Origin of the sequence: Microbacterium sp. B35-30, from assembly GCF_010634855.1 — a bacterium.
Classification (GTDB): domain Bacteria; phylum Actinomycetota; class Actinomycetes; order Actinomycetales; family Microbacteriaceae; genus Microbacterium.
On sequence record NZ_MWLQ01000021.1, the window covers coordinates 1 to 56,471 of the forward strand.

The following is a 56,471-nucleotide window of genomic DNA, read 5'->3' on the forward strand; positions in this document are numbered from 1 at the left end:
GGTCGACGACGGGGCCGGGCAACGTCCGGAGTCCGGGCGACGACCGTCCCGCAGTCGTGGTGCCGCCGCGCGGTTGGGGCAGCGTGACGATCGGCAGCTGAGAGGGCGAGCGGATGCCGCGCCCCGCCGTGGGGCGTGGCACCCTGTGATCCACACGGGGATCGCGGCGGGAGAACCCTCCGCAGACGCCCGTGTGGAGGAGCAGTGGCGGACTGCGCTCTGCCGTTCGTTCAGGGACGCTGGCAAGGTGGCAGCGGGGTAGGTGTCGGTGGTCGGGGGCGGCGCTGGGGCACGCCCAGTCGCTTCGTTGCGGTGGTGAAGCCGGCGGGCGGCTCGGGAATATCGACGGCTCGATGCTTGCAGAAATCGAACATATATTCTAAACTCAACACATGAGTCATCCCACCTCGCATCCCGATCCCGAGTGGGCGGGGTGCGCCGACGGCGGCGAAGACGAGTTCGTCCCGCCCGTGCCGGACGCCGTCGACTTGGTGCTCGAATCCGCCACGATGCTCGCCGTGTTCGCCGCTGAGCGACTGCGCAGAATCGAGGCGATGCGGCGTGAGGAGCTCGCGCCGATCCTCGGCAGAGGGTCGGGCGCGGTTGAGATGGCAGAGCGGTCGATCCGGCTGGAGCTCTCCGCAGGGATGCGTGTCACCGAGTACGCGGCCGGGCGCCTGCTTCTCCAGGCCGACGCTCTGGTCAACCGCTATCCGCGTGCTCTTGACGCCCTGTCGGGGGCGCGCATCACCGAGAAGCACGCCGAGATCTTCGTGGACCTCGTCGACCAGGTCACGCCCGAGCTGCGAGCCGACATCGTCGACCGAGCTATTGCGCTCGCCGAGGCGGAGCCGGTCGGAACCTTCCGGCGTGGCCTCCGCGACCTCATTGCGCGGGTCGAGAGCACGACGCTCGAGGAGCGTCACGCAGCGGCAGTCGGCGGTCGGCGTGTCGTGGTCGAGTCCGGTGCCGACGCCATGGGTCTCCTGCTGCTGCATGGTCCGCAGGTCGAGCTGCACGCCATCTTCGGTCGCGCGACGGCGATGGCCAAGGTGATCAAGGCCACGCCGGGCGAGACGCGGACGCTCGATCAGATCCGCGCCGACATCGTCGCCGACCTTCTCATCGACGGCACGACTGAGCACCTTCCGGCCGCCGCGTCGGGCATCAGGGCGTCGGTCGTCGTGACCGTCCCCGTGCTGTCGCTCCTCGACGACGACGCTGCCGTGGCCGGTGACCCGCCCGTGGTCGAAGGGATCGGGCCGATCCCGCTGTCGCGCGCGAGGGAGCTCTCCGGCGGCGATGGGAAGTGGATGCGGGTGCTCACGCATCCCGAGACGGCAATGGTGCTCTCTGTCGGTCGGGACCGGTACTCCCCGCCGGCCGCGCTGCAGAAGCTGGTGAAATGGCGAGCGGATCGTTGCATGGGTCCGGGCTGCGGAATGCCGGCCTCCCGGTGCGAGGTCGATCATCAGATCAGATGGGCTGACCAGGGTGAGACGGCACTCGAGAACAACGCCCCGCTGTGCAAAGGTCACCACCTCGTGAAAGACAACACCGACTGGGTCGTCACGCAGCTCCCAGGATCCGGTGGTGCTCTCGAGTGGATCTCGCCCACCGGCCGGCGCTATGTGGTGCAACCGGAACGCAAAGTCCCGGTCTTCCACAGCGCCGGTGCCAGCGCGGACGACGCGAGCAGCGCACCGTTCTGATGGGACGGGACTCGCGGGGCGCGTCAGGGTAGATGGGGCGCCCGTGCTGTTCCGGCTCCGACGCGTGGGTCACCTCGGCTCGGACGCGTGGGTCAGCTCCGCTTGGACGCGTGGGTCACCTCGGCTCGGACGCGTGGGTCAGCTCCGCTCGGACGCGTGGGTCACCTCGGCTCGGACGCGTGCGCCACGCGGGCTTCGTTGGCGACGTGCGCCACGCCGGGCTTCGCTGGCGACCTGTTCCTCGTCTTGGTGTTCTGGTTGACTCTCACACTGTGTCAGGGCCGAATGTGGACTCCACCATGTACACCATCGGAGACTTCGCGGCGATCGGGCGGGTGAGTGTGCGGATGCTGCGTCACTACGACGCGATCGGCATCCTGCCTCCGGCGCACGTCGACGATCGCACCGGGTACCGCCACTACGCAGACGCGCAGCTGGCCGACCTGCTGCGCCTCGTCGAACTGCGCGAGCTCGGCTGCGGTCTTGATGTGATCGGCAGTGTCCTGTCTGCCCGCGATCGGTCCGCGGCGATGCGCGAGGCGCTGTTGCAGCGACGCCCGCAGCTCGAGGCCTCGATCGCCGCGGATCAGGATCGGCTCGCGCGCATCGCCGAACGTCTCCGCGCCTTGGAAGGAAACGCCATGTCCGCTGTCGAATATCGTCCGATCGACCCCGTCACCGTCTACGCCGTCGAAGGGCGCGCACCGGGGATGGGGCCGGAGAACGTCTCACCCGTGATCGGCCCCCTGCTGGAACGCCTCGATGGGGCACTCGGTGCCGCGGGCCGTGCGCTGCATGAGCCCGGTGTGTTCTGGTACGAGACCGTGCCCGACTCCGAGGAGCTCGCGGTGCACGTGAGCTACACGGCAGACCCCGAGCCCGTCGAGGGCGACGGGTACGACGTGGTCGCATTGCCTCGCATCCTTACGGCCGGCGTTCTCACACACCGCGGAGACATGCCGAGCATCGGCAGGTCGTGGATGACGCTGATGAGCCAGGTCGTCGACGACGGCTATCGCATCGTCGGCCCCACGCGCGAGGTCTACGTGGAGGCGGGGCCCGAGCTTGATCAGTCGGAGTGGGTCACCGAGCTCATCGTTCCCGTCGAGAGGGCCTGAGGCCCCACCGGACGAGGCAACCGGTCCCAGGACCGGTGAGTGCGCCCAGCGCGTACGCAGGATCGTGGCGAGATCGACGACTCCCAGATCAACGCGCCCACGACGGCGGAGATGACCCAGGTCATGGCGATCAGCATCAGCCCGATGCTCAGGCCGATGCCGCTCCATATGGGTAAGCGCATAAGTCAGCGGAGCAACCTCATGGTTCACAGTCGCATCGAACGCGTCCCCGGTGAGCTCGTGGAGCGGGAACGCGGCAAGGAAAGTCATCGGCTCTGACCGTCGCATCGCGTCAGCCCGCGAGCCCGTGGAGCAGAAAGGCGCTGAGGAAACTCATCGGCTCTCACTGTCGCATCGCGTCAGCCGGCGAGCTCGTGGAGCGGGAACGCGGCAAGGAAAGTCATCGGCTCTCACTGTCGCATCGCGTCAGCCGGCGAGCTCGTGGAGCGGGAACGCGGCAAGGAAAGTCATCGGCTCTGACTGTCGCATCGCGTCAGCCCGCGAGCCCGTGGAGCAGAAAGGCGCTGAGGAAACTCATCGGCTCTCACTGTCGCTTTCGCGTCAGCCGGCGAACTCGTGGGCAGGGAACGCGGCAAGGAAGCTCATCGGCTCTCACTGTCGGATCACGTCAGCCGGCGAGCTCGTGGAGCAGGAAGGCGCCGAGGAAGCCGATCGTCGCCCACAGCCCCGTGAGCGCGTGCTGCTCGTCGAAGGCCTCGGGGATCATCGTGTTGCACACCATCGCGAGCAGACCCCCGGCCGCGATGGTCGTGATGAGCGCGATGAGGTTCGGCGACGCCGCCTGGAAGGCCAGGAAGCCGAGCACCGCCGCGACCACCGTCACCAGGGCGATACCGCACCACAGCAGTGCGACGAAGCGCCCGGTGGATCCGCCGCGCTTGAGCGCCGCCGTCGAACCGAGCCCCTCCGGGATGTTGCTGATCGCGATCGCCGCGACGATCGGGATGCTGATCCCGCCCTGCAGCACCGACAGACCCATCACGATGGATTCCGGGATGCCGTCGATCAGCGCCCCGACGGCGATCACGACGCCCGCGCTGCTCGCAGCCCCCGCGACGGCGCGACGCGCGGCGATGTTGGCGGGCGGGTCGGCGGCACCGGCAGTGCGATCCGTCTGATCGGTCGGAACCGGCTTGGGCTTACGCGGCCGAGAGATGAGCTGGTCGGCGACGATGTACAGGATCGCGCCGCCCAGGAATCCTGCCGTCGTCGGGATGAGACCTCCCACATCGGCGGCCTCCTCGACGAGCTCGAACGCGAGCGTCGAGATGAGCACCCCGGCGCCGAGCGCCATGATGCCCGCGACGATCCGCTGCGGGATGTCGACGAACCATGCCACCCCTGCGCCCACGAGCAGCGTTCCGCCGCCGATGAGCCCGCTGAGCGCGGCGAGCCAGACGCCATCCATGGCGCAAACCTAGTGGTCGCGGTCGTCGAGCGCGGGAGGTGCGACGAGACGCGCGCCGGCGTGGCGGGGGCGTTCGAGGGGTTTCGTCTCACTCGTCCACGCTCGCGCGCTCAACGGCCCGCGAACGGAAGGGGAGCTGGCGAACCACTGGCGCGGGACCCCCGGCGGAACGCGTCCGCCGGGGGCATGTGATCGCGCGTGGGCTCAGACGGTGGCGGCCTCGCGGGCGCGCAGGTCCTTGCGGAGGATCTTGCCCGCGGTCGACTTGGGGATCGCGTCGATGAACTCGACGCGACGCACCTTCTTGTGCGGCGCCACGTGCTCCGTGACGAACGCCATCACCTCGTCCTCGGTGAGGCCGGAGTCGGGTGCCGGCACGATGAAGGCCTTGGGGATCTCCTGCTTGTCGTCGTCGAGCACGCCGATGACCGCGGCATCCATCACCTTCGGGTGACCCAGGAGCAGCGCCTCGAGCTCGGCGGGAGCGATCTGGTAGCCCTTGTACTTGATCAGCTCCTTCACGCGGTCGACGATCGAGAAGTATCCGCCCTCGTGGTACACGGCGATGTCGCCGGTGTGGAGGAACCCGTCGGCGTCGAGCGTCTCGGCCGTCGCCTGGGGCTGGTTCAGGTAGCCGAGCATGACGTTCGGCCCCTTCACCCACAGCTCGCCCGGCTTCGTCACGCCGTCCGTACCGACCTCGGTGATCTCTTCACCGGTCGCGGTGTCGATGAGCTTGTTGAGGGTGTTGGGCAGCATGATGCCGACCGAGCTCACCGGGATGTCGTGGCGATCGTTGGGCATCGCGTGCGAGACGGGGCTCAGCTCGCTCATGCCGTACCCCTGCATCATTCGGGCGTTGATGCGACGACCGGCGGTCTCGGCGGTCTCGCCGTCGAGCGGAGCGGCGCCCGAGAAGACCGTGTGCACGCTCGAGATGTCGAACTGGTCGACGACCGGGTGCTTGGCCAGCGCGACCGCGATCGGCGGGGCGATGTAGAGGTAGGTGCACTGGAACTTCTGGATGTTGGTGAGGAACTCGACGAGGTCGAACTTCGGCATCGTCACAAGACTCGCCCGTTGCCGCAGCGCCAGGTTGAGCAGCACCGTCATGCCGTAGATGTGGAAGAACGGCAGCACCGCCAGCACGCGGTCGCTCGAGCTGAGATCGAGCGCCACACGACACTGCGCCACGTTCGCGACGAGGTTGCGGTGGGAGAGCATCACACCCTTCGGCACGCCGGTGGTGCCCGACGAATAGGGCAGCACGGCGACGTGCGTCGCGGGATCGAACGACACCTGCGGCGCCGGCGCGCCCTCGGTGAGCAGCTCACGCAGGTTCGGATGCCCGGCGGCACCGTCGAGCACGATGACGCGGTCGTGGGGGATGCCGACGGCCTCGGCGGCGGTCGCGGCCTGGGGGAGCAGCGGACTGACCGTGATGAGCCAAGTTGCCCGGGCATCCCGCAGCTGCTTCTCGATCTCGCCCGCGGTGTACAGCGAGTTCACCGTCGTGACCGTCGCACCGGCACGGAGGATGCCGTGGAACACCGTCGCGAACGCCGGGACGTTCGGGCACAGCATCCCCAGCACCGTGCCGACACCCACGCCGCGCGCGGCCAGCGCACCCGCGAACAGATCGACCTGCGCGCGCAGCGCACCGTACGTGGTCTCGGCGCCTGTGGCCGGATCGATGAGCGCGACGCGTCCCAGATCCTCGTCCGTCAGGCTCGAGAACAGGTAGTCGTAGATGCTGAGCTCGGGGATCTCGACATCGGGGCGGGGGCTGGTGAACACCGGATCTCCTTCGATCGGGGCTGCGGGAATCGCCGTCCGGCGCGCCCTGGGCCCGCCGTGCGACCATCATGCCACCCCGACCCCGCAACCTGGCACGCGATTCCGCGAATCGTGGAACGCAGTGTCAGCCGCGGGGGCCGCCCGCCGGACGCTCAGGCCCGACGCCCGACCGCGTGGCGGGCAGGCGGGCGCTCGCGGGAAAGCCGCGCGCGACGCCGGCGGCCAACACGGCGGCCGGGGCGCACGCGAGCCCGACCACCAACACGGCGGGCAGGGTTCACGCACAGCCCATGGGAGGCGACGCCGCCGCCGTGACGGCAACCTGGCGCGCGTGCAGCGTGCGGCGCGCGCCGATGCGGGCGGCGTCACGGCGCCAGGCCGCACGCGGTGGGCTGAGGCGGTGGGCTGACGCGGTGGGCTGACGCGGTGGGCTGACGCGGTGTGCTTACGCGGTGGGCTGCTCTCAGCCGGCGAGCGCGTGCTGGCGTCCGCCGGCGGCCAGCCGCTCGGCCGCGAGACCCTCCGCCGCCTCGAGCGGGGTGGTGCCTCGCGACTCGGCCTCGTCGAAGATCCGGCGCACGGTGTCGCCGATCTGCCCGACCCGTTCCATGATCTCGGCGCGGGTGCCGAGCTGCTTCGCCTCGAGGTCGAGGTAGATCACCCCGCCGGCGTTCACCACGAAGTCGGGGGCATACAGGATGCCGCGACCGGCGAGTCGCGCCGCGCCGCTGTGATCGGCCAGCGGGTTGTTGGCGGGTCCGCACACGGCCTTCGCGTCGAGCGTGTCGATCACGTCGTCCGTGAGGAGCCCCCCGATGCCCGCCGGCACGAACACATCCGCCGGAACGAGGTGCTCCTCGCCCGGGCTCACCCAGTCGGCGCCGAGCTGTGCCGCCAGATCCCGCTTGGCCGGGTTCACATCGGTCACCGTGAGACGCGCGCCCTCGGCGGACAGGCGGACGGCCAGGCGACTGCCCACCTGGCCGAGACCCGAGATCGTGACGCGGCGGCCAGCGACGTCGGCGGTGCCGGCGACGCGCTCGAGCGTCGCACGGAGGGACTCGTACACGCCGAGGCTGGTAGGACCGGCGGGCTCGCCCGACCCGCCCACCGCGTCGGGCAGCCCGACCACGTGCTCCGTGCGCTCGCTGACGACGAGCATGTCGTCGGTCGTCGAGCCGACGTCCTCAGCGGTGCGGTACAGGCCGTGCAGCGACTCGACCGCGTCGCCCAGATCGAGGAACGCGGCGCGGCGCCGGTCGGCATCGAGGATGGTGCCGGGCGGTAGAGCGATCACCGACTTGCCGCCGCCGGCGTCGAGCCCCGCCGCGGCGTTCTTGAGCGTCATGGCGGCCGACAGCCGCAGGGCGTCGCCGAGGGCGTCGCTCCAGTGCGGATACGTCCACAGGCGGGCGCCGCCGAGAGCCGAGCCCAGAACGGACGAATGGAGTGCGACGGCGATGAAGAGGCCGCTTCGCCGTCCGGTGATCACCTCGACCCGCTCGTGTGCGAAATCGGGCAGGGGCAGGGAATGCACGGTGTGCGTCATCGCGGTACTTTCTTCGGCGGGCCTCGTGGGCGTTGCGCGGTGGATGACGCGGCGTTGCGGCATCCACTCCCCATTGCACACCGGATCGCCGGATTGTTCAAGCCTACCGCCAGCGAGTGCGCAGATTGCGCTGTGCCGAGTCAGGGGATTGCGCATGCGTCAGCACGGTGCGCGCCCTCGATAGCATCGACGAATGCCCGACGCCTACACTCACGGTCATCATGAGAGCGTCCTGCGGTCGCACCGCTGGCGCACGGCCGAGAATTCCGCCGCCTACCTGCTGCCGCATCTTCGACCCGGTGTCTCGGTGCTCGACGTGGGAAGCGGACCGGGCTCGATCACCGCGGATCTCGCCACGCGTGTGGCGCCCGGTCGTGTCGTGGGGACGGACGCCTCCGCCGACGTCGTCGCACAGGCCGCCGCCGACCACACCGTGCCCGGTCTGTCGTTCGAGGTGGGCGATGCCTACGCCCTGCCGTACGCCGATGGCGAGTTCGACGTCGTGCACGCGCACCAGGTGCTGCAGCACGTGGACCGGCCCGTCGACATGCTGCGGGAACTCGGTCGCGTCGCGGGCGATGACGGACTCGTCGCCGCACGCGACGTCGACTACGAGGGCGTGATCTGGTACCCGCTCATCCCGGCGCTCGACGAGTGGCTCGCCCTCTACCTCACGACCCACCGGAGCGTGGCCGGAGAGCCCGCCGCTGGGCGGCGCCTGAAGGCATGGGCGCAAGAGGCCGGGCTCACCGGCATCCGTGCCACCGCGTCGCTGTGGCTGTTCGAGGACGAGTCCGACCGCGCCTGGTGGGGCGGGATGTGGGCCGATCGGGTGCTGCAGTCGGCGTTCGCCGATTCGGCGCGCGCGACGGACGCCGATGACGCGCAGCTGCAGCGCATCTCGGACGGCTGGCGGGAGTGGGCCGCCGCCGAGGACGGCTGGCTGCTGATGCCGCACGGCGAGATCCTGGCCCACGGGCCGCGTCGTCAGGCTGCCCGGTGACGACGCCCGCCTCGCTCCCCGCCCGCAGCCGTCTCGTCCACGACGCCATCCGTGCCGTCGGCATCACCGGCGACATCGTCGTGCTCCCGGATGCCGCGTCCACCGCAGCGCTGGCGGCCGCGGCCCTCGGGATCGAGGTCGGCGCGATCGCGAACAGCCTGGTCTTCTTCTGCGACGGCGCGCCGCTCCTCGTCATGACGAGCGGCGCCCACCGCGTCGACACGGCGGCGCTCGCCGAGCGTCTCGGACTCGGGAAGATCCGGCGCGCCACGCCCGAGCAGGTGCGCGAGGCGACCGGCCAGGCGATCGGTGGCGTCGCCCCCACGGGGCATCCGTCGCCGCTGCGCACCATCGTCGACGAGGACCTCGCGGGCTATCCCGAGATCTGGGCGGCCGGCGGCACTCCGCACACCGTCTTCCCGATGACCTACGACGAACTCGTGCGGCTCACGCAGGGGACCGTCGCGAAGGTCGACTGAGCAGGCGAACCCCCTCCGGTTGCGACGTCCCTTGACGGCCGGCCGCGCGTGGCGTAGATGTTGACCGTTCGTGTCGCGCCTACGGGGGAGGGATCCCGCCGCGACCCGGTCTTCGCTCACGCGTGACAAAGGGGAAGCAACATGATCCGTCAGCTCGCCGTCGCCACCACTGCAGCATTGACGCTCACGCTCCTGGCGGTGACCCCCGCCATAGCGAGTCCCGAGCCGCCCCCCGCCGAGGACGTGCTCGCGGTGTACACCGGGACGGTGGATGCCGCGGGACTGGACGCCATCGTCGACCTCGGCGTCGACCGCCACGAGGTCGTCACCACGACGAGCGACGTGCCAGGACAGGTCGGGGTGCAGGTGATCCTGAGCCCGGAGCAGGCGACGGAGCTGGCGGAAGCGGGAACGGCCCTCGAGCAGAAGCAGCCGGGCGCGCAGCGCCGCACCCTGGCTGCGGGTGACGGGGTGTTCCGCACCTACAGCGGCGAGGGCGGCCTGCTCGAGGAGATCATGGGCGTCGCGGCGGCGCACCCGGAGTTCGCCGAGTTCCGCGTCATCGGCGAGACGGTCCAGGGACAGGACATCGGTGCGGTCCGTGTCACCGACAACGTCGGCAAGCAGAAGGACGGCAAGCGCCCCACGACGATCTACGTCGGCGCCCAGCACGCGCGCGAGTGGATCACGCCCGAGATGGTGCGACGCCTGCTCCACCACATCGTGACGTCGTACGGCAGCGATCCGCGCATCACCGAGATCGTCGACACCACCGAGCTGTGGTTCGTCCCGGTCGCCAACCCTGACGGGTACGACTTCACGTTCGAAGAGGGCCGGCGCCTCTGGCGAAAGAACCTGCGTGACAACAACGGCGACGGCACGATCGGCACCGGCGACGGCGTCGACCTCAACCGCAACTTCCCGACGCGCTGGGGCTACGACAACGAAGGCTCGTCGCCCAATCCCGCGTCCGAGACGTACCGCGGACCCGCCCCGGCCTCCGAACCTGAGACGCAGGCGCTCGACGGACTCTTCGCCGACCTCACCGCACAATTCCTCGTGAACTATCACTCGGCCGCGGAGCTGCTGCTGCACGGCATCGGCTGGCAGGTCGCCACGCCGTCCCCCGACGACGTCATCTACGAGGCGATGGTCGGGGACGACGCGAACCCGGCGGTACCCGGCTACGACCCCGACATCTCGGCCGAGCTCTACACGACCAACGGCGACACCGACACGCACGCGCAGGAGGCGTACGGCACGCTCGGCTTCACGCCGGAGATGGCGACATGCGAGTCGGCCTCGAACTCGGTGCCCGACGACGAGTGGGAGGCGGCGGACTGCGACAGCGGCTTCAACTTCCCCGACGACGAGGACCTCATCCAGGCGGAATTCGAGAAGAACATCCCCTTCGCCCTCGCCGTCGCCGAATCCGCGAAGGACCCGAACGACCCGGTGTCGGTCGTCGGGCGCGACGCCGAGGATTTCCGCGTCGACTCCTTCGCGGTGTCGTACGGCGACCCGCAGACGGTGGCGGTGTGGGCCAAGCGCGACATGGTGCACAAGGTCGCGAACTACCGCATCAACGGCGGTCGCACGCAGGTCGTCCCGGTGAAGGAGTGGGAGGGCGGTGAGCGCTACGGCGACGAGAACGTCGACTACTACGGCGAGTACCGCGCGAAGATCACGGGGACCGAGCCTGGCGACACCGTCGAGGTGTGGTTCAGCGCGCGACCGTCGGGGCGCGACATCGCCGCCGACCACTCCGTCAAGCGGATCGAGAGCGAGCACTTCACGTACCAGGTCGCACAGGACAGCGGGAACTCGGTGCTCGTGATCGCCAACGAGGACTACACGGGCGTCAACCCCGAGGAGACCCCGACCGGCACGGGACCGAAGTATCTCGATGAGCACCTCGCCGCGCTCGAGGCGAACGGCGTGACAGCGGATGTGTGGGATGTCGACGCCAGCGGCGTTCCACACGACCTGGGTGTGCTGAGCCACTACGACTCGGCGCTCTGGTACCTCGGCGACAACCGCCTGACGCAGGATCCGGAGGACGTGCTCACCGAGACGTACGCATTCGGCGAGCTCACCGATCTCTCGGTCGCCGAACGGCAGCAGTACCTCACCATCGCCGTTCGAGACTTCCTGAACGAGGGCGGCGAGCTGGCGCTCGCGGGCGAGACGGCGGCCTACTACGGTCAGCTGGGCGGGGCGCTCGGCGGCATCTACTACGGCCTCGACGGCGCGCCCGACCAGGACTGCGTGGTGACGTCGGACTTCTTCGCCGACTGCCTGCTGCTGGCCGACGACTTCACCCAGTACTGGCTCGGCGCCTACGACCGCACCCCGGTGGCGGCGGCCGGCATCCGCGGCACCGCGGCCCCCCTCGAGGGGCTGGAGGCGCTGTTCGGCGGACCGGCGACCGTGGACAACCCGATCGACGAGCTCGGTCAGTTCACACCGACGAGCGATGTTCTGCCGGTGGCGGAGTTCCCGCAGTTCGAGAGCTGGGCTGCCGCCGAGTACCAGAGCCCGTCTGGTCCGTTCATTCCCATCGAGGGCGAATGGGCGATGTTCGCCCCCCACATCGACGATGGCTATCAGCGGCTGTCGCGGACCTTTGCCGTGCCCGAGCTGGCGGCGGGGAGCACGGCGACGTTCGACGCGCAGATCTCGTACTGGACGGAACTCGGCTACGACCACGTCATCGTCGAGGCGCGTGCTGCGGGAACCGACGTCTGGACGACGCTTCCCGATCTGAACGGGGGGACCTCGAACGTTCCCCCAGCCGAGTGCGAGGCGGGCTTCTTCGTCTCCGAGCACCCGCAGCTCGCGAACTACCTCACTCTGCCCACGGGTGCCGGTCCCTGCACCCCGACCGGTACGACGGGGGAGTGGAACTCCTTCACCGGCAACTCGGGCGGGTGGACGCCGGTCTCGTTCGACCTGTCGGCGTACGCCGGCGAAGAGGTCGAGATCGTCGTCAGCTACGTGACCGACCCCTTCACCGGTGACGTCGGCCTGATGGTCGACGACACGGCGCTGGTGATCGACGGGACGGCGACCGAGGCGGAGGGCTTCGAGTCCGGCACGGGGGCATGGACGGTTCCCGGGGCGCCCGAGACGAGCCCTGGCAACGCGAGCGACTTCACGCGCTACGACGCCGCGGGTCCGTTCTACAGTGCGACGGCGACACCCGCGACGCTGCTCTTCGGCTTCGGATTGGAGCAGCTGGACTCGGATGCGGCCCGAGCGGAGGTGGTCGGCAGGATCCTCGCCCACTTCGCGGATTAACTCAGGAGGGGCGGATTGACTCAGGAGGGGCGGATTGACTCAGGAGGGGCGGATTGACTCAGGAGGGATCGGGCTCAGGTGCGTCGGCTGCGTCCGATGCGCCGCTCGAGCTCGTCCGAGGCGGCACGGGCCGCGGAGGCCAGTGCCGACGGGAGATCGGCGTCCGGGCGCTCGTCCGCCGACCACGTGAGCGCGACCGCGGCCGCGGGCCAGCCCGCGTGGTCGCGCACCACCACGCCGATCGATCGCGTGCCGAGGGTGACCTCGCCGTCCTCGACCGCGTAGCCGCGATCGCGCACCTCCCGCAGCACGTCGCGCAGCTCGCCGGGCCGGCGGGGACCGCGGCCGGTGCGGTCGGCGAAGGCCGCGGCATCCGGGAACAGCGCCCGCACCTGCTCGCGCGGCAGCGCCGCGAGCATCGCCCGGCCAGTCGCCGTGAGGTGCGCGGGCAGGCGGACCCCGACGTCCGTCACGAGTGCGGGCCGCCGCGGCGCCCGCTCCTCGACGATGTACAGCACGTCGCGGCCGTGCATCACGGCGAGGTGCGCGCTCTCGCCCACTCGATCGACGAGGTCGGCCAGCACGGGACGCCCGAGACGCGCCAGCGGCTCCTGTCGGGAGTAGCCGCCCGCCAGTTCGAATGCGGCGATTCCGAGGCCCCACCGTCGCTCCTCCGGCAGGTGCACGACGAACTGGTGCTCCTGCAGGGTCGCAAGCAGGTGGTAGACGGTGGAGCGCGGGATCTCGAGCGCCGTCGCGATCGAGCGCGCGGGGGCGGGACCGCGCTGGCGCGCCAGGAACGAGAGGATCCGCAGCGTCTGGTCGGCGGCGGGCACCTGCGGGCGCGTTTCCGAGACCCGGTCGGGGAGAGGCGATGCGGTGTCTGGCATGACAGACACAGGATGTCACGACCCGCTGTTGCGCGACAGTACCGCGGTGTGGAATCGGAGCATGACCGCCGTCACACCCTCTCCCGCGAGCGCTGCCGCGAGCCACACCCCGGCCGACAGCGCGCCCGTCACCGTCGGTGCGGCGCCGCTGAGCCCCGCCGACCTCGTCGCCGTCGCACGCCATGGGGCACACGTCGTCGTCGCCCCCGAAGCTCTCGCCCGCGTCGCCGCCGCGAGGGCGCTCGTCGAGGGTCTCGCCGACGACCCCGAGCCGCACTACGGCATCTCGACGGGCTTCGGCGCCCTCGCCACGACCTTCATCGCACCCGAGCGACGCGTGCAGCTGCAGGCGAGCCTCATCCGCTCGCACGCGGCCGGCACCGGGCCCGAGGTGGAGCGCGAAGTCGTGCGCGCCCTCATGCTGCTGCGCCTGCAGACCCTCACCACCGGCCACACAGGCGTGCGCCCGGTCCTCGTCGAGACGTACGCGGCCATGCTCAACGCGGGAATCACGCCCATCGTTCGCGAGTACGGCTCGCTCGGCTGCTCGGGCGACCTCGCCCCGCTGTCGCACGTGGCGCTCGCCGCGATGGGCGAGGGGCGCGTCCGCAACGCCGACGGCGACGAGGTCGACGCGGCCGACGCGCTGGCGGCGGCTGGCCTCGCCCCTCTCGTCCTGCGTGAGAAGGAGGGGCTCGCGCTCATCAACGGCACCGACGGCATGCTCGGGATGCTGCTGCTGGCCCTTCACGACATCTCGCTGCTGCTCGACACGGCGGACGTCGCCGCGGCCATGTCGGTCGAGTCTCAGCTCGGCACCGACGCGGTCTTCGCCGCCGACCTTCAGGCACTGCGCCCGCAGGTGGGCCAGGCGGTGTCGGCCGCGAACCTGCGCGCCGTGCTGGCCGGTTCGCCGATCGTGGCGTCTCACCGCGACCCGGCCGTCTGCACACGGGTGCAGGACGCGTACTCGCTGCGCTGCTCGCCGCAGGTGCACGGCGCGGCGCGCGACACCGCAGACCACGCGCTCATGATCGCCTCGCGCGAGCTCGCCGCAGCGGTCGACAACCCGGTCATCACCGACGACGGGCGCGTCGAGTCCAACGGCAACTTCCACGGCGCGCCCGTGGCGTACGTGCTCGACTTCCTCGCGATCGCCGTGGCCGACGTCGCCTCGATCTCGGAGCGCCGCACCGACCGCGCCCTCGACCCGGCCCGCAGCAACGGGCTGCCGCCCTTCCTCGCGCACGAGGTGGGCGTCGACTCGGGCTTCATGATCGCCCAGTACGCCGCGGCGGGGATCGTCTCGGAGCTGAAGCGACTCGCCGTTCCGGCATCCGTCGACTCCATCCCGTCATCGGCGATGCAGGAGGACCACGTGTCGATGGGATGGGCTGCCGCGCGCAAGCTGCGCCGCGCGATCGACGGGCTCTCCCGCGTCATCGCCATCGAGGTGCTGACGGCCGCGCGCGCCCTCGACCTGCGGGCGCCGCTGCACCCCGGCCCCGCCACCGGCGCCGTGCGCGACCTCGTGCGCACCGTGGCCGGCGGTCCCGGCCCCGACCGCTACCTGTCGCCCGAGATCGAGGCGATGACCGCGCTCGTCGCCGCGGGCGCGGTGGCGGACGCGGCCTTCGCGCACATCCCGAACTGACGGCGCGCCTCGGCGGAGTGTGGGGTTTCGCGTCAGGCAAGCAGGCGGTTCGCGATGCGCAGCCAGGGGAGCGAGGCGTCGGGGCGCGAGGCGGGTCGGCGTCAGGCGAGCCGGCGGTTCGCGACGCGCAGCCAGGGGAGCGAGGCATCGGGGCGCCTCGGCGAGGGGCGAGTTCGGCGTCAGGCGAGCCGGCGGTTCGCGACGCGCAGCCAGGGGAGCGAGGCGTCGGGGCGCCTCGGCGAGGGGCGAGTTCGGCGTCAGGCGAGCAGGCGGTTCGCGATGCGCAGCCAGGGGAGCGAGGCGTCGGGGCGCGCCGCCGCGCCGCGCGCATCGCCGTCGCAGCGCACCACGACAGCCCACTCTTCGAGGGAGGTGCCCGCGCCCTCGAGGCGCCGCACCAGTCGGCGCACCGCCTTCGGGGTCGGCTCGCCGCTCACCGAGACGTGCACCATATGCGTCGCGACGATCTCGGCCACCGCACGCACGAGCGGGGACGGCAGTTGCAGGCGCCGACCCAGCGCGAGCGCGATCTCGGCGCCGCGCTCGGCATGACCGTATGACGTGATGCGGCCGTTTCGCGGCCTCGTGGTGTCGGGCTTGCCGATGTCGTGCCACAGCGCGGCCAGCACGAGGCGCTCGCGGAGGTCGGGGGAGAGCCCCTCCCGCTCGGCATGCCGAGCCGCCAGGTCGGCCGCCCACAGCGAATGCACGAGCACATCACCCTCGGGATGCCACGCCGGATCCTGCGGCGTGGCGGCGAGCGCCGCGTGCTCGGGGACCTCGTCGATGAGCCCGTCGGCGCGCAGCGCGGCCGACGGGCTGGCACTCTCGCGCAGGACGGTCCGCAGCATGCGGCCGCGTTCGGCGTCGGTGCGTCCGGCGGTGGGTGTTTCGCCGGCGGTCATCGGGTCATCGGGTCATCGGGTCGGGTCACCGGGGCTTCTCGAACGTCCACTCGTCGGGATCGAGCGCCGAAGCGACGTCCCAGTCGTCGACCCCCCACGTGAACGTGGCGACGGCGCACGTCGGCATGTGGCTGATGGCGTCGTCGGAGAGATGGGCGGCGAGCACGCTCATCCCCGGGTCGTGCGCGACGAGCACGACCGCGGAGGCGCGTGTGGCGACCGCCGCGGCCAGCAGCGCGCGGGCGGGCGCGCCGTACAGTTCGGGATCGAGCGAGACCGCCACGCCGAGCTCCGACGCGAACGCCTCGGCCGTGGTGCGGGCGCGCAGCGCCGTGCTCGAGAGGATCAGGTCGGGGCGGAAGCCCGACTCGGCCAGCTGACGCGCCATGCGCGGCGCGTCGCGCATGCCGCGGTCGTTGAGCGGCCGGTCATGGTCGTCGAGCCCCGGATCGCCCCAGTCCGACTTCGCATGCCGCACCAGCGCGAGCCTGATCATGACGCCGCCTTTCGGGATGCACGTGCCCTCACCCCACGACGCTACCGGCCCGTCAGGCGCCGACGTAGACCCATGCGGCGCGCCCGCTCGCCAGCACCACCGCGACCCGGCGGTAGAGCGCGACCTCGTACTCGTCGGACGCGTCGAGCTCGTCCTCCGTGACGACGAGCGCCCGGCCCACGACCTTGTCGAGCGGGTTGCCGGTCGCCCGAACGATGGGGTGCACCGAGAGTCCCGACAGATCGACGACGCGGGGGTCCTCGATCTCGGCGTAGTCGACGGTGTAACCGGGCAGCGCGTCGTCGTCGCTGTCGACGAGGCGACCGAAGGTGTCGAGCTGCACGTCGGCGTGCTGCAGGGTCCCGTAGCTGAACAGGTACTGGAGGGGCTCGTCCACCGACACGGCATCAGGGTAACGCGCGGCACCCGCGCGATCCCCGGTCTTCACGCAGTCTTAACACGCGCGCTCCACGCGCTCCACCCGCGTGCGGCGCCAGCCGGGTCAGCCGAGCAGCGCGTGCGCGATGGAGAAGATCGCGAGGCCGGCCAGCGCCCCGACGATCGTGCCGTTGAGCCTGATGTACTGCAGGTCGCGCCCGACCATGAGCTCGATCTTCTCGGTGGTCTCGGCCGGATCCCACCGCTCCACGGTGTCGGTGATGATCGACGCGATGTCGTGCCGGTACCGGTCCACGAGGAACACGGCGGCGTCGGTGACCCAGGTGTCCACCCGGCTCTGCAGCGCGGCATCCGTCGTCAGGCGTCCGCCGATCTCGGCCAGCGCCTCGACGCCGCGCCGCCGCAGTCCGCTCTCGGGGTCGGCGAGGGAGCGCAGCAGGCCCGCCTTCGCGGTGGTCCAGACCTCGCCGGCCAGCTCGCGGACGCGCGGACTGTCGAAGACCGCGAGCTTGGCGTCCTCGAAACGCCCGATCGTCGCGGGGTCGTGCTGCAGATTCTCGGCGAGCCGCGTCAGATAGCCGTCGATCGCGATGCGGGCCGGATGCTGCGGATCGCGCCGCACCGCCGCGACGAACTTGACCGCCTCGCTGTAGACGGTGTCATCGACGAACCGGTGCGCGATCGACGGAACCCACCCGGGCAGGCGACGCGAGATGACGCCGCTGAACGCGGCCTGGTTGGCCTCCAGCCAGGCGGCGATGGTGTCGGCCGCGAGGTCGACCGCACCGTGGTGCCCGCCGGCGTCGATGATCCGGCCGAGCCACTCGCCGAGGGGCGGGCCCCACTCCGGCTCGATGAGGTGCTCGCGGGCGAGCTCCTCGATCACGTCGCGCACGTCGTCGTCGCTGAGGGCCCGCAGCACACTGCCCGCCATCACGGATGCCTCGGCCGCGACCCGTTCGGCATGCTCCGGCTGGCTCAGCCATTCGCCCAGCCGCGCGGCGATCGAGGTCTGCTCGAGTTTTGCGCGCACGACGTCGCCGCGCAGGAACTCGGTCTCGACGAACTCGCCCAGCGTCTGGCCGATCTCGTCCTTGCGGCTCGGAATGATCGCGGTGTGCGGGATCGGGATGCCGAGCGGATGCCGGAACAGCGCCGTCACCGCGAACCAGTCCGCGAGCGCGCCGACCATGCCGCCCTCCGCCGCGGCCCGCACGTAGGCGAGGGCGGGGATGTCCTGCTGGAACGCGAACGAGAACGCGAACAGCACCGCCATGAACACCAGCGCGCCGAGGGCGACGCCTTTCATGGTGCGCAGGCCCCGTCGGCGCTCCTGGTCGGCGGGGCTCAGCAGCTGGGTCGGGGTCCGCGCCATGGGGTCATCCTCGCACGCGCTCGCCGGGCAGGGGCTTTACGCCCTGAGGCTTGCGGCGAGCTCGTCGCACCAGGTAAGAGCGAGCAGATTCGAGCGGATGCCGTAGTCCAGCGTCGCGCGCTGGAAGGCGAACACGTCGGCGAACTCCGCCGGGATCTCTGCCGCGTCGACGCCGCGCGCGACGGCTTCCAGCTCCGCGAGGTCGGACGCCACACGGGCGCGGATCGCGGCGACGACCTGCCGGCGTTCGGTCCGCTCTTCCAGCAGGCCGACGAAGAACGTGCGCGCCAGGGCGGTGGTCTCGACGTCTCCGCCGGTGACGGGCGAGAGCATCCACTCCCGCCAGGCGCGGCGTCCGGCATCCGTCACCGTGTACGGCTTGCTGCCTCGGGCGTCGGCGGCGACATCCGCGACGGTTGCGAGTCCCTGCTCGGCCAGCTGCTTCAGCGCGCGCTGGATGCTGCCGAAGCTCGCGCTGTAGAAGAGCGACACGCCCTGCTGGAACTGCCGCTGCACGGCGTAGAGCGACAGCGGGCCGTGCAGGATCAGCAGTCCGAGGATGACCTGTTGCATCTGCGCGCCTTCCTGCGGTATATCTAACAGATATATCTAGGAGGTATATCTGTGAGCGATGTCGAGACCGATCTTCCCACGCACACCGTCTCCGAGCCCGACCGCCTCGCTGCCGCGATGGCGCGCGTCGTCGCGACGGCCGATCGTGCGCGTACCCGGCGCCGCCTGCCGGCGGCGCAGGTGCTGGTGCAGGGGCCGGGCTTCGAGTTCAGCTCCGGCGACCGATCCGGGCGCTTCCATGCGGCGAGCGTCGGCAAGTCCATGACGGCGACGCGCGCCTTCCAGCTCGCCGAGGCGGGTGCGCTCGACCTCGACGCGCCGATCACCGAGGTGCTGCCCGACACCGACTGGCGCGGCCTCTTCGTCCGCGACGGGCGCGATCGGGCCGCCGCCGTCACCACCCGGCATCTGCTGACCCACACGAGCGGCGTCGCGGACTACTTCGAGGGCAAGGTGACCGGCGGCCCGCGCTTCGGGCAGCTTCTCGTGAGCGAGCCCGACCGGCTGTGGACGCCCGCCGATCTGCTGGCATTCAGTCGCGATCACCAGCGACCCGTCGCCGAGCCGGGGCGCCGGTTCTCGTATTCCGACACCGGCTACGTGCTGCTCGGCCGTGTGATCGAGCACGTCGGCGGTGCTACGCTCGGCGCCCAGCTGAACGAGGGGATCTTCGCGCCGGCCGGGATGGCGGACTCGTGCCTGCTGTTCCACACGCTGCCCGGTGGCGCACCGTCCGACGCGGCGGATCCGGCCGCGCAGCTCGACATCGCTCCTCTCCGGCTCGGCCGCGACGAAGTCGGCCGGGCCCGCAGCCTCAGCTGCGACTGGGGCGGCGGCGGGGTCGTCACGACGCTCGACGACCTCGCACGGTTCTGGGCGGCGTGGGGAGAGGGCGCCCTCGTGGGCGAGCGGTCACGCCGCGCGATGGCCGACATCCGCAGCAGCTTCCGCCCCGGCATTCGCTACGGGGCAGGGCTCATGCGCCTGCACTACGAGGGATTCTCCCCGTTCCTCCGCGGGCAGCCGCGGCCGGTGGGCCACCTCGGGGTGACGGGCGCTCACGCCTTCACGGTGCCCGAGCGCGGCATCCGCATCGTCTTGAACTTCCACTCCACCCGCGAGATGCTGCGGAGTTTCCGCGTGCACGTCCGCCTCATGCAGTTGCTGACGCGGGCGCTGCCTGACTGAGGGCGATCCGCTCAGTCCTGGAGCGGGCCGAGCCACGCCGTCGCGACGGTGGAGTGCGCCGACTCCGGGTCGGACGGGTGGAAGAGTCCTGCGAGCACGTCGCGGTAGAGCCGGCTCAGCTCGTTGCCCGAGAAGTACGACGAACCTCCGGCGACCAGCACGGCGTCGTCGACGATCGACTTCGCCGCCGTCACCGCCCGGTGCTTGACGCCGGCGAGCAGCGAGAACCACTGGGCGCCGTGGTCGGCGAGCTCGTCGACGTCGCGCGCGAGCGTCTGAATCTGCGGTGGCAGCGCGTCGTACGCGAGCGCCATGTCGGCGATGCGCCAGCGGATGTCGGGGTCCTGGCTGTACGCCTTGCCGGTGCGCTTCGAGGTGCGCTTGCCCGCCGCGGCCACCGCGAGATCGAGCGCCCGGCGCGCGATTCCGGTGTACACCGACGCCAGGAGCAGCTCGAAGACGCTGAAGATGCCGAACACGAGCGGGTCCGGGTTGGGGCCCGGCGCGAGCCGGCGCACGACCCGGTCGGCAGGCGCCACCGCATCGCGCAGCTCGGTGGTGCGGGACTGCGTGCCGCGCATGCCGAGGGTGTCCCAGTCGTCGCGCACCACCACGCGGCCGACCTGCACCTCCGACCGTGGCACGAACGCGTAGACCATCCGCGGGGCATCCTCGGACGACGTGTCGAGGCCGTGCAGGCCCAGCTGCGTCCACACCGGCGCGAGCGAGGTGAAGATCTTGGTGCCCGTGAACGAATAGCCGCCGTCGGGCAGAGGCGCGGCATCCGTCCCGCTGCCGAACAGCACGAGGTCGTTGCCGGCCTCGCTGATGCCGAACGCGAACACCTCGCCGGCGGCCGCGCCCTCCTGCACGAACCGCAGCGCGTCGATTCCGCGATCGGCCAGCACCTTCGCGACGCCGGTCCACACCAGGTGCATGTTGATCGCGAGCGCCGTCGCCGGTGCGGCGCCCGCCAGGCGCTGCTGGAGGACGGATGCCTCGGCGAGGCCCAGCCCTGCACCGCCGAGCTCGCGGGGCACGAGGATCGCCAGGTAACCGGCATCCTTCAGGTCCGCCAGATCGTCGTCGGGGAACGTGTTCTCGCGGTCGTGCACGGCCGCCCGGGCGCGGAACCGCTCGAGGAGTTCGTCCGGGAGGAGGGCAGCGGCATCGTTGGGGGTCACCCCGCCATTCTTGCGCCATGATGTGCCCATGGCGACGCTCTCCCAGATGATGCAGGCGCTCATCCCCGCAACGCAGCGGCAGACGGCGGCGGAGGTCACCGAAGCGCTCGACCTCGGGTCAGGGGACCGGGTCGGCAAGCGCAGCGGGTTCCTCATCATGCTGACGCTCGCGGGGATCATCGCCATCGCGGGGGTGCTCACGGACTCGACGGCGACGGTGATCGGCGCGATGATCATCGCGCCGCTCGGTACCCCGATCCTCGCCATCGGCCTCGGCATCGTGCGGGGGCACCTCAGCCTCGTGGTGCGCTCGATCCTCTGGGTGCTCCTGGGGGTCGCCATCGTCATCGTGCTGGGGCTCGCGTTCTCGGGGTTCGTCGCGACGCCCGAGAGCCTGGAGACCAACTCCCAAGTCGTGGGCCGCACGTCGCCGAGCTTCATGGATCTGGTGGCGGCGCTCGCCACCGGGTTCGCGGGCGGCTTCGCCATGTGCCGCAAGGACCTGAGCGCCATCCTCCCCGGTGTCGCGATCGCGATCTCGCTCGTTCCCCCGCTCGGAGTGGTCGGCGTGTGCGCCGGCCAGGGTCTCTGGACGGACGCCGTAGGCGCGCTGTGGCTGTTCCTCTCCAACGTGGTCGCGCTCATCATCGCGGGCAGCATCGTGTTCACCCTCGCGGGGTACGCCCGCGATCCCGGGTCGTCACGCGTCGCCAACCGCCGCCGCGCCTACATCATCGTCACGGTGCTGGCGGTCGTCATCACGATCCCGCTGGTCGTCAACTCGGTCGTCTCGGTGGCACTCGCGCGGTGGTCGGTCGGCATCCAGGATGCCGCCACGCAGTGGCTCGCCGATGAGGAGGGGGCTCGCGTCTACGGCGTCGACTGGTCGGGCGCGACGGCGACGATCGAGGTCACGACCGGCGACGGCGAGACCCCGTCCGTCGACGACCTCCAGCAAGCGGTCGCGGAGGTCGTCCCCGCGTTCATCGGCGTGGTCGTCGATGTCGGGCAGGGCGTCGAGATCCCCGTGCAGTAGACCCGGCCTTCGAGGGTCCGGCTCCGCGCATCGTCAGGCCAGCGCGGCGCGCAGCGCCGCCAGGGTGTCCTCGGGCCTGTCACGGTGCGGTGAGTGGCCCGCGTCCGGGATCACCGAGACGGTGAACAGCGGGTTGGCGGCGACGGCCGATTCGGCGGGCTTGCCGCGGAAGATCGAGTACACGCGCGGGTCGGACGCGATGACGTGGGTGGGCACGCTCACCCGGAGCGCGGCATCCGTCACATCCCAGCGCGGGTTCTGCGCGCTGGTCTGCTCGACCGCCCACCGGCTCGCCTGCTGCGCCGACAGCGCCTTCAGCTCGATGTCCTGCGGGTGCCAGTGCGGGTGCTCGGCACGCACCGCCTCTTCGGTCGGGTCGTCGAACGAGCGGGTCTGGCTGTTGCGGACGATGTCGCGATCCCGGTCGGTGAGCGAGATCGCCGGGTCGATCAGGACGAGCCGGCGCGTCCACGACGCATCCGCTGCGGCGGCGAGGACGGATGCCGCACCCCCGAGCGAATGCCCGATCACCAGGTCCCACGGCCGGCCGTCGCCGGCGCGGGCCGCCGCGACGTCGGCGCCGTATGCGCCCAGCGTGTAGTCGAGCGCACGCGGGGCGATGCCGTGTCCGCGGAGGTCCACCGCATCCGCTCGCCATCCGGCGTCCGCGAGGGCGACGCCGTAGCGCCACATCAGCGCGCCGTTCGAGCCGAGGCCGTGGATGAGCAGTGCGCGGCGCTCGGCGGAGGGGGAGCCCCACGACAGACGGGGGAGGGCGACGGGACTGGGCATACTCTCAGCCTAGAAGCGCGGCCCCGGCCGCCTCGGCGCACGGCAGGATGGGAACGGGGGTTGGCATGATCTCGACGGAACTGGCGGTGGCGCTGCGCGACGCAGGCCTGGTGTGGCATCCGCACTCCGGCGACCGGTTCCAGCTCGACGAGCCGGAGTTCGAGGCCGACGTCTTCACCGTCAGCGAGATGACCATCGAGCCGCGCGAGTACCCGACCGGTCGCATCCTCGCCTTCAACGGCACCACCGAGTGGGCGCTGGATTCGGTCGCTCTGGAGGACGCGCTGTGGCTGCCGCACGAGCACCAGCTGCGCGAGCTGCTGCGCGGCGCCTTCCGGGGTCTCCGGCGCCTGCCGGACACCCACGAGGTGGAGATCGTCATGGGCGGCGAGCGGCGGGTGTTCGAGCATCCCGAACCCGCCGACGCCTACGGCCTCGCCCTGCTGGAGATGCTCCGGCGCCTGGAGTGACCCCGGCGTGCGCCCAGGGGCTCAGCGGATGGTCGGCACCGGCTCGGTATCAGGGATCGGGCTCGCCCCGCGGACGCGGAGATCGGGCAGGCCCCGCGCGAACACGATCGCGACGAGGAGTCCGAGCGCGCAGAACGCCGCGGCGGCGATGTAGGCCGCGGTCACGCCGCCCGGGCCGTCGATGAGCAGGCCGGCCACGGCCGAGCCGGCCGCGGCGCCGATGAGCTGACCGGTGCCCACCCATCCGAAGGCCTCGGCGGTGTCGCTGAACTTGACGCTCGCCGTCGTCACGGCCGAGAGCACCGCGAGGGCGGGAGCGATGCCGATGCCGGCCACGAACAGCGTGGCGCCGATCCACCACACGTTGATCCAGATGCCGGTCAGGGCCAGCCCGATCGCCACCACGGTCAGCCGTCGCGCCAGCGCCCAGCGCCCCATCGGCAGGTGCCCGAACGCGAAGCCGCCGGCGAGGCTGCCGATCGAGAAGACCGCGAGCACGAGCCCGGCCTCGAGTCCGCCATGGTCGAACGTCGCCACGACGCCCGCCTCGACGGCGGCGAACGAGCCGATGAGGAGGAAGCCGATGACGGTTGCGAGCAGGATGGGCGGGCGGGTGAGCACCGTGCCGAACGACCGCTTGCTGCGGGGGATGCGCACCCGGCCGACCTCGGGGGAGAGGATGAACCACGCGCCGCCCCCGACCAGGAACACCACGACGAGCACGAGGCCGACGACGGTGCCGGACTGCGTCGCGACGAAGGTGATGAGCACCGGGGCGAGGATCCAGATGACCTCCTGCAGGGAGGCGTCGAGCGAGTACAGCGCCGTGAGCTGGGTCGAGTTGACCATCTTGGCGTAGATCGTGCGGACCGCTGCCACGATCGGCGGCGTCGAGGCGCCGGCGATGAACCCCAGCACGATGTACGCCGGCACGGGCACGACGAGGAACGCGATCGCCAGCAGGGATGCCGCCGACACGGCCGTCGTGAGGGTCAGCACGCGACGCATGCCCCAGCGGCCCATCCAGCGGCTCGTGACCGGGCCCGCCAGCGCCTGGCCGATCGACACGGCGGCCAGCACGATGCCCGCGGCCCCGTAGGAGCCGGTGATCCCCTCGATGTGCAGGAGGATCACGAGGCTGATCATCCCGTTCGGGAAGCGCGCGGTCAGCTGTGCCGCGATGATGCGAGCGACCCCGGGGGTGCGCAGAAGATCCCGGTAGCCGGCCACCCGACAACGTTACGCCACCGGCCCCGACGCACGACTCGCTGGGCAGGCGTCCGCGACGCGCCCGCGACGCGTCCACGACACGCCCGCGACACGCCGGAGGACTTCTCCACAGGCGGATCCGATGTCGGACCCCGGATCTACCGTCGTGCCTGTGGAGGGATGCGGCCGTGGCGTCCGAAAGCCCCGTGATCCTGGACTTTTCCAGACCCTTCGGGCTGTGGATGAATCCGTGGAGAACCTGTGTTGTACATGGGGAGAACGGTGGAAAATGACACCGATGTAACTACTAGCCCTTGTGGTGCTATCGGATGTCGGTACCCATATGTAGTATTGGACTCCCGGTGGGGGGACTACCGGGAAGAGCACCGGATGCCACCGGGGGAAGCACTGAGGAGACGGAATCGACATGGCGATCACGGTTTACACGAAGCCCGCGTGCGTGCAGTGCACGGCGACGTATCGAGCACTCGATTCCAAGGGGATCGAGTACGAAATCCACGACCTCTCCGAGGACCCGTCGGCCCTCGAGCAGGTCAAGGCGCTGGGGTACCTCCAGGCGCCGGTCGTCATCACCGATGAAGACCACTGGTCGGGCTTTCGTCCCGACAAGATCGACGAACTCGCAGCGCGGCTCGCGTAGTTCGGCGCAGCGCGCCCGTCCGTCTCGACGGAGCTCGACGACCCGACGGGTGCACCCGAGCAGGGGGGCGTCATGGGTGTCGTAGCGACGGAGACACCGCTGCTTGTCTACTTCTCGAGCGTGTCGGGCAACACCGCGCGCTTCATCGAGAAGCTCGGAGCACGCGCGCTCCGGATCCCGCTCCATGCGACGGATCCGGCGCTCGTCGTCGACGAGCCGTACGTCCTCGTGACACCGACCTATGGCGGAGGCCAGGGGCGCGGCGTCGAGAAGGGCGCCGTTCCGAAGCAGGTGATCCGGTTCCTCAACGATGAGCGCAACCGGCGCCTCATCCGCGGAGTGATCTCCGCGGGGAACACCAACTTCGGCGAGCACTTCTGTCTCGCCGGCGACATCATCAGCCGCAAGTGCCACGTGCCGCACTTGTACCGGCTCGAAGTATTCGGCACGCCTGAAGATGTGGAACGCGTGAACGCGGGATTGGAACGATGGTGGGAACTCTGACGCAGACCGACTTCAAGACGGAGGCACGCTTCGAGGGCATGGACTATCACGCCCTCAACGCGATGCTCAACCTCTATGACGCCGACGGCAAGATCCAGTTCGGGGCCGACAAGCGCGCGGCGCGGGAGTACTTCCTGCAGCACGTGAACCAGAACACGGTGTTCTTCCACTCCCTCAAGGAGCGCCTGGACTACCTGGTCGAGAAGGAGTACTACGAGGGCGCCGTGCTCGAGAAGTACTCGTTCGAGTACATCCAGAAGCTCAACGACCTGGCCTACTCCAAGAAGTTCCGCTTCGAGACGTTCCTCGGGGCGTTCAAGTACTACACGAGCTACACGCTGAAGACCTTCGACGGCAAGCGGTACCTCGAGCGCTTCGAGGACCGGGTCGTGATGACCGCGCTCGCGCTGGCGGACGGCGACGAGAAGCTCGCCACCGCGCTGGTCGAGGAGATCATCTCGGGCCGGTTCCAGCCGGCGACGCCCACCTTCCTCAACGCCGGCAAGGCGCAGCGCGGAGAACTGGTGTCGTGCTTCCTGCTGCGCATCGAAGACAACATGGAGTCGATCGCCCGCGGCATCAACTCCGCGCTGCAGCTCTCCAAGCGCGGCGGCGGCGTGGCGCTGCTGCTGTCGAACATCCGCGAGTCGGGTGCGCCGATCAAGCAGATCGAGAACCAGTCGAGCGGCATCATCCCCGTGATGAAGCTCCTCGAAGACTCGTTCTCGTACGCCAACCAGCTGGGGGCACGTCAGGGTGCGGGGGCGGTCTACCTCAACGCGCACCACCCCGACATCCTGCGCTTCCTCGACACCAAGCGTGAGAACGCCGACGAGAAGATCCGCATCAAGACGCTGTCGCTCGGCGTCGTCATCCCCGACATCACGTTCGAGCTCGCCAAGAACGGCGAGGACATGTACCTGTTCTCCCCGTACGACGTCGAGCGCGTCTACGGCGTGCCGTTCGGCGACATCTCGGTGTCCGAGAAGTACCGCGAGATGGTCGACGACCCGCGCATCAAGAAGACCAAGATCAACGCGCGCGAGTTCTTCCAGACCCTCGCCGAGATCCAGTTCGAGTCGGGCTACCCGTACATCATGTTCGAGGACACGGTGAACAAGGCCAACCCGATCAAGGGCCGGATCAACATGTCCAACCTGTGCTCCGAGATCCTCCAGGTGAACACGCCCACCACGTTCAACGAGGACCTCTCCTACGCCCAGATCGGCAAGGACATCTCGTGCAACCTGGGATCGCTCAACATCGCGCTGGCGATGGACGGCGGTGACCTGGCGCAGACCGTGGACACCAGCATCCGTGCCCTCACCGCGGTGAGCGACCAGAGCCACATCCGCTCGGTGCGCTCGATCGAGGACGGCAACGACCGCTCGCACGCCATTGGCCTCGGCCAGATGAATCTGCATGGCTACCTCGCCCGCGAGCACGTCTACTACGGGTCGGAAGAGGGTGTCGACTTCACGAACATCTACTTCTATTCGATCCTGTTCCACGCGCTGCGCGCGTCGAACCGCATCGCGATCGAGCGCGGGGAGACGTTCGACGGGTTCGCCGACTCGACCTACGCGTCCGGCGAGTTCTTCGACAAGTACATCGAGCAGGAGTGGGTGCCCGCGACCGACAAGGTCAAGGAGATGTTCGCCGGTCACCACATCCCCACGCAGGACGACTGGCGTGAGCTGAAGGCCTCGATCCAGCAGCACGGCATCTACAACCAGAACCTGCAGGCGGTGCCGCCGACCGGCTCGATCTCGTACATCAACAACTCGACGAGCTCGATCCACCCGATCGCGGCGAAGGTCGAGATCCGCAAGGAAGGCAAGCTCGGCCGCGTCTACTACCCGGCGGCGTTCATGACGAACGACAACCTGGAGTACTACCAGGACGCCTACGAGATCGGCTACGAGAAGGTCATCGACACGTACGCCGCGGCCACCCAGCACGTCGACCAGGGCCTGTCGCTCACGCTGTTCTTCAAGGACACCGCGACCACGCGCGACATCAACAAGGCTCAGATCTACGCCTGGCGCAAGGGCATCAAGACGATCTACTACATCCGCCTGCGTCAGATGGCGCTGGAGGGCACGGACATGTCCGAATGCGTCTCCTGCACGCTGTGACGCTGATCCGGACTTCGAAAGAGGAGAGATGAGCGAGAAGCTCCAGCTCCTGGACCACGTCCAGGCCATCAACTGGAACCGCATCCAGGACGACAAGGACCTCGAGGTGTGGAACCGCCTCGTGAACAACTTCTGGCTGCCCGAGAAGGTGCCGCTGTCGAACGACATCCAGTCGTGGAACACGCTGACGCCCGACGAGCAGACCCTCACGATGCGCGTGTTCACGGGCCTCACCTTGCTCGACACGATCCAGGGCACGGTGGGCGCCGTCTCGCTCATCCCCGACGCGCTCACCCCGCACGAGGAGGCCGTCTACACGAACATCGCGTTCATGGAGTCGGTGCACGCCAAGTCGTATTCGTCGATCTTCTCGACGCTGTGCTCGACGAAGGAGATCGACGAGGCCTTCCGCTGGTCAATCGAGAACCCGAACCTTCAGAAGAAGGCTCAGATCGTCATGGAGTACTACCGCGGCGATGAGCCGCTCAAGCGCAAGGTCGCCTCGACCCTGCTCGAGAGCTTCCTGTTCTACTCGGGCTTCTACCTGCCGATGCACTGGTCCAGCCGCGCGAAGCTCACCAACACGGCCGACCTCATCCGCCTCATCATCCGCGACGAGGCCGTGCACGGGTACTACATCGGCTACAAGTTCCAGAAGGGGCTCGAGAAGGTCGACGAGGCCACGCGCAACGAGATCAAGGACTACACGTTCTCGCTGCTGTACGAGCTCTACGACAACGAGATCCAGTACACGCAGGACCTCTACGACGGCGTCGGCCTCACCGAGGACGTCAAGAAGTTCCTGCACTACAACGCCAACAAGGCCCTCATGAACCTGGGCTATGAGGCGATGTTCCCCTCGACGGTCACCGACGTGAACCCGGCGATCCTGTCGGCCCTGTCACCGAACGCCGACGAGAACCACGACTTCTTCTCGGGGTCGGGCTCGTCGTACGTCATCGGCAAGGCGGAGGCCACCGAGGACGAGGACTGGGACTTCTGAGGCCGGACTGAAGACACCGAGGACGGATGCCGCGACCCGCGGCATCCGTCCTCTCTTTCGTTGCCGGCGCTGGCAGAAGGCGCCGCGTGCTCGGGTATCGGCAGAGTCGCGTAATAGACGGCCGTCGATGCTGTCTCTTGAGTGGGGGATGCGCCGGAGCCCCGGTCCGGCATCCCGGCCGTGGGTCCCGAGCCCGCGGCTACCGGGGGCGCCGGCATTCTCGCGTCGGCCCCCCGGTCAGCCTCTCGCTCCGCCTCCCGGTCGACTATCTGCTCCCTCGGCCGGCTCCATCGTGAAAGCGAATTCCCCTGGAGCAGGTGACACGGAGCCCCCGGGTTCCTACAGTTGTGGCAGCGGCGTCTGGTTGTGGGAACCGCCGCCGCCGGCGGTGCACGCGGCGGAAGGGGACCTTGCCGTGGACAGTGAAGCCCGTCCGACAGGTGGTTCCGGTAGCGCGCATGCGGCGGAGCCTGCGCCCGCGCCGGCGGGTACGGCTGTGACGCGCACCACTCTGGTGTGGTTCGGGCTGGGCTTCGTGCTGCTCTCGTTCTTCGCGGCGTTCCTCGGCTCGTGGCTCGCGCGATCGGTCGATACGGCCGAGCCGGCGCCGTCGGCGTCGGCGTCGGCGACGCCGGCTCCCGACTACGAGGAGGCGCTCGCGGAGATCCTCCCGGCCGGCTCGGCCGTCCGGGCGGGATCGGGCGCGCCGGAATCGGGCAAGGGGTACGAGGGCGACGTCTACATCGACGTCCTCACCGCCGACGTGTATCTCTTCCAGGACGACTGGACCTTCGTCGGCAACATCCGCCAGTCGGCCGCCGAGAACCTCAGCGGCGAACAGGGGCCTGAAGGCGCGCCGGGTGCGCAGGGCGAGCAGGGGGAGCAGGGGGAGCAGGGGGAGCAGGGGGAGCAGGGGGAGCAGGGGGAGCAGGGGCCGACCGGAGCGCCCGGCACCCAGGTGACGCTCGGCACGGCGGCCCCCGACGCCGCGGACTGCACTGCGGACGGCGACGTGTTCATCGACACCGCAGCGGTGCAGTTCTACGAGTGCGCCGACGGCGCGTGGGCGCTGTTCGGCCCGACGCCGGAGTCGGAGCCGGAGACCGAGGCGGAGCCGACCGAGTAGGGGGTCAGCGCCGGGTCGAGGCGGTCACGGTGAACTTCGCGTTGCGCGCGATCTGCCGCGTCGGGCCCACCACCTTCTCGAGTGTCTGCCGGTAGCGCAGACCCGAGTTCCACACCGTCCACAGCTCGCCGCCGGGACGCAGCACGCGCGCCGCCTCGGCGAACATCTGCGGCGCGATGCCCTCGTGCACGGCCGAGCCCGAATGGAACGGCGGATTGAGTGCGATGAACGACGCGCTGCCGTCGGGCTGCTCGCCGAGCATGTCGTCGCGCACCACCTCCACGCGCTCGTCCACCCCGTTCGCCCGCGCCGTCGCCGTCGCCGAGGCGACGGCTGCGGCCGACTGATCCGTCGCCAGGATGCGGAGATCGGGATGCCGCACCGCAAGTCCCGCGGCGATCACCCCCGTGCCGCACGCGAAGTCGATCACCGCTCCCGGCTCATCGGCGAGTCCGTGCGGTCGGCCGGTCGGCCCCGGCAGATGGTCGAGCAGGAACCTCGTGCCGATGTCGATCGACGCGCCTGCGAACGCTCCGCCGAAGGCGCACACCACGATGCCGTCGTGGGACGCCCGGCGAGGCGCCGGGTCGCGGCCGTCGTGGGGCTCCCGCGCCACGAGAACCCGGGACTTCTGCCGCGCGTGGCTGACGTCGAGCCGGCCGAAGCTCTCGCGCAGGACGTCGTTCATGCCGAGCGTCATGTGCTTGATGCGCCCGCCGGCGAAGACGACGACCTCGGGCGCCGCATGCGCGGCGATGAGTCCCGCGATGTCGCGCAGCGCCTCGAGCGACCGGGGCAGGCGAACCAGCACCACCCGTGCGCCACGCACGAGGTCGGGCGCGAGCGGGAGCGACGCGAACGCGCCGCCGAGTCCGAACCGCCCGGCATTGGCGGCCAGCGCTCGTTCGCCCGTGAGCGGGTCCTGATGGACACGGATGCCGCGGCCGCCGTCCGCCGCTGCTCCCAGGGTCAGTGCGCCGTAGCCGTCGCCGATCACCGTGAGCCCGCCGTCCCCGACGCCGGCACGCGCAGCGGCTGATTCGTCGAGCAGCAGCCGGTCCGCGGCATCCGTCGCCACGAGGCCCGGAGCCTCGACGTCGGGCCAGCGGCGCAGTCCGTCGAGTGAGAACGTCACAGTCCCACGGTAGCGGGCGGGCGATCGCACCGGAGACCGGCGAATGCGCCGCGTCGCGCGGCAGCCGGACTAGCATTCAGCACATGTCCGAGCGCGCTTTCAGTCCCGTCATCTCACTGCTGACGGTCGCGAGCGTCTGGGACGGCCACCTGGGTGCGCAGCTGCGCGACCTCGGGCTCACCACCCGCAAGTACGCGCTCCTGGCCCACATCGAGGCGACGCCGGGCATCTCGTTCAGCGAGCTCTCGCGGCGGTCGCAGATCACCGTGCAGTCGGCTCACACCGCCGTGCAGACCCTCGTCGCCGACGGGCTCGTCGAGGACGCCACGAAGCACGCCGGCTCGGCGTCCGACCTGCGGGTCACCGCGCGGGGGAGTGACGTGCTGGAGGCGGCGCAGCAGCGCCTCGCCGCGCTCGACGCCGACCTCACGCGCGACGCCCCCGCCCTCGCCACCGCGCTGGAAGGTCTGCACGAACAGCCGTACACCGCGGCCGGTGGGCCCGCCCGCTGACCTTCAGGTCGACTGAAGTCTTTCAGTTAGACTGAAGGTGTGTTCCGCAACCCTCACTCCCTCTTCCGTGCGCTCGCGATCGCCGAAGCGATCTCGTGGACGCTTCTCATCGGGGGTCTCATCCTCCGTGCCGTCACCGGCTGGGCGCTCGGTGTCACGATCGGCGGCGGCATCCACGGCTTCGTCTTCCTGTCGTACGCCGCCACGGCGATCCTCGTCGCGCTGAACAACCGCTGGCCCGCCTGGCCGGCCGTTGTCGCGCTCGTCAGCGCCGTCATCCCGTACGCCACCATCCCGGCCGAGCTGTGGCTCCAGCGCAGCGGGCGGCTGGCCGGCGCCTGGCGGCTCGAGCCGACCGACGACCCGCGGGACGGCGCCTGGTACGACCGGCTCATGCGGTGGTTCCTGCGGCGCCCGTGGGTGCTCGCCGCGCTCATCGCCCTCGCCGTGGTGGCGCTGTTCGTCGTGCTGCTGATCCTCGGGCCGCCGGGGGGCCGCGACTGACGGTCGCCACCCGTCAGCCGGACCGCTCAGTCGCCGCGGCCGGGTAGCTCAGTCGCGCGGCGGGCGGACCGCTCAGTTGCTCGCGGCTCGAAAGCTCAGTCGCGCGGCGGGAGCTGCTGCAGCGTCCAGGTGTTGCCGTCGGGGTCGTCGAACTGCACGAACCTGCCCCAGCCCTGCTCGTCGACGCCTCGTGCCTCCACGCCCACGTTCCGCAGGTGGGCGAGCGCCTCGTCGGCGTCGGGGACGACGACCTGGATCGTGTTCTGGCGGCCCGGTTCGAGATCGTTGCCGAGGCCGGTGCCGAACGCGATCGAGCAGGCCGACCCCGGCGGCGTCATCTGCACGAACCGCAGGCCCTCGAAGGGGACCTGGTCGTGGTCGGCGTGGAATCCGATCCGCTCGTAGAACTCCTTCGCCCGGTCGACGTCGGTGACGGGCACGAAGATGAGCTCGATCTTCCAGTCCATGGTTCTCTCCTCTGAGACGCGGTCCCCCCGAGTGACGAGGCTACGCCGCGCCACCGACGTCGACGCGGGCGGAGTCCGGGGGAAACCGAAAGGGAAGGGAATACCTGCGCGCGGGTGCCGTTGAACTTGACAATCCCTGTATCAAGTTCAAAACTTGATGCTCGATCACTCAAGTTTCAGGAGAGACGGAATGCCCGAAGACTTCACTCCCCAGGCCGGCGACGACGGGAGCTCGTTCGACGAGTTCCTGGCGCGCTACCTCGCGGGGGAGCGTGCGCGTGTCGAGCGGTCGATCGACCTCAGCCGCTATCTCGGCGCCCGCACCCAGGAGATGCTGCAGCGTGCCGGCAAGTACGCCCTCGACCGCGGTCAGCGCGAGCTCGACGCCCTGCACATCCTGCGCATCCTCGTCACCGAGGCTCCGGCCCGTGACGCGGTCCGGCGCATCGGCGCGGATCCCGACGCCATCTCGCGCGCGACCGAGGAGCGCCTTCCCGCAGCCTCCGCCGCGGCGGACGTCGACGGGGCCGTGGTCACCGCGTCGGTGCAGCGCGCGCTGTTCCACGCCTTCCAGGTCGCGCGCTCGTCCGGCTCGACGTACGTCGACCCGGAGCACCTGTTCTTCGCCCTGGTCCTCGCCCAGGACACGCCCGCCGGCCAGGTGCTGGCGCACGCCGGCGTGACGGCCGAGGCGCTCATGCAGGGCGCGCGCGAGACGGTGACGCCGGGCGAAGCCGCCTCGGCCGAAGCGGGGACGGATGCCGCGGCATCCGTCACCCCCATGCTCGACACCTACGGCACCGACCTCACGGCACGCGCCGTGGCGGGCGAGCTCGACCCCGTGATCGGACGCGCCGACGAGATCGAGCAGACCATCGAGATCCTCAGCCGCCGCACCAAGAACAACCCGGTGCTCGTCGGCGAGGCCGGCGTCGGCAAGACCGCGATCGTCGAGGGACTCGCGCAGGCGATCGTCGACGGCGGCGTGCCCGAGCAGCTGCTCGGCAAGCGCGTGGTCGCACTGGACCTTCCTGCGATGCTCGCGGGCACCCGCTACCGCGGCGACTTCGAGGAGCGTCTCACCAAGACGATGGACGAGATCGCCGAGCACAGGGGCGAGCTGATCGTCTTCATCGACGAGGTGCACACCGTGGTGGGCGCCGGCGGTGCCGGCGACGGCGGCATGGATGCCGGAAACATCCTCAAGCCCCGCCTCGCGCGCGGCGAGCTGCACCTGGTGGGCGCGACGACGCTCAAGGAGCACCGCGTCATCGAGAAGGATCCCGCGCTCGAGCGCCGGTTCCAGCCGGTGCGGGTGGGGGAGCCGTCCGTCGAGGACGCCGTGCTCATCCTGCGCGGACTGAAGCCCGCGTACGAGGAGCACCACGGCATCGTCTACACCGACGAGGCCCTCCGTGCCGCGGTCGAGCTCAGCGACCGCTACGTCACCGAGCGCGTGCTGCCCGACAAGGCCATCGACCTCATCGACCAGGCGGGTGCGCGGCTGCGCCTGCGCCTGGGCTCCAAGGTCGACGTGAGCGGCCTCATCGAGCGTCTGGCGACGCTCGAGGCCGACAAGAACGCCGCCGTGTCCGCCGAGCACTACGAGGAGGCCTCGCGCATCCGCGACCAGATCGCCGCGGTGCAGGCCAAGCTCGACGAGGCGACGGCGTCCGGCGCTTCGACGGGCTCAGCGACCGGTGGACGCGTCGACGCGATCGTCGGCGAGCCCGAGATCGCGGCCGTCATCAGCCGGGCCACCGGCATCCCGGTCAACCGTCTCACCGAGACCGAGCGCGAGCGGCTGGCGTCCCTCGAGGACGAGCTGCACCACCGCGTGATCGGCCAGGACGACGCCGTCGTCGCGGTCGCGAAGGCCGTGCGCCGCAATCGGACCGGCATGGGCGACGCGCACCGCCCCGTGGGCTCGTTCCTGTTCCTCGGCCCGACCGGCGTCGGCAAGACCGAGCTGGCCAAGGCGCTCGCCGCCAGCCTGTTCGACGACGAGAGCGCCGTCATCCGCTTCGACATGAGCGAGTTCGGCGAGCGGCACACGGTGTCGCGCCTGGTCGGCGCCCCTCCGGGATACGTCGGCTACGACGAGGCCGGGCAGCTCACCGAGCGCGTGCGACGCAACCCGTACTCGATCGTGCTGTTCGACGAGATCGAGAAGGCGCACCCCGACGTGTTCAACCTGCTGCTGCAGGTGCTCGACGACGGCCGCCTCACCGACGGCCAGGGACGCACGGTCGACTTCCGCAACACCGTGGTGGTGATGACGTCGAACCTCGGCTCGGAGTTCCTCGCCTCGCGCGGCGGTGCCATCGGCTTCCTCGCCGACGGCGGCGGCTCGACCGGCTTCGGCTCGGAGAAGGATCTGCGCGACCGCGTGTTCGCCAAGCTCCGCGAGGCGATGCGGCCCGAGTTCCTCAACCGCATCGACGAGATCGTGCTGTTCCGCAAGCTCGACAAGCCGCAGCTGCAGCGCATCGTGCGGCTGCTGCTCGGCGCGTCCGAGGCGCGGCTCGCGAAGCGCGAGGTCGACCTCGTCGTCACCGACGGTGCCGTCGCCTGGCTCGCCGAGCACGGGTACGAGCCCGAGTACGGCGCCCGGCCGCTGCGCCGCCTGATCCAGCGCGAGGTCGACGACCGCATCGCCGACCTGTTCGTCACGGGTGCGCTCGTCGACGGTGGTGCCGTGACGGTGGATGCCGTGAGCGACGAGCTCTCGGTGGTCGCCGGGGCGTCGTTCCCGCTCGCCGCGTGAGCTGAGCACCACCTCTGCGAGAGGCGCCGCGCCTTCGGGCCGGCGCCTCTCGCCGTGTCGCGGGACGTCTGTGACCCGGCGCCCGGCGCCCGGCGCCCGGATCGGCGTCAGGCCTCCAGCATCCGTTTCAGCGTGATCGCGTTGCGGACGGCGTTGCCCTCGCCGTCGTTGTTGAAGTACGCCTGCACCTCATGCCCGCCGCGCTCCCATTCGCGGATGCGCTCCGCCCACCAGGCGAGGTCGTCGTCGGAGTACGAGCCCCCGTACAGGTGCTCCGGATCGGGGCCGTGCAGCCGCACGTAGACGAGGGGAGCGGTGGCGCGCAGGACGCAGGGCAGCCGCGCGCCGCTCATCACGCAGTACGCGGCGCCGTGGCGCTCGAGCATCGCGAAGACGGCGTCATCCACCCACGACGGATGCCGGAACTCGATCGCCGGGCGGGTCCACTCCGGCAGCTGCGCCAGGAAGTGCTCCAGCCGCGCGTCGTCGCGCTCCATCGCCGGGTGCAGCTGGACGATGAGCGGCCCGCGGCGGCCGTAGAGCTCATGGAGTCCCCGCGTGACCCGCGAGATCCAGACCTCGGGATCGCGGAGCCGCCGCGCATGGGTGAGGCCGCGCGGCGCCTTGACGGCCATCTGGAAGCCGTCCGGCATCCGTTCTCGCCATGCCGAGAACCTGGCGTCGGCCGGCCAGCGATAGAAGCTGCCGTTGAGCTCGACCGCGTCGAACGCCGCGATGTACTGCGAGAGCCAGTGGCTCTGGGGCCCTTCGTAGAGCACACCCCGCCAGTGGGGATAGACCCAGCCGGATGTCCCGATGCGCGCCATCCCCCCAGCGTGCGCGGTGGGCGCGGTACGAGCGACGGGGTTGCGTCGGCGCGCCCGCCGCGATAACCGCGTGCGGCGGTCGGCCAGGCGTCCCGCGTCAGGATGCGCGTGTCGGCGACCGCTGACAGAGTGGGGGGATGACCCGCATCGGCGCGATCTTCAACCCCTATACGCACGCTCCCGACGAGTTCCGTGACGCGGTGCTCGCCGCCGAGTCCGCGGGCCTCCCCGAACTGTGGATCTGGGAGGACTGCTTCCGGCAGTCCGCGTTCGCCACGGTCGGCGCGGCGCTCGCGTGGACCGACGCCCTGCGCATCGGGATCGGCATCGCGCCCATGCCGCTGCGCAACGTCGCCGCGACCGCCATGGAGCTGGCGACCATCGAGCGGCTCTTCCCCGGCCGCCTGCTGCCGGGCGTCGGGCACGGCGTGCTCGACTGGATGGGACAGGCGGGTGCGCGGGTGGCCTCGCCGCTGACGCTGATGCGCGAGTACGTCCCGGCGCTGCGAAGCCTGCTCGCGGGCGATGAGGTCACCACGGCCGGGCGCTACGTGTCGCTCGACGGCGTGCGGCTCGACTACCCGCCGGCGAGCCCGCCGCTGGTCTACGCGGCGGCCGAGGGCCCCAAGACGCTCCGGCTGAGCGGCGAGGTCGCCGACGGCACGGTGCTCGACAGCGGGCACACCGCCGAGGAGTACGCGACCGCGACGGCCGCGATCCGCGAGGCGCGCGAACTCGCCGGGCGCGGCGGCCGCCACGACGTGGTCGCCTACGTCGTCACGGCGTTCGGCGCGGATGCCGAGGCGCGGGCGATCGCGGACGTCGGCGACAAGCCCGACCCGGCCGAGCGCGCGCTGTGGGGCGATCCGGCGCAGGTCGCCGCCGGCGCGCAGCGGTTCTTCGACGCGGGGGTCGACGACGTGATCCTCCTTCCGGCCTCCCGCGGCGACATCGCCGAGTTCTACCGCGGGGCCGCCGACGTGGCGCGCCTGGTCGCGGCGGACGCCTCGTGACGGCGGCGCTGTCCCTCGGGATCGCGGCCGCCGCAGGCCCGGACCTCGCGGAGCGGGTGGCACCCGCCGCCGAGGCGGCCGGATTCCACGCCCTCTGGGTGAACGACACACCGGGCCACGACGCGCTCGCCGTGCTCGCCGCGGCTGCCACCGCGACCGAGCGCCTGGTGCTCGCCACGGGCGTCCTGCCGGTGGACCGCCGCACCCCCGACGACATCGCCGTCGCGGCGTCGGGCCTCCCGGCCGGCCGCCTCGTGCTCGGCATCGGCTCGGGGCAGGCGCGCAGCGGCGCGGTGGAGCTGGTGACGGATGCCGCGGCCGCGCTGCGCCGCCGCACCGACGCGCGCGTCGTCGTCGGTGCGCTGGGCCCGAGGATGCGACGGGCAGCGGCTGCGGCATCCGATGGCGTCCTGCTGAGCTGGCTCACCCCGCAGACCGCCGCCGCGCAGGCCGCGGAGGCGCACGCGATCACGCCGGAGACCCACGTCGCGCTGTACGTGCGCACGGCCGTCGACGACGCGGCTGTCGCCGCCCTCGACGAGGAGACTGCCCGTTACGCCGGCTACCCCGCGTACGCCGCGAACTTCGCCCGACTGGGTGTGGACCCCGCAGAAACCGTGATCCGTCCGGCAGTGCTGCGCGACCGGATCGCGGCCTACCGGGCCGGCGTGGACGAAGTCGTGCTGCGGGCCATCACGCCGACGGGCAGCGCCGACGATCATCTGCGGTTCATCGACGCGATCGTCGAGGCCGTCGCGTGATGCGCGTCATCGCCCGGTGGGCGCTCGCGGCGCTCCTCGTGGTCGCGGGCGCCTCGCACCTGACCTGGGGCCGCCGCGGCTACCGCATCGTCGTGCCGGACTGGGCGACGCGCCTGCTCCGCACCGACGAGGACACCATCGTCGTCGCCTCAGGTGTGGTCGAGCTGATGCTCGGCGGCGCGCTCGTGGCGCTTCCGGCTGAGCGCCGCCGCGTGGGCTGGGTCATCGCGGCGTTCTTCGTCGCGGTCTTTCCCGGCAACGTCCATCAGTGGCGCACCGGCAGGTCGGCGCCGATGCTGCGCACCGGCCGGGCACGGTTCGTGAGGCTGCTGCTGCAGCCGCTGCTCGTGGCCTGGGCGCTGTGGAGCGCCGACGCCGTGCCGGCCCGCCGCGCCCGTCCGAGGCGGAAGAGGTCGCGCCGGTGAGGCAGGGTCGATGAGCCGACCGGTCGCCGTCGTCGCGGGCGCCTCGGGCTTCGTCGGTCGCGCGCTCGTGCGAGCTTTCGCCGAGGACGGCTACGACGTGCGCACCATCGGCCGGGCGGGCGCCGACGCGACGTGGCCCGATGCCGACGGCATCCGCGCCCTCATCGACGGCGCGGCGATCGTGGTGAACCTCGCGGGCAAGTCGGTCGACTGCCGCTACACCGACGAGAACCGCGACGATATCCTGCGTTCGCGCGTCGAGACCACCCGCGCGCTGCGTCACGCCATCGAGGGCGCCGCCGCCCCGCCGCCGCTGTGGCTGAATGCGAGCACGGCGACCATCTACCGCTACGCCCTCGACCGGCCGCAGACGGAGCAGCAGGGTGAGCTCGGCACGGGGTTCTCCGTCGACGTGGCCCGCACCTGGGAGGACGAGTTCTTCGCGGCGAGTCTTCCGTCCACCCGTCGGGTGGCACTGCGCATGGCGATCGTGCTCGGCGACGGTCCCGCGACGCGCAGCCTCGTGCGGCTGGCCCGTGTCGGACTCGGCGGTCCCCAGTACGACGGATGGTGGTTCCCGCACACGCGCTATCGCGGCATCGGCCCGGAACCGACCGGTGACGGTCGCGCGCCGCGCCACCGATCGCGCGGCCGGCAGCGGTTCAGCTGGATCCACCTCGACGACGTGGTCGGAGCGGTGCGGTTCGTGCGCGACGACCCGAAGATCGCGGGACCGGTCAACCTCGCGGCTCCCGAGACCTCCGACAACCGCGGGCTCATGGCGACGCTGCGCCGCATCGTCGGCGCGCCGATCGGACTGCCCGCCTGGCGGTTCATGCTCGAACCGGCGATGTGGGTGCTGCGCACCGAGCCGGAGCTCATACTCAAGAGCCGCTGGGTGGTTCCCGAGGCGCTCACCGCGGCGGGGTACGGGTTCGCCCATCCCGAGCTGGAACCGGCGCTGCGCGACGTCGTCGCGTCGCTCGGGTCGCGACGGCGCTGACGCCGGTCGTGGTCCCCGACGCCTGCGGGGTGGGCGCGTGTCGGGGCCGGGTGCGAGAATGCGGGCATGCTGCTCCACGAGCTCGTGACGGCGACGGATGCCGTGGCCTCGACGTCGTCGCGACTGGCCAAGGTCGCCGCGCTCGCGGAGGTGCTCCGCCGGCTCGACGCCGATGAGATCCGGCCGGCGATCGGGTTCCTGACCGCGAGTCCGCGGCAGGGGCGCCTCGGCGTCGGGTGGCGGAGTCTCTCGAATCTCGCCGTGACGCACGCCGACGAGCCGACGCTGACCGTGGGCGACGTCGATGAGGCGCTCGACCGGCTCGCCGGGGCAGACGGCCCGGGGTCCGTCGCCACCCGCGCCGCCGCTCTCGACCAGCTGGCGCGCACCGCCACGGCGGGGGAGTGGGACTTCCTCGCCCGCGTCATGCTCGGCGAACTGCGCACCGGGGCGCTCGAGGGCGTGCTGCTCGACGCCGTCGCGAAGGCATCCGACCGCGACGCGCCGACCGTGCGGCGTGCCGCCATGCTGTCGGGCGACCTCGGCGCCACGGCGCGGACCGCCCTCATCGGCGCGCCCGAAGAGCTGGCCGCCATCGGCCTCGAGGTGGGGCGCGGCGTGCTGCCGATGCTCGCCGCGACGGCGGGCTCGACGGCGGAGGCGCTCGAGACGCTCGGCGGCGCGGCATCCGTCGAGTACAAGCTCGACGGCGCACGCATCCAGGTGCACCGCGACGGCGACGACGTGCGCGTGTTCACCCGCAGCCTCGCCGACATCACCCACCGCGTGCCCGAGATCGTGTCCGCCGTGCGGGCGCTGCCGGCCGACCGGGTGATCCTCGACGGCGAGACCCTCTCGCTCGATGAGGACGGCGGCCCGCGTCCTTTCCAGGACACGATGGCCCGCTTCGGCTCGCTCGGGGCGGACGACGCGGCCGCCGTCGTGCTGCGGCCGTGGTTCTTCGACATCCTGCATCTGGACGGCCGCGACCTCATCGACGAGCCGCTCGCGACGCGCCTCGAGCTGCTCGACCGTGCCGTCGGCGATGCCCGCGTGCCCGGCATCGTCACCGACGACGCGGCGCGCGCCGAGGAGTTCTCGCGCGAGGCGCTCGCCGCCGGGCACGAGGGCGTGATGGTGAAGGGGCTCGATGCCCCCTACGCCGCCGGGCGCCGGGGAAAGAGCTGGCTCAAGGTCAAGCCCGTGCTGACCTACGACCTCGTCGTGCTCGCCGTCGAGTGGGGATCGGGCCGGCGCACCGGGCAGCTCTCGAACCTGCGCCTGGGTGCCCGCGACCCCGAGGGGGCGTTCGGCGAGCCGGGAGCCTTCGTGATGGTGGGCAAGACCTTCAAGGGCCTCACCGATGCGACGCTGCGCTGGCAGACCGAGTTCTTCCCGACCATCGAGACGCACCGCTCGTCGCATGCGGTGCACGTGCGGCCCGAGACAGTCGTCGAGGTCGCCATCGACGGGGTGCAGCGCTCGACGCGCTACCCGGGCGGTGTCGCTCTGCGCTTCGCGCGTGTGAAGGGCTATCGGCCCGACAAGGGCCCCGCGGAGGCGGACACGATCGACGCGCTGCGGAGTCTGCTGCGGGGATGAGTGGGGGGCCGCCCCGACGTCAGCGGCGGACCGCGATGTACCGGTGCTCGGGCCTGCCCGTCGTCCCATAGCGCAGTCGCACATCGACCAGGCCGCGGCTGGCGAGCCCCGCGAGGTGCCGCTGGGCGGTCGCTCGCGAGATGCCGACCCGGTCGGCGATCTCCGCAGCGGACGCCTCGTCGTCGCCGAGCCCCTCGAGGATCAGCTGCTCGGTCGCCGAGCGGGTGACGGTCGCGGGCTCCGCGCCGCCGTGCATGATCGCGAGGGCGCGATCGATCTGCTCCTGCTCCAGCGGCCGGTCGGTGACCAGCAGGTTGCGCATCCGCGCATAGCGGTCGAGCCGCTCGGCGAGCACCCGGGCGTCGAAGGGCTTCGTCAGATAGGCGAGCGCCCCCGCCTGCAGGGCGCGGCGCACCGTGGCGGCATCGGTGGCAGCCGACAGCACGAACGCGTCGATGTCGGCCGCGGCGGCGAACTCGACGCCGTCGCCGTCGGGAAGGAAGGCGTCGACGAGCAGCAGATCGGGGGCGTGCGCCCGCACCGCCTGCCGTGCGGCGCCGAGCGACTGCACGGCATCGAGTGCGGTGAATCCGGGCCGCGACGCCACGATGTCACGGTGCAGTCCGGCGACGCGGAAGTCGTCGTCGACGACCAGCACCCGGATGGGACGATTCATGCGCTCTTCTCCTCGGGGTTCCCGCTGGCGGGGCGCAGTGCGCCGGGCAGCCGAGCGCCGAACACGGCACCGGACCCCTGGCCGCCGGGGTCGATCAGCCACACGTCACCGCCGCGGCGGCGTGCGAGGTCGCGTGAGAGCGGAAGCCCGAAGCCGTGCCCGTGCACGGTGTCGCTCCGGCTCGCCGCCGCGTCTCGGGTGGTGGCGCGTGCAAAGGGGTCGGCTCCCGGCGGCTGGATGCCGCCACCCGAGTCGGCCACCGTGATCACCAGTTCGCCGCCGTCGCCCAGCAGCGCGATCTCGACCCAGCCGGGCTGTGCGCCGCCGACCGCCGCGGTGACGGCGTTGCCGACGAGGTTGCCCAGCACCGCCGCCACGTCCTCCGCCTCGGCCACCTCGCTCAGCAGCAGGGTGTCCTCCGAGACGCGGACCGTCACGCCGCGCTCCCGCGCCGTCGCGGCCGTCGCGCCGAGCAGCGACGTCAGGAACGCGTCGGGCACGCGCTCGAGCCCGGCGACGCCGAAGTCCACGGCGCCGCGCTCGGTCAGGTCGCCGAGGAACGCGCGCGCCTCGTCGACGCGTTCCGCGTCGATCAAGCCGGACGCGACGTGCAGGCGATTGGCGAACTCGTGCCGCTGCACCCGCAGCGCCTCGGTCATGGCACGCACGGTCTCGAGCCGGCCGGCGAGCGCCTCGACGTCGGTGCGGTCCCGCACGACCACGATCTGGCCCAGCGCCCGTGCGTCCCGCTGCACCGGCCGGGTGTCGAGGTACAGCACCCGGTCGCCGACGACGGCCTCGACGCCCGACGCCCCGTCGCGCACGGCGTCGCGCACGGTCTCGGGCAATGGGAGCTCGTCGAAGCGGCGCCCGGCCGCCGCGTCGATCCCCAGCATCCGTTCGGCGGCCTCATTGCACACCCGCACGACGCCGTCGGGATCCAGCGCCACGACGCCGTCGCCGACCCCCTCGAGCACCGCCGCCTGATTCTGCACGAGTGTCACGAGCTCTTCCGGCTGGAGCCCGAGGGTGAGCCGCTCGAACCGACGTCGAAGCAGCAGCGTGGCCACGGCGGCCAGCGCCAGCCCGCCGACCGCGGCGATCGCGATGGTGGCGACGAGTGCGGGGAGGTCGTCGAAGACGCTCGCGCGTTCGAATCCGACACTCACCTCGCCCACGGGCGCGCCGCCGTCCTCCGGGTAGACCGGCACCTTGGCACGGGCGGATTCGCCGAGGGTGCCCACCTCCCAGTCGACGACCTCGTTGCCCTCGAGCACCTCGGCGAAGGGCGTCGAGACGACCTGGCCCAGAAGCTCCTCCGTCGGGTGGGCGAGACGGATGCCGTGATCGTCGGTGATGACGACGAACAGCGCGTCCGTGCGATCTGCCACGTCGGCCGCGATCTGCTGGAGGGCGCCGGTGCGCAGCTGCGCGGCATCCGGCGTTCCCGGGTCGGCGGAGAACTCGGCGACCAGCGACTTCACGTCGGGATCCTCCGCGACCGTGCGGGCGATGTTGAGGGCGGCGGCCTCGGACTCCGCCCGGAGCTGGCGCACGCCCAGCCACCCGAAGACGAGCGCGCACACGGCGACGACGGCGGTCACCGTCGCCAGCTGCATCAGCAGCAGCCGTGTCGCGAAGCGCATCCCACCTCCCTGGGCTGATGTGTGGACGGGCTGATGTGTGGACGGGCTGATGTGGGGACGGGCCGACGAATGGCCGGGACCGATGAGGGGACCCGTCTCCGCGTACGTGAGCACAATGCGCAGAACACACGCTACGCGCACAACCTGCGGGAATGCGACTTAACGCGCGACGAGCCGTGCCTCGCGCCTAGCCTCGCGGGAACGCACCGAGACCGGTGCGACGCCACCACCCGCACGACACGACGAAGGAGTCGAGATGAACGCGGCAGTTCCGATCCTGTTCCAGGCCGCCGAGGCCGACGAGGGCTACGCCACCGCCTTCGTGCCGTCCGAGGGCGTGCTCGTCGCGCTGGGCTTCACGATGGTGCTGGTCTTCATGGCGCTCATCATGACGCGCCGGCTGACGCCGATGGTCGCGCTCATCCTCGTGCCGACCGTGTTCGGGCTGTTCGCCGGCGCCGGACTCGGGCTCGGCGACATGATCCTCGACGCCATCGGCAGCATGGCGCCGACCGCCGCGCTGCTGATGTTCGCCATCATGTACTTCGGCATCATGATCGATGTCGGACTGTTCGATCCGCTCATCCGCGCGATCACGCGGCTGCTCGGCGACGATCCCGCCAAGGTCGTGCTGGGCACGGCGGTGCTGGCCGGAGCGGTCTCGCTCGACGGCGACGGGTCGACGACCTTCATCATCACGACCTCCGCGATGCTGCCGATCTACCTGCGCCTGGGCATGAGCCCCGTCGTGCTCACCTGCGTCGCAGGCCTCATGAACGGCACGCTGAACATCGTCCCGTGGGGCGGCCCCACGGTGCGCGCGGCGACCGCGCTGGGCCTGCAGCCCACCGACATCTTCGTGCCGATGCTGCCCTCGCTCGCTGCCGGCATCGTCATCTCCCTGGCCTTCGCCTGGTTCCTCGGACTCTCCGAGCGCAAGCGCATCGGCAGCATCGACGAGTCGCGCCTCGACGGCGGGGGAGTGCTCGCCGGACCTCGCATCTTCCGCGGCAGCGACACGAAGCCGGGCGCCCGCGCGACGCTGCGCACCGGCAACATCGTGACGCTCGCCGGCGGGCGGGGCAGCCTGCCCATCGCCACGGCCGTCGTCGACCGCGAAGACACCGCGATGGCTGACACGATGCTCGACCCGAACCGCGCCACCCTGCGGCCGAAGCTCATCTGGTTCAACCTGGCACTGACCCTCGCGGTGATGGTGCTGCTGGTGCTCGACGTCTTCCCGCTCGCCTACGTCTTCATGGTCGGCGCCGCGATCGCGCTGTTCGTGAACTTCCCGAAGCTCAAGAGCCAGGCCGACGAGATCGTCGCCCATGCGCCGAGCATCGTCGGCGTCGTCTCGATGGTGCTGGCGGCCGGTGTGCTGGTCGGCGTGCTGAACGGCACCGGCATGGTCGATGCGATGGCGACCTGGATCACGACTGTGATCCCCGCCTCGCTCGGACCCTTCCTGGCCGTGATCACCGGCATCCTGTCGATCCCGTTCACGTTCTTCATGTCGAACGATGCGTTCTACTACGGCATCCTCCCCGTGCTGGCGCAGAGCGCCGAGCACTTCGGGATCGCGCCGGTCGAGATGGCCCGCGCCTCGATCACGGGCCAGCCGGTGCACCTGCAGAGCCCGCTCGTGCCCGCCATCCTGCTGCTGGTCTCGCTGGCGAGCGTCAACCTCGGCGATCACCACAAGAAGGTGCTGTGGCGGGCCTGCGTCGTGTCGCTCGCGATGCTCGCCGTCGGCGTGCTGGTGGGTGCGATCCCGCTCATCGCCTGAGCGGGGGATGCCTGCTCCCGGCGCGCGCCTGATTCTCGGCGCGCGCCGGCCGCGCGGTGACTGCCCCGGCGGCTCCTGCGGCTCGTAGGCTTTCGCCATGACCAGAGCAGCTGCACCCGACGCCGCCTACGAGCACCGCAGCTTCGGGGCACCCGGCGCAGAGCGCACCGTCTTCCTTCTCCGCGGAGGCGCCTCGGCGCTGTCCGATCCGCTGCCCGACGCCACGATGCGACGCGACGCGCGCGTCGTGGCCATCGGACTGACTGTCGACGACGTCGACGACCCGGTGGCCTACCGCGGAACGACGCCCGCGGAGGCCACCGCCCGGCGGATCGCGCAGTTCGTCACCGAGGAGCGTGAGGATCGCCCCGCCGGCATCGTCGGCGTGGCCGCCGCCGGGGAGCTGGCCGTCAGGGTCGCCGCCCTCGTCGGCGTCGGAGTCGACCGGCTCGCCCTCGTGGCCGTGCCGCGTCCCGAGTCCGAGCTCGGGGGCTACGAGCTCGGACAGCTGCTGCAGCGCATCGACGCGAAGACGCTGCTGATGAACGGGCGGGACGACCCGGATGCCGCCGCCGGCGCGGCGCGCTGGTTCGCCGAGCGGCTCCCGTCTGCGCGCGTCGAGATGGTCCCGAAGACCACCGATCCCACCTCTCGCCTGATCCTCGCCGACGTGTGGGAGCGCGTGCTGTCGCACGTGGCGCCGGGAACGGTCCGATGACGCGGATCGTCGTCCTCACCGGGGCCGGCATCTCCGCCGAGAGCGGCGTGCCCACCTTCCGCGGCGCCGACGGCCTGTGGGAGGGGCACCGCGTCGAAGACGTCGCGACGCCGGAGGCCTACGAGCGCGACCCCGACACCGTGCTCGCCTTCTACGACGAGAGGCGCCGTGCCCTCGGAGCCGTGGCGCCCAACGCCGCCCATCGCGCCCTCGCCCGGCTCGAAGGCGCGATCGGGGACGACTTGCTCGTGGTCACGCAGAACGTCGACGACCTGCACGAGCGCGCCGGCAGCCGCCGCCTCGTGCACATGCACGGCGAGCTGCGCCGGGCGCTGTGCGGCGCGTGCGGCTCACGGCCCGAGTGGGACGGCGACCTCATCGATCGCCCGCCCTGCCCCGAGTGCGGAGAGCGGATGCTGCGCCCCGACGTGGTCTGGTTCGGCGAGATGCCGTACGAGCTCGAGCGCATCGAGAACGCGGTGGTGGCGTGCGATGAGTTCGTCTCCATCGGCACGTCCGGGGCGGTCTATCCCGCCGCGGGGTACGTCGCGCTCGCGGCGGCCTTCGGCGCGCGGACGACCGAGCTCAACCTCGAGCCGCGCGACACCCTGCTGCTCTTCGAGGACGCGGTGCCGTTCGACGAGGCGCGCGCCGGTCGTGCGACCGAGCTCGTGCCGGCATGGGTCGACGAGGTGATCGCGGCACAGCGCGATCGGATCGTTGAGTCCTGAGGTCGCCACGGAGGCGGACGACGAAGGCGCCGAGCGGTCCTCCGCCCGGCGCCTCCGCGTTGCCCGATGGATCTACGTTCTGCCGCCGCCCGATCGCACACGCGACAGCGCATCCACCGTTGCGGCAAGGATGAGGACGCCGCCTGTGACGAGCAGGTTGATGCCTGCAGGGAGGTTCAGCAGGCCGAGGCCGTTGGTGATCGTCGCGATCACGAGCGCACCGATCGCGGCGTGCATCAGGCGCCCCTTCCCGCCGAAGAGGCTCACGCCGCCGACGACGGCCGCGGCCACGCCCGAGAGCACGATGTCACGGCCGACGGTGGCATCCACCGAGCCGACCCGCGACACGCTGAGGAGGGCTGAGGCCACCGCCAGGCTCGAGCAGATCACGAAAGCCCACCACTTGATCCAGCGGACCTTTATGCCCGATCGTCGGGCCGCCTCCGCATTCCCACCGATCGCGTATATGTAGCGACCGAATTTCGTGCGGTCCAGCACGAAGGTGCCGACCCAGAGGATCGCCAGGACGATCGGGACGACGAGGGGAACCCCCGAGACCTCTACGACCGACTGACCCCGGTCCCGATTGAGCACGTACACAACCGCTCCGCCGAGGACCGCGATCACCGCGAGCTTGATGAACACGAGCGAGACCGTGCGGTTGGGCACGCCGGCGCGACGGCGCCGAGCGCGATCCCAGAACGATGTCGCCGCCGAGATTGCGAGGATCACCGCCAACAGCACCCAGCCGCCCCACGTCGGCAGGTTCGCACGCTGCAGCGCGATGAGCTCGGGAACCTCGATGCGGTAGAGCCCTCCCGCTCCGATGACGGTCAGCGCCAGACCCTGGAACCCCAGGAAGAGACCCAGCGTCACGACGAATGACGGGATGCCGATCCTGGCGACGAAGAAACCTATCAGCGCACCGGTCAGGAAGCCGAACCCGAACCCGACGAGGAGCGCCAGCGGCCAGGGGAAACCCCACACCGTGTTGAGAACCACGAACAGGGCCATTCCGACCCCGCCCGTGACGCCGGCGGAAAGGTCGATCTCGCCGAGCAGCAGCACGAAGACCAGCGCCATCCCGAGCACGACGAGTGTTGCGGCCTGGTTGAGCAGATTGGCGAAGTTGCGCTCGGTGAGGAAGAAGTCGCTCAGCAGTGAGAAGAGGATGCCGAGGACGATGAGGCCGCCGATGGCGGGGAGGGCTCCCATGTCGCCTGCGCGAACGCGCTGCCACCATGCCTGCGCCTGCTCGCGCAGGCCGCCTTCGACACCGCTCCCGATGAGGTCGCTCGCCACCGGATCGGGTGCAGCTTCGGTGCGTGTCGCGTTGGTGCTCATTCCGCGCCCCCTTCGGTGCGAATCGTCTCGGTGCTCATGATCTGGACTCCGCCGAGCGTCTTGGTGCCGGTGATGTACCCCACGACGTCGTCGCGGTTGGTGTCCTTCGTGTCGATCTGCGCCACCATCTGGCCGAGATAGAGCACAGCGATGTCGTCGGCCACCTCGAAGACGTCGGCGAGGTTGTGACTGATGAGAATGACGGCGACGCCCTGCTCGGAGAGCCGCTTCACGAGGTTGAGCACCTGCTCCGTCTGGGCGACGCCCAGTGCGGCGGTCGGCTCGTCGAGGATGACCACTCGGGCCTTCTTCAGGACCGCGCGCGCGATCGCAACCGTCTGCCGCTGGCCGCCGGAAAGGCTCGACACCTTTTGTCGGACCGATCTCACCGTGCGCACTGAGAGCGATCGGAGGGTGTCGGACGCCTCCTTCTCCATGCGCCCTTCGTCGAACGTCCCGAACGCCGTCTCCTCGCGGCCGAGGAACATGTTCTGCACGATATCGAGGTTGTCGGCCAGGGCGAGGTCCTGGTAGACGACCTCGATGCCGAGCGCCGAGGCATCTCTTGGCGCGTGAAGGTCCCGATGGACGCCGTCGATCAGCACTTCGCCTTGATCGTACGGCTGGACGCCCGCGAGGCCTTTGATGAGGGTGGACTTTCCGGCGCCGTTGTCGCCGACCAGGGCGGTGACCCGTCCTGGATGAACGCGGAGGTCCACTCCCTTGAGGACGCTGACGGGACCGAATGACTTCTTGACGCCGACGAGCCGGATGATCGGCTCCGTCGCCGTGAGGGTTTCTGACATGCTCGCTCCTTGGGATGCGCCGTGTCGCCGGACGGGGCGCCGCGCCTTAGACGCGACGCCCCGTGGCGATGACCTGCAGGACTTACTCGGTCACTCCGTACTGTTCGCAGGCGGCCAGGACCTCGGCGGTGCAGACCTCGTCGTACGCCGTCTGTCCTGACGCGACGACGTCCTTGACCTCTTCTGGGCCGACGAGGATGGGCGTCGACTGGAAGAACGGCGTGCCGTCCTCGAGCTCCGCGTCCGCCTCAGGGGTCTCGCCTTCCAGCAGCGCTACCGCGAGCTCGACAGCCTGGGTGGCAAGCTCTTCGATCGGCTTCCAGACGGTCGCCGTCTGCCAGCCGAGCAGGACGTTCTGCAGCCCGGCGACATCTGCGTCCTGCCCGGACACTGCGACACCGGTCAGGTTGTTGTCCTGAAGGACCTTGATCACGCCCGCGGCGTTCGTGTCATTGGCCACCCAGACGCCGTCGACCTGGCCGTTCAAGCTGGTCAGCGCCTGCTCGAAGTTGGTCTGCGACTGCGCGCCGTCCCAGACTCCCGGCGGCTCTGCGGCGGGAGTGATCCCGGCCGCTTCCATGACCTCCACCGCGCCTTCCTTGAACATCCCGGCGTTGTTGTCGGTCGGGTCGCCGCCCATGTACACGACGGTGGCGGTGGCGGGGTCCTTCCCCGCGGCCTCGAGTCCGTCCAGCACCGTCTGGCCCTGCAGTCGCCCGACCTCGACGTTGTCGAACGAGACGTAGTAGTCGGAGCCCTTGAAGGAGCGGTCATAGGCGATGACCGGGATGCCCTCGGCCTTCGCCCTCTCGGCAACCGAGACGGCAGCGCCGTTGATGTCGACGAGCATCATGACGCCGCAGCCCTGCGTGAGCTGCTGGTCCGCGATGGTCGCGAACGCCTCGACGTCGTCCTGGGCGTTCTGGATGTCGGCCTCGAAGCCCGCGGCCTCGAGCCCTTCCTGGAGGTAGCGGCGGTCGAGGTTCTCCCAGCGGGCCGACGAGGCGGCGTCGGGGAGGATGACGCACGCTCGCGTGCTCGCGGCGTCGCCGCCGTCGTCACCGCCGTCCCCGGTGTCGCCGTTGCCGCCGGCGCAGCCGGCCAGCATCACCGCGGCCGCGCCCGTGAGGGCGGCCACCGCGAGGAGTGAAGACTTCTTCATCATTCGCCTTTCGTCATTGAAGCGAGCGAGCCCCAGGATCGTCCCCGGTTTCTTCGCGCTGATGCGATCATCGATGACGGGCATTCTTGGCGTCAAGTCTTGAACGTAACGCTTTGGCAACGCCGGCGGTTTGACCACGGGCCAGCCGAGAAGCTCGCGCCGAAGAGAGCGCTTACCGTGCAGAATGTGTGCGAGACCCGCCTTGCGCATGCATAATGCGCACCGGGGCTGGCCAAGCGTCGGAGTGCCCCTCGCCGAGTGTTCGCCAAGTGAACCCAGTGCGTCGCCGCACTGGGTTCAGGCGCGGCCGGTGGCTGCGCGTGTGCGGCGGGAGAGCGAGTCGACGATCACCGCGAGCACGAGCACCACGCCGGTGACCATGAACTGCACCGACGAGTCGAGGTTCATGAGGGTCAGGCCCGACGAGATCGACTGGATCACGACGACGCCGACGAGCGCCGAGAACGCCGATCCGCGCCCGCCGAAGAGGCTCGTCCCGCCGATGACGGCCGCCGCGATCGCGTTGAGGTTCACATCCCCCGTGCCCGAGCTCTGGTTCGCCGATGCCAGCCGTGCGGCCGCCAGGATGCCTCCCACCGCGGCGAGCGTGGAGCACATCGCGAACACCGAGAGGTAGATGCGGTCGACCCGGATGCCGGCACGCCGGGCGGCCTCGACCGATCCGCCGACGGCGTACACGGCCCGTCCCCAGCGGGTGCGGGTCAGCACGAAGTTCATGGCGACGATGAGACCGAGGAAGAACAGGAACATCACGCCGACGCCGCGGTAGATGTTCAGGTACCACGTCGCCACCAGGAGGAAGGCGAGCAGGACGGCGCTGCGCACCGCGATCTCGGTGTAGCTCTGACTCACCAGATTCGCCGCCGCCCGCCGTCGCGCGCGGCGCAGGAGCGACCAGGCGAACGCGGCCGCCGCCAGCACCGCCACGACGTAGGACGCCCACGCGGGCAGGAACATCTGCTGCGCGAACTGCACGAGCCAGGAGTCGAACGGGATGGCGATCGAGCCCGTCTCGCCGAGCACCCACAGCTGCAGTCCGAGGAACCCGAGAAGACCGGCCAGCGTGATGACGAAGCTCGGCAGCCCGAAGCGCGTGAAGAGATAGCCGTAGAGCAGCCCGACGAGGCAGCCGACGACGATCGCGGCGGCCAGCGCCAGGAAGAGGTTCCACTGCAGCTGCACGAAGCTCACGGCGAGCACCGCGGCGGCGAGCCCTGAGACCGAGCCGACCGAGAGGTCGATCTCGCCGACGAGCAGCACCAGGACGACGCCGAGTGCGATCGTGCCGATGGCGGCGCACTGCATCGTGAGGTTGACGAGATTCTCGCTGGAGAGGAAGACCGGGTTCAGCAGCTGGAACACCGTCCAGATCACCGCGATCCCCAGCACGACGGGGAGAGCCCCGAGGTCGCCGCCCCGGATGCGCGTCAGGAAGCCTTCCAGAGCGAGACGGATGCCGCTGCCGCTCAGGAGCCGTTCGTCGCCGGTCGGCTCGGTCAGTCGCTCACCGCGCGCGCTCATCGGCTCCCGTCCCCGCGGGGTCGGGGAGTGCGGCGGGAGCCGGCGCGCGGCATGCGGATCACCGTGCCGCCGGCGGTCTGCTCGTCGGACGGTTCCTCATCACGCGGAGCGGTGGCTACGGCATCCGACCGCTCCGGCACGCGCTCCGGTGTACGCCGCGGTGCCGCGGAGTGGTCGACCGCCCCCGTGATGGCGGCGATGAGGATCTCGCTCGTCACGTCGGCGACGTTGTACACGCCGTTGTTGCGGCCGAGGCGCAGCACCACCACGCGATCGGCGACGGCCATGACGTCCGCCATGTTGTGGCTGATGAGGATCACGCCGTGCCCGCGCTCCCGGAGGCGCTCGATGAGGTTCAGCACTTCGGCGGTCTGCGCGACGCCCAGCGCCGCCGTCGGCTCGTCGAGGATGACGACGCGAGGCTCGCCGATCAGCGAACGGGCGATCGCGACGGTCTGGCGCTGACCTCCCGACAGGGAGGCGACGGGGACGCGTACGGAAGGGATCTTGGCCGACAGCTCGCGCAGCAGCGTCCAGGTGCGCTGCTCCATGTCGACCTCGTCGAGGGTGGCGCCGTCGCGGAGCTCGCGGCCGAGCCACAGATTCGCGACGACGTCGAGGTTGTCGCACAGCGCGAGGTCCTGGAAGATCGTCTCGATCCCGAGCTGCTGGGCGTCCGCGGGGGAGCCGATGCCCACCTCTTCGCCGTCGAACTCGATCGATCCGCTGTCGGGCGGGTGCACGCCGGCCAGCACCTTGACGAGGGTGGACTTGCCGGCGCCGTTGTCGCCGACGAGTGCGACCACCTCGCCCTCGTTGACCCAGAAGTCCACGTCGGTGAGCGCTTTGACCGCGCCGAACCGCTTGCCGATGCCGCGCATCGTCAGCACGCGTTCGCGCGGCCGCCCCGTCCGCGGGTGCGTCATCGACATCCTCGCCTCGTCCTCGCTTCGTCCTCGTCGTCGTTCCGGCCCCAGCCGACCCCTGCCAGAGTCGAGACCCTACCCGATGCCCGCAGCTTGGCACGCATCGGCGTAGGCCGGCGTGCAGATGTCGTCGACGCTCCAGAACCCGTCGGCGACCACGGTGTCCATGATCTCGTCGATCGTCACCGCCACGGGGTCGAGCAGCGTGGCCGGCGTCCCCTCGATCTCCAGCGGTGCGGTGACCTCCTCGCCGTGCAGCAGCTTGACGGCGACCTCGGCGGCGAGCTCGGCCTGCGGCTTGATCGCCTTGTACACCGTCATGTACTGGTCGCCGGTGAGGATCCGCTGGATGGCCGAGAGCTCGGCATCCTGTCCGGTCACGATCGGGAGCGGATCCACGTTCGCGACCCGCAGCGCCGCGATCGCGCCGCCGGCGGTGGCGTCGTTCGCGGCGTAGACCCCCGCGATCGCATCGCCGTGCTGGGCGATCTGGCCCGACACCCACTCCTGCGCCTTCTCGGGACTCCACCCCGGCGTGTCGTACTCGGCCAGCACGCGTAGGCCGCTGTCGTCGATGATGCTGTGGGCGCCCTGCTTGAACAGCGCCGCGTTGCTGTCGGTCGGCGAGCCGTTCACCATCAGGATGCCGCTGCCGTCGTCCGTCGCGCGCATCGCGTCGACGAATGCCTGCGCCTGCAGCACGCCGACCTTCTCGTTGTCGAAGGAGATGTAGTACGCCAGGTCGCCCCCGGCGATCAGGCGGTCGTACGAGATGACCGGCACGCCCTTGGCGTTGGCGGTGCTCACGATGCTGACGGCGGCGTTGGCATCCACCGGATCGAGGACGAGCACGCCCGCGCCGGAGGTGAGGGCGGACTCCGCCTGCTGCTGCTGCTTCGCGGCGTCCTGATCGGCGTTGGCGTACAGGACGTCGTAGTCCCCGAGCTCGGCCACGCGGGCTTCGAACAGCGGCCTGTCGAACGTCTCGTAGCGTGCCGTCTTCGCATCGGGCAGGAGGAGCGCGATGGTGTCATCGCTGGGCGGGTCGTTCTCGGTGGGTGTCCCGGTGCAGGCCGAGAGCAGCGCCGCCGCGACGAGCACGACGGCGGCGGCCACCGCGGTGCGGCGCCCGCCCGGGCGCCGCCACGGCCGATCGTGTCGGATGCGGGACATCGGACGAGCCTATGCGGTGATGGGAAGCGAGGTTGCCGTCGGGAGCTGAGCGCTGACCGTCACATGGTCGAGCGCGATGGCGATCGCCCCGCGCGTCTCGGCCCACTCGCCGAAGGAGGCGCCCACGATCTCGGGCAGGCCGCCTGCCGACGGCAGTGCGGTGCGCTCGAGCGAGTGCCGCATCGGCGCCATCAGGATCTCGCCCGCCAGCCCCAGTTCGCCGCCGACGACGATGACCTCGGGATCGAAGAGATTGCAGAGGCTCGCCGCGGCGATGCCGATGTGGCGTCCCGCATCGGCGATGACGCGGCGTGCGGCGCCGTCCCCGGCCTCCGCGGCGTGGAGCAGGTCGCCGAGGCGGTGCATGCCCTCGCTCGGCGGGAACAGCGACAGCAGCGCCGGTCCGCCCGCGTAGGTCTCGAGGCACCCGCGGTTGCTGCAGCGGCAGATCGGCCCGTTCTCGTCGAGCGTGACGTGGCCGATCTGGCCCGCCTTGCCGTTGACGCCGCGGAACAGGTCCCCGCCGACCACGAGTCCGGCGCTGATGGTGTGGCCGACGCGGATGAACACGGAGGATGCGGCGGCGCGGCCGTTGCCCTCGCGCGCCTCGGCGAGTCCGCCGAGGTTCGCCTCGCTGTCGACGTGCACCGGCCGGCCGATGCGCACCGAGAGGCTCTCGGCGACGTCGACGCCCTCCCAGCCGCGCAGCAGGCCGGGGGTCGACACCATGCCGGTGCGCGGATCGATCGGCGCGGGCAGTGCCAGCCCGACGGCGAGGAGGTCCGCCAGCGACCCGCCGAGCGACTCCATCATGTCGCCGAGCAGCAGCGCGAGGCGGTCGAGCTCGGAGTCGTGGCGGTGATCCAGGGGGAGCGGGAGCGAGGACTGCGTGACGATGGTGCGCGCGGTGTCGGCGATCGCGATGTGCAGCTGCCGCGAGCTGTAGTGGACGCCGGCGACGAGACCCAGCCGCCGCGCGAGCGACACGAGGGTGGCGCGGCGACCGCTGCTCGTGGTGAACGACGTGTGGAGCAGTCCCGAGGCCGTCAGCTCTTTGACGATGTTCGACACCGTGGCGGGAGAGAGACCGGTGCTGCCGGCGAGCTCGATCTGGGTGAGGCGGCCGTGGCGCTTGAGCGACTCGACGACGCGCGCGCGATTGGCCTCGCGCAGCGAGGTCTGCGAGCCCGGCGGGGCATTACGGCGTGCCACAGGTCACACTGTAGCCCACCCCCTCGATCGTGGACCGGGCGTGGCGATTTCCCAGGTCGGCCATGGGTTCGCGGTGCAGAGACGATCCCCGTGGGGCCGCACGGACTAGCATCGGTACGCCATGCACTCCGTCGCCGAGGCGCTCCGCGCCGCACTGCCGCCGCACACCGTCGCCACCGACGCCGAGACGCTCGAGCGGCTGAGTCACGACGACGCGGAGTGGGCCGAGTTCGGGCTGCCCGCCGCCGTCGTCTTCGCATCGCGCATCGACGATGTCGTCGCGACCGTCCGCATCGCGGCGGCGCACGGGGTCGCGATCGTGCCGCGCGGCGCGGGCACCGGTCTCTCAGGAGGCGCGAACGCGACGAGCGGATGCCTCGTCCTCTCGCTCGAGCGGATGACGAGGATCGTCGAGGTCGACGCCGCCGAACGCTACGCCGTCGTGGAGGCGGGGGTGCTGAACGACGACCTGCGCCGCCACGTCGCCGCGCACGGGCTCTGGTACCCGCCCGACCCGGCGAGCCAGGCGATCTCGACCATCGGCGGGAACGTGGCGACCAACGCCGGCGGCATCTGCTGCGTGAAATACGGGGTGACCCGCGACTATGTCATCGGTATGACGGTGGTGCTCGCCGACGGCAGCATCGCGAAGCTCGGCCGCACGACCGCCAAGGGCGTCACGGGGTACGACCTGACCGGCCTGTTCGTCGGCTCCGAGGGCACGCTGGGCATCATCGTCGACGTCACGGTGAAGCTGCGACCGCTCGGCGGCCGCGAGGAACGCGCGGTCGTCGGCTATTTCCGGACGCTGACGGATGCCGGACGCGCGGTCGCCGCCGTGTCCGAGGCGGGCATCGTGCCGTCGGCGCTCGAGCTGATCGACCGCACCTGCCTGCACGCCGTGGCGCAATGGCAGGGCTGGGACCTGCCGGAGGACGCGAACGCGCTGCTGCTGGCCAAGGTGGACGAGCCCGGTGCGCGCGGCGAGGAGCTCGCCGCCGCGATCGAGGCGCACTTCCGCACGGAAGGCGGCGACCGCGTCGAACGGGCGGTGGAGCCCGCCGACATCGACCGGCTCTTCGCGGCCCGGCGCCTCGCGTACCCCGCACTGGAGCGGCTGGGCCCGGTGCTGACCGAGGACGTCTGCGTTCCGCGCGGCGCCGTTCCCGAGATGCTCGCGCGGATCGAGGCGGCAGCGGCCGACGCGGGTGTCGTGATCGCCAACATCGCGCACGCGGGCGACGGCAACCTGCATCCGCTGATCATCGCGCCGGAGGGTGACGACGATGCGAAGTCGCGTGCGAAGGCGGCGTTCGACCGCATCGTCGACGACTGCCGCGCCCTCGGCGGAACCGTCACCGGTGAGCACGGCGTGGGCCTCCTCAAGCTGGGCGGCGCGGCGGCGGAGCTCAGCCCGGTGGTGCGAGGACTGCACCGCTCGATCAAGCACGCGCTCGACCCGGCCGGGATGCTCAACCCCGGCAAGGCCTTTCCGAACGGAGACTGAGATGCCCTCGATCCACGCCGACGACTCCGTGATCCACGCAGATGACGGGGTGCGGCTGCACGTCGACGAGGCGGGAGATCCCACCGGCAGGCCGATCGTGCTGCTGGCCGGGTTCAAGGCCGCCGCCACCACTTGGCGGTACCAGGTGCCGGCGCTGGCGCGCGCGGGCTATCGGGTGCTGTCCGTCGACGTCCGCGGCCACGGCGCCGCCGAGCGACCGGCGTCGGGCGTCG

General features: G+C 70.8%; 51 protein-coding genes (1 of these 51 running past the window's edge). 27 read left to right on the top strand and 24 right to left on the bottom strand.

The genetic code is table 11. The annotated features are described in order from the left end of the window. The first annotated feature begins 392 nt into the window (after positions 1-392). Positions 393-1,712: an HNH endonuclease signature motif containing protein gene (locus tag B2K11_RS12165; RefSeq protein ID WP_204260107.1), complete on the top strand. Its 1,320-nt coding sequence runs from the start codon at positions 393-395 to the stop codon at positions 1,710-1,712. Between the two features lie 299 nt (positions 1,713-2,011). Beyond that, positions 2,012-2,830, top strand: coding sequence for a MerR family transcriptional regulator (locus B2K11_RS12170; RefSeq protein ID WP_163618556.1), 819 nt, complete (start codon positions 2,012-2,014; stop codon positions 2,828-2,830). Positions 2,831-3,458: 628 nt separating this feature from the next. On the opposite strand, the gene B2K11_RS12175 is transcribed toward B2K11_RS12170, so the two are convergent. The 3 genes from B2K11_RS12175 to B2K11_RS12185 all read right to left on the bottom strand — a co-directional run bounded on the left by B2K11_RS12175 (position 3,459) and on the right by B2K11_RS12185 (position 7,605). Further along, the gene (locus B2K11_RS12175) at positions 3,459-4,259 is read right to left on the bottom strand and encodes a ZIP family zinc transporter (RefSeq protein ID WP_163618557.1); all 801 of its coding nucleotides are present in this window, start codon (positions 4,257-4,259) and stop codon (positions 3,459-3,461) included. 204 nt (positions 4,260-4,463) lie between these two features. Then, on the bottom strand, positions 4,464-6,056 hold the full coding sequence (locus B2K11_RS12180; RefSeq protein WP_163618558.1) for an AMP-binding protein: 1,593 nt from the start codon (positions 6,054-6,056) through the stop codon (positions 4,464-4,466). 463 nt (positions 6,057-6,519) lie between these two features. Continuing rightward, positions 6,520-7,605 (bottom strand): Glu/Leu/Phe/Val dehydrogenase family protein, encoded by a 1,086-nt coding sequence (locus B2K11_RS12185; protein ID WP_163618559.1) that lies wholly within the window; start codon positions 7,603-7,605, stop codon positions 6,520-6,522. Between the two features lie 193 nt (positions 7,606-7,798). Here B2K11_RS12185 and B2K11_RS12190 point away from each other — a divergent pair, with 193 nt between their 5' ends. The 3 genes from B2K11_RS12190 (at position 7,799) to B2K11_RS12200 (ending at position 12,387) form a co-directional block, all read left to right on the top strand. Further along, a complete protein-coding gene (locus B2K11_RS12190; RefSeq protein ID WP_163618560.1) occupies positions 7,799-8,608 on the top strand; it encodes a methyltransferase domain-containing protein in 810 nt (269 codons plus the stop codon). Continuing rightward, positions 8,605-9,087 (top strand): YbaK/EbsC family protein, encoded by a 483-nt coding sequence (locus B2K11_RS12195; RefSeq protein WP_163618561.1) that lies wholly within the window; start codon positions 8,605-8,607, stop codon positions 9,085-9,087. The genes B2K11_RS12190 and B2K11_RS12195 overlap by 4 nt, the downstream gene beginning before the upstream one ends. Before the next feature lie 141 nt (positions 9,088-9,228). Beyond that, positions 9,229-12,387: a M14 family metallopeptidase gene (locus tag B2K11_RS12200; RefSeq protein WP_163618562.1), complete on the top strand. Its 3,159-nt coding sequence runs from the start codon at positions 9,229-9,231 to the stop codon at positions 12,385-12,387. A 74-nt stretch (positions 12,388-12,461) separates the two neighbouring features. Here the strand turns inward: B2K11_RS12200 and B2K11_RS12205 are convergent, their stop codons facing one another. Continuing rightward, positions 12,462-13,277 carry an IclR family transcriptional regulator gene (locus tag B2K11_RS12205; protein WP_163618563.1) on the bottom strand — a complete coding sequence of 272 codons (816 nt, stop codon included), beginning with the start codon at positions 13,275-13,277 and terminating at the stop codon, positions 12,462-12,464. A 61-nt stretch (positions 13,278-13,338) separates the two neighbouring features. Between B2K11_RS12205 and hutH the strand changes: the two genes are divergently transcribed. Further along, the gene (gene hutH, locus B2K11_RS12210; protein WP_163618564.1) at positions 13,339-14,931 is read left to right on the top strand and encodes a histidine ammonia-lyase; all 1,593 of its coding nucleotides are present in this window, start codon (positions 13,339-13,341) and stop codon (positions 14,929-14,931) included. A gap of 257 nt (positions 14,932-15,188) precedes the next feature. Here the strand turns inward: hutH and B2K11_RS12215 are convergent, their stop codons facing one another. From B2K11_RS12215 to B2K11_RS12235, 5 genes are all read right to left on the bottom strand, one after another. Then, the gene (locus B2K11_RS12215; protein ID WP_163618565.1) at positions 15,189-15,836 is read right to left on the bottom strand and encodes an HD domain-containing protein; all 648 of its coding nucleotides are present in this window, start codon (positions 15,834-15,836) and stop codon (positions 15,189-15,191) included. Positions 15,837-15,861: 25 nt separating this feature from the next. Further along, complete coding sequence (locus B2K11_RS12220) at positions 15,862-16,332, bottom strand: histidine phosphatase family protein (protein WP_163618566.1); 471 nt, start codon at positions 16,330-16,332, stop codon at positions 15,862-15,864. A 52-nt stretch (positions 16,333-16,384) separates the two neighbouring features. Continuing rightward, positions 16,385-16,735, bottom strand: coding sequence for a gamma-glutamylcyclotransferase family protein (locus tag B2K11_RS12225; protein WP_239525996.1), 351 nt, complete (start codon positions 16,733-16,735; stop codon positions 16,385-16,387). 99 nt (positions 16,736-16,834) lie between these two features. Continuing rightward, positions 16,835-18,106 (bottom strand): DUF445 domain-containing protein, encoded by a 1,272-nt coding sequence (locus B2K11_RS12230; protein WP_163618567.1) that lies wholly within the window; start codon positions 18,104-18,106, stop codon positions 16,835-16,837. A 36-nt stretch (positions 18,107-18,142) separates the two neighbouring features. After that, positions 18,143-18,679 (bottom strand): helix-turn-helix transcriptional regulator, encoded by a 537-nt coding sequence (locus B2K11_RS12235; RefSeq protein ID WP_163618568.1) that lies wholly within the window; start codon positions 18,677-18,679, stop codon positions 18,143-18,145. Positions 18,680-18,730: 51 nt separating this feature from the next. Here B2K11_RS12235 and B2K11_RS12240 point away from each other — a divergent pair, with 51 nt between their 5' ends. Then, positions 18,731-19,867, top strand: coding sequence for a serine hydrolase domain-containing protein (locus B2K11_RS12240; protein ID WP_163618569.1), 1,137 nt, complete (start codon positions 18,731-18,733; stop codon positions 19,865-19,867). An 11-nt stretch (positions 19,868-19,878) separates the two neighbouring features. On the opposite strand, the gene B2K11_RS12245 is transcribed toward B2K11_RS12240, so the two are convergent. After that, positions 19,879-21,051, bottom strand: a complete 1,173-nt coding sequence (locus B2K11_RS12245; protein ID WP_239525998.1) for an acyl-CoA dehydrogenase family protein — start codon at positions 21,049-21,051, stop codon at positions 19,879-19,881. Positions 21,052-21,079: 28 nt separating this feature from the next. On the opposite strand from B2K11_RS12245, the gene B2K11_RS12250 reads away from it, so the two are divergent. Next, entirely contained in the window at positions 21,080-22,087 is a 1,008-nt protein-coding gene (locus tag B2K11_RS12250; protein ID WP_163618570.1) for a TIGR00341 family protein, read from the top strand. A gap of 33 nt (positions 22,088-22,120) precedes the next feature. Here B2K11_RS12250 and B2K11_RS12255 read toward each other — a convergent pair whose 3' ends face one another. Continuing rightward, positions 22,121-22,879, bottom strand: coding sequence for an alpha/beta hydrolase (locus B2K11_RS12255; protein ID WP_163618571.1), 759 nt, complete (start codon positions 22,877-22,879; stop codon positions 22,121-22,123). Between the two features lie 65 nt (positions 22,880-22,944). Between B2K11_RS12255 and B2K11_RS12260 the strand changes: the two genes are divergently transcribed. After that, positions 22,945-23,349 (top strand): pilus assembly protein CpaE, encoded by a 405-nt coding sequence (locus B2K11_RS12260; protein ID WP_163618572.1) that lies wholly within the window; start codon positions 22,945-22,947, stop codon positions 23,347-23,349. Between the two features lie 21 nt (positions 23,350-23,370). Here B2K11_RS12260 and B2K11_RS12265 read toward each other — a convergent pair whose 3' ends face one another. After that, positions 23,371-24,579, bottom strand: coding sequence for an MFS transporter (locus B2K11_RS12265; protein ID WP_163618573.1), 1,209 nt, complete (start codon positions 24,577-24,579; stop codon positions 23,371-23,373). A gap of 406 nt (positions 24,580-24,985) precedes the next feature. Between B2K11_RS12265 and nrdH the strand changes: the two genes are divergently transcribed. The 5 genes from nrdH (at position 24,986) to B2K11_RS12290 (ending at position 29,990) form a co-directional block, all read left to right on the top strand. After that, on the top strand, positions 24,986-25,219 hold the full coding sequence (gene nrdH / locus B2K11_RS12270; RefSeq protein ID WP_163618574.1) for a glutaredoxin-like protein NrdH: 234 nt from the start codon (positions 24,986-24,988) through the stop codon (positions 25,217-25,219). Between the two features lie 72 nt (positions 25,220-25,291). Further along, on the top strand, positions 25,292-25,723 hold the full coding sequence (gene nrdI / locus B2K11_RS12275; protein WP_163618575.1) for a class Ib ribonucleoside-diphosphate reductase assembly flavoprotein NrdI: 432 nt from the start codon (positions 25,292-25,294) through the stop codon (positions 25,721-25,723). Next, entirely contained in the window at positions 25,708-27,861 is a 2,154-nt protein-coding gene (gene nrdE, locus B2K11_RS12280) for a class 1b ribonucleoside-diphosphate reductase subunit alpha (protein ID WP_163618576.1), read from the top strand. Before nrdI ends, nrdE begins: the two co-directional genes overlap by 16 nt. A 28-nt stretch (positions 27,862-27,889) precedes the next feature. Beyond that, positions 27,890-28,864: a class 1b ribonucleoside-diphosphate reductase subunit beta gene (gene nrdF, locus B2K11_RS12285; protein ID WP_163618577.1), complete on the top strand. Its 975-nt coding sequence runs from the start codon at positions 27,890-27,892 to the stop codon at positions 28,862-28,864. Positions 28,865-29,360: 496 nt separating this feature from the next. Beyond that, on the top strand, positions 29,361-29,990 hold the full coding sequence (locus tag B2K11_RS12290; protein WP_204260108.1) for a hypothetical protein: 630 nt from the start codon (positions 29,361-29,363) through the stop codon (positions 29,988-29,990). Between the two features lie 4 nt (positions 29,991-29,994). On the opposite strand, the gene B2K11_RS12295 is transcribed toward B2K11_RS12290, so the two are convergent. Next, positions 29,995-31,125 (bottom strand): methyltransferase, encoded by a 1,131-nt coding sequence (locus B2K11_RS12295; RefSeq protein WP_163618578.1) that lies wholly within the window; start codon positions 31,123-31,125, stop codon positions 29,995-29,997. A gap of 83 nt (positions 31,126-31,208) precedes the next feature. Here B2K11_RS12295 and B2K11_RS12300 point away from each other — a divergent pair, with 83 nt between their 5' ends. Next, the gene (locus B2K11_RS12300; RefSeq protein ID WP_163618579.1) at positions 31,209-31,637 is read left to right on the top strand and encodes a helix-turn-helix domain-containing protein; all 429 of its coding nucleotides are present in this window, start codon (positions 31,209-31,211) and stop codon (positions 31,635-31,637) included. Between the two features lie 39 nt (positions 31,638-31,676). After that, positions 31,677-32,141, top strand: a complete 465-nt coding sequence (locus B2K11_RS12305; RefSeq protein ID WP_163618580.1) for a DUF3817 domain-containing protein — start codon at positions 31,677-31,679, stop codon at positions 32,139-32,141. Between the two features lie 95 nt (positions 32,142-32,236). On the opposite strand, the gene B2K11_RS12310 is transcribed toward B2K11_RS12305, so the two are convergent. Continuing rightward, entirely contained in the window at positions 32,237-32,608 is a 372-nt protein-coding gene (locus B2K11_RS12310) for a GNAT family N-acetyltransferase (protein ID WP_163618581.1), read from the bottom strand. Between the two features lie 190 nt (positions 32,609-32,798). Here B2K11_RS12310 and B2K11_RS12315 point away from each other — a divergent pair, with 190 nt between their 5' ends. Continuing rightward, positions 32,799-35,375, top strand: coding sequence for an ATP-dependent Clp protease ATP-binding subunit (locus B2K11_RS12315; protein WP_163618582.1), 2,577 nt, complete (start codon positions 32,799-32,801; stop codon positions 35,373-35,375). Between the two features lie 107 nt (positions 35,376-35,482). On the opposite strand, the gene B2K11_RS12320 is transcribed toward B2K11_RS12315, so the two are convergent. After that, entirely contained in the window at positions 35,483-36,202 is a 720-nt protein-coding gene (locus tag B2K11_RS12320) for a DUF72 domain-containing protein (RefSeq protein ID WP_163618583.1), read from the bottom strand. Positions 36,203-36,339: 137 nt separating this feature from the next. On the opposite strand from B2K11_RS12320, the gene B2K11_RS12325 reads away from it, so the two are divergent. The 5 genes from B2K11_RS12325 (at position 36,340) to B2K11_RS12345 (ending at position 41,006) form a co-directional block, all read left to right on the top strand. After that, the gene (locus B2K11_RS12325) at positions 36,340-37,215 is read left to right on the top strand and encodes an LLM class flavin-dependent oxidoreductase (protein ID WP_163618584.1); all 876 of its coding nucleotides are present in this window, start codon (positions 36,340-36,342) and stop codon (positions 37,213-37,215) included. Continuing rightward, positions 37,212-37,976: an LLM class flavin-dependent oxidoreductase gene (locus B2K11_RS12330; protein WP_163618585.1), complete on the top strand. Its 765-nt coding sequence runs from the start codon at positions 37,212-37,214 to the stop codon at positions 37,974-37,976. Before B2K11_RS12325 ends, B2K11_RS12330 begins: the two co-directional genes overlap by 4 nt. Beyond that, positions 37,976-38,401 (top strand): hypothetical protein, encoded by a 426-nt coding sequence (locus tag B2K11_RS12335; RefSeq protein WP_163618692.1) that lies wholly within the window; start codon positions 37,976-37,978, stop codon positions 38,399-38,401. Before B2K11_RS12330 ends, B2K11_RS12335 begins: the two co-directional genes overlap by 1 nt. Before the next feature lie 10 nt (positions 38,402-38,411). Further along, entirely contained in the window at positions 38,412-39,404 is a 993-nt protein-coding gene (locus tag B2K11_RS12340; protein ID WP_163618586.1) for a DUF1731 domain-containing protein, read from the top strand. Positions 39,405-39,470: 66 nt separating this feature from the next. Beyond that, positions 39,471-41,006 carry an ATP-dependent DNA ligase gene (locus tag B2K11_RS12345; protein ID WP_163618587.1) on the top strand — a complete coding sequence of 512 codons (1,536 nt, stop codon included), beginning with the start codon at positions 39,471-39,473 and terminating at the stop codon, positions 41,004-41,006. A 19-nt stretch (positions 41,007-41,025) separates the two neighbouring features. Here B2K11_RS12345 and B2K11_RS12350 read toward each other — a convergent pair whose 3' ends face one another. Together B2K11_RS12350 and B2K11_RS12355 are read right to left on the bottom strand one after the other, a co-directional pair. Beyond that, positions 41,026-41,682 (bottom strand): response regulator, encoded by a 657-nt coding sequence (locus tag B2K11_RS12350; RefSeq protein WP_163618588.1) that lies wholly within the window; start codon positions 41,680-41,682, stop codon positions 41,026-41,028. Further along, positions 41,679-43,328: a sensor histidine kinase gene (locus tag B2K11_RS12355; RefSeq protein WP_204260109.1), complete on the bottom strand. Its 1,650-nt coding sequence runs from the start codon at positions 43,326-43,328 to the stop codon at positions 41,679-41,681. The genes B2K11_RS12350 and B2K11_RS12355 overlap by 4 nt, the downstream gene beginning before the upstream one ends. A gap of 256 nt (positions 43,329-43,584) precedes the next feature. Here B2K11_RS12355 and B2K11_RS12360 point away from each other — a divergent pair, with 256 nt between their 5' ends. The 3 genes from B2K11_RS12360 (at position 43,585) to B2K11_RS12370 (ending at position 46,566) form a co-directional block, all read left to right on the top strand. Next, positions 43,585-45,117 carry a CitMHS family transporter gene (locus tag B2K11_RS12360; protein WP_163618589.1) on the top strand — a complete coding sequence of 511 codons (1,533 nt, stop codon included), beginning with the start codon at positions 43,585-43,587 and terminating at the stop codon, positions 45,115-45,117. Between the two features lie 97 nt (positions 45,118-45,214). Further along, positions 45,215-45,835 carry a hypothetical protein gene (locus B2K11_RS12365; RefSeq protein WP_163618590.1) on the top strand — a complete coding sequence of 207 codons (621 nt, stop codon included), beginning with the start codon at positions 45,215-45,217 and terminating at the stop codon, positions 45,833-45,835. Further along, a complete protein-coding gene (locus B2K11_RS12370) occupies positions 45,832-46,566 on the top strand; it encodes an NAD-dependent deacylase (RefSeq protein WP_163618591.1) in 735 nt (244 codons plus the stop codon). The genes B2K11_RS12365 and B2K11_RS12370 overlap by 4 nt, the downstream gene beginning before the upstream one ends. Before the next feature lie 72 nt (positions 46,567-46,638). On the opposite strand, the gene B2K11_RS12375 is transcribed toward B2K11_RS12370, so the two are convergent. From B2K11_RS12375 to B2K11_RS12405, 7 genes are all read right to left on the bottom strand, one after another. Continuing rightward, positions 46,639-47,910, bottom strand: a complete 1,272-nt coding sequence (locus B2K11_RS12375; protein ID WP_163618592.1) for an ABC transporter permease — start codon at positions 47,908-47,910, stop codon at positions 46,639-46,641. Further along, positions 47,907-48,716, bottom strand: coding sequence for an ATP-binding cassette domain-containing protein (locus B2K11_RS12380; protein ID WP_163618593.1), 810 nt, complete (start codon positions 48,714-48,716; stop codon positions 47,907-47,909). Before B2K11_RS12380 ends, B2K11_RS12375 begins: the two co-directional genes overlap by 4 nt. Positions 48,717-48,798: 82 nt before the next feature. Then, positions 48,799-49,878 (bottom strand): substrate-binding domain-containing protein, encoded by a 1,080-nt coding sequence (locus tag B2K11_RS12385; protein WP_163618594.1) that lies wholly within the window; start codon positions 49,876-49,878, stop codon positions 48,799-48,801. Positions 49,879-50,175: 297 nt separating this feature from the next. Then, positions 50,176-51,420 carry a sugar ABC transporter permease gene (locus B2K11_RS12390; RefSeq protein WP_163618595.1) on the bottom strand — a complete coding sequence of 415 codons (1,245 nt, stop codon included), beginning with the start codon at positions 51,418-51,420 and terminating at the stop codon, positions 50,176-50,178. Then, positions 51,417-52,352, bottom strand: a complete 936-nt coding sequence (locus B2K11_RS12395) for an ATP-binding cassette domain-containing protein (protein WP_239525999.1) — start codon at positions 52,350-52,352, stop codon at positions 51,417-51,419. Before B2K11_RS12395 ends, B2K11_RS12390 begins: the two co-directional genes overlap by 4 nt. Positions 52,353-52,421: 69 nt before the next feature. Beyond that, entirely contained in the window at positions 52,422-53,519 is a 1,098-nt protein-coding gene (locus tag B2K11_RS12400; protein WP_163618597.1) for a substrate-binding domain-containing protein, read from the bottom strand. A gap of 9 nt (positions 53,520-53,528) precedes the next feature. Further along, entirely contained in the window at positions 53,529-54,731 is a 1,203-nt protein-coding gene (locus B2K11_RS12405; protein ID WP_204260110.1) for an ROK family transcriptional regulator, read from the bottom strand. 121 nt (positions 54,732-54,852) lie between these two features. Here B2K11_RS12405 and B2K11_RS12410 point away from each other — a divergent pair, with 121 nt between their 5' ends. After that, the gene (locus B2K11_RS12410) at positions 54,853-56,238 is read left to right on the top strand and encodes an FAD-linked oxidase C-terminal domain-containing protein (RefSeq protein ID WP_163618598.1); all 1,386 of its coding nucleotides are present in this window, start codon (positions 54,853-54,855) and stop codon (positions 56,236-56,238) included. A 1-nt stretch (position 56,239) separates the two neighbouring features. After that, positions 56,240-56,471, top strand: the 5' portion of a protein-coding gene (locus tag B2K11_RS12415) for an alpha/beta hydrolase (RefSeq protein ID WP_163618599.1). 596 nt of this gene lie beyond the right edge of the window; the window shows 232 of its 828 coding nt (coding positions 1-232); the start codon lies at positions 56,240-56,242; its stop codon lies off the right edge, out of view.

What these genes read in the sequence shown, in the direction of transcription:
- B2K11_RS12165 (WP_204260107.1), top strand. Translation starts at nt 393, where the DNA reads ATGAGTCATCCCACCTCGCATCCCGATCCCGAGTGGGCGGGGTGCGCC.
- B2K11_RS12170 (WP_163618556.1), top strand. Translation starts at nt 2,012, where the DNA reads ATGTACACCATCGGAGACTTCGCGGCGATCGGGCGGGTGAGTGTGCGG.
- B2K11_RS12175 (WP_163618557.1), bottom strand. Translation starts at nt 4,259, where the DNA reads ATGGATGGCGTCTGGCTCGCCGCGCTCAGCGGGCTCATCGGCGGCGGA.
- B2K11_RS12185 (WP_163618559.1), bottom strand. Translation starts at nt 7,605, where the DNA reads ATGACGCACACCGTGCATTCCCTGCCCCTGCCCGATTTCGCACACGAG.
- B2K11_RS12190 (WP_163618560.1), top strand. Translation starts at nt 7,799, where the DNA reads ATGCCCGACGCCTACACTCACGGTCATCATGAGAGCGTCCTGCGGTCG.
- B2K11_RS12200 (WP_163618562.1), top strand. Translation starts at nt 9,229, where the DNA reads ATGATCCGTCAGCTCGCCGTCGCCACCACTGCAGCATTGACGCTCACG.
- B2K11_RS12205 (WP_163618563.1), bottom strand. Translation starts at nt 13,277, where the DNA reads ATGCCAGACACCGCATCGCCTCTCCCCGACCGGGTCTCGGAAACGCGC.
- hutH (WP_163618564.1), top strand. Translation starts at nt 13,339, where the DNA reads ATGACCGCCGTCACACCCTCTCCCGCGAGCGCTGCCGCGAGCCACACC.
- B2K11_RS12215 (WP_163618565.1), bottom strand. Translation starts at nt 15,836, where the DNA reads ATGACCGCCGGCGAAACACCCACCGCCGGACGCACCGACGCCGAACGC.
- B2K11_RS12220 (WP_163618566.1), bottom strand. Translation starts at nt 16,332, where the DNA reads ATGATCAGGCTCGCGCTGGTGCGGCATGCGAAGTCGGACTGGGGCGAT.
- B2K11_RS12230 (WP_163618567.1), bottom strand. Translation starts at nt 18,106, where the DNA reads ATGGCGCGGACCCCGACCCAGCTGCTGAGCCCCGCCGACCAGGAGCGC.
- B2K11_RS12235 (WP_163618568.1), bottom strand. Translation starts at nt 18,679, where the DNA reads ATGCAACAGGTCATCCTCGGACTGCTGATCCTGCACGGCCCGCTGTCG.
- B2K11_RS12250 (WP_163618570.1), top strand. Translation starts at nt 21,080, where the DNA reads ATGGCGACGCTCTCCCAGATGATGCAGGCGCTCATCCCCGCAACGCAG.
- B2K11_RS12255 (WP_163618571.1), bottom strand. Translation starts at nt 22,879, where the DNA reads ATGCCCAGTCCCGTCGCCCTCCCCCGTCTGTCGTGGGGCTCCCCCTCC.
- B2K11_RS12260 (WP_163618572.1), top strand. Translation starts at nt 22,945, where the DNA reads ATGATCTCGACGGAACTGGCGGTGGCGCTGCGCGACGCAGGCCTGGTG.
- nrdH (WP_163618574.1), top strand. Translation starts at nt 24,986, where the DNA reads ATGGCGATCACGGTTTACACGAAGCCCGCGTGCGTGCAGTGCACGGCG.
- nrdI (WP_163618575.1), top strand. Translation starts at nt 25,292, where the DNA reads ATGGGTGTCGTAGCGACGGAGACACCGCTGCTTGTCTACTTCTCGAGC.
- nrdE (WP_163618576.1), top strand. Translation starts at nt 25,708, where the DNA reads ATGGTGGGAACTCTGACGCAGACCGACTTCAAGACGGAGGCACGCTTC.
- nrdF (WP_163618577.1), top strand. Translation starts at nt 27,890, where the DNA reads ATGAGCGAGAAGCTCCAGCTCCTGGACCACGTCCAGGCCATCAACTGG.
- B2K11_RS12300 (WP_163618579.1), top strand. Translation starts at nt 31,209, where the DNA reads ATGTCCGAGCGCGCTTTCAGTCCCGTCATCTCACTGCTGACGGTCGCG.
- B2K11_RS12310 (WP_163618581.1), bottom strand. Translation starts at nt 32,608, where the DNA reads ATGGACTGGAAGATCGAGCTCATCTTCGTGCCCGTCACCGACGTCGAC.
- B2K11_RS12315 (WP_163618582.1), top strand. Translation starts at nt 32,799, where the DNA reads ATGCCCGAAGACTTCACTCCCCAGGCCGGCGACGACGGGAGCTCGTTC.
- B2K11_RS12320 (WP_163618583.1), bottom strand. Translation starts at nt 36,202, where the DNA reads ATGGCGCGCATCGGGACATCCGGCTGGGTCTATCCCCACTGGCGGGGT.
- B2K11_RS12325 (WP_163618584.1), top strand. Translation starts at nt 36,340, where the DNA reads ATGACCCGCATCGGCGCGATCTTCAACCCCTATACGCACGCTCCCGAC.
- B2K11_RS12335 (WP_163618692.1), top strand. Translation starts at nt 37,976, where the DNA reads ATGCGCGTCATCGCCCGGTGGGCGCTCGCGGCGCTCCTCGTGGTCGCG.
- B2K11_RS12340 (WP_163618586.1), top strand. Translation starts at nt 38,412, where the DNA reads ATGAGCCGACCGGTCGCCGTCGTCGCGGGCGCCTCGGGCTTCGTCGGT.
- B2K11_RS12345 (WP_163618587.1), top strand. Translation starts at nt 39,471, where the DNA reads ATGCTGCTCCACGAGCTCGTGACGGCGACGGATGCCGTGGCCTCGACG.
- B2K11_RS12350 (WP_163618588.1), bottom strand. Translation starts at nt 41,682, where the DNA reads ATGAATCGTCCCATCCGGGTGCTGGTCGTCGACGACGACTTCCGCGTC.
- B2K11_RS12355 (WP_204260109.1), bottom strand. Translation starts at nt 43,328, where the DNA reads ATGCGCTTCGCGACACGGCTGCTGCTGATGCAGCTGGCGACGGTGACC.
- B2K11_RS12360 (WP_163618589.1), top strand. Translation starts at nt 43,585, where the DNA reads ATGAACGCGGCAGTTCCGATCCTGTTCCAGGCCGCCGAGGCCGACGAG.
- B2K11_RS12365 (WP_163618590.1), top strand. Translation starts at nt 45,215, where the DNA reads ATGACCAGAGCAGCTGCACCCGACGCCGCCTACGAGCACCGCAGCTTC.
- B2K11_RS12370 (WP_163618591.1), top strand. Translation starts at nt 45,832, where the DNA reads ATGACGCGGATCGTCGTCCTCACCGGGGCCGGCATCTCCGCCGAGAGC.
- B2K11_RS12375 (WP_163618592.1), bottom strand. Translation starts at nt 47,910, where the DNA reads ATGAGCACCAACGCGACACGCACCGAAGCTGCACCCGATCCGGTGGCG.
- B2K11_RS12380 (WP_163618593.1), bottom strand. Translation starts at nt 48,716, where the DNA reads ATGTCAGAAACCCTCACGGCGACGGAGCCGATCATCCGGCTCGTCGGC.
- B2K11_RS12385 (WP_163618594.1), bottom strand. Translation starts at nt 49,878, where the DNA reads ATGAAGAAGTCTTCACTCCTCGCGGTGGCCGCCCTCACGGGCGCGGCC.
- B2K11_RS12390 (WP_163618595.1), bottom strand. Translation starts at nt 51,420, where the DNA reads ATGAGCGCGCGCGGTGAGCGACTGACCGAGCCGACCGGCGACGAACGG.
- B2K11_RS12395 (WP_239525999.1), bottom strand. Translation starts at nt 52,352, where the DNA reads ATGTCGATGACGCACCCGCGGACGGGGCGGCCGCGCGAACGCGTGCTG.
- B2K11_RS12400 (WP_163618597.1), bottom strand. Translation starts at nt 53,519, where the DNA reads ATGTCCCGCATCCGACACGATCGGCCGTGGCGGCGCCCGGGCGGGCGC.
- B2K11_RS12410 (WP_163618598.1), top strand. Translation starts at nt 54,853, where the DNA reads ATGCACTCCGTCGCCGAGGCGCTCCGCGCCGCACTGCCGCCGCACACC.